The organism is Calidifontibacillus erzurumensis (assembly GCF_013303125.1).
GTDB lineage: Bacteria > Bacillota > Bacilli > Bacillales > Bacillaceae_J > Calidifontibacillus > Calidifontibacillus erzurumensis.
Genome location: NZ_JABTTE010000028.1, coordinates 1 through 40825, shown reverse-complemented (window position 1 = coordinate 40825; position 40825 = coordinate 1). Strand labels below are relative to the sequence as shown.

The 40825-nt window shown below is 33.9% G+C and carries 41 protein-coding genes; 29 read left to right on the top strand and 12 right to left on the bottom strand.

Annotated elements, in window-relative coordinates:
- The first annotated feature begins 145 nt into the window (after window positions 1-145).
- The 3 genes from HR057_RS15330 (at window position 146) to HR057_RS15320 (ending at window position 3957) form a co-directional block, all read left to right on the top strand.
- Window positions 146-1138 (top strand): MBL fold metallo-hydrolase, encoded by a 993-nt coding sequence (locus HR057_RS15330; RefSeq protein ID WP_173732315.1) that lies wholly within the window; start codon window positions 146-148, stop codon window positions 1136-1138.
- A gap of 440 nt (window positions 1139-1578) precedes the next feature.
- On the top strand, window positions 1579-3060 hold the full coding sequence (locus tag HR057_RS15325) for a nicotinate phosphoribosyltransferase (RefSeq protein WP_173732314.1): 1482 nt from the start codon (window positions 1579-1581) through the stop codon (window positions 3058-3060).
- Window positions 3061-3201: 141 nt separating this feature from the next.
- Window positions 3202-3957, top strand: coding sequence for an exodeoxyribonuclease III (locus tag HR057_RS15320; protein ID WP_173732313.1), 756 nt, complete (start codon window positions 3202-3204; stop codon window positions 3955-3957).
- 206 nt (window positions 3958-4163) lie between these two features.
- On the opposite strand, the gene HR057_RS15315 is transcribed toward HR057_RS15320, so the two are convergent.
- A complete protein-coding gene (locus HR057_RS15315; RefSeq protein WP_173732319.1) occupies window positions 4164-6212 on the bottom strand; it encodes a molybdopterin-containing oxidoreductase family protein in 2049 nt (682 codons plus the stop codon).
- A 278-nt stretch (window positions 6213-6490) separates the two neighbouring features.
- Here HR057_RS15315 and HR057_RS15310 point away from each other — a divergent pair, with 278 nt between their 5' ends.
- The 6 genes from HR057_RS15310 (at window position 6491) to HR057_RS15285 (ending at window position 11133) form a co-directional block, all read left to right on the top strand.
- Window positions 6491-7453 (top strand): aldolase catalytic domain-containing protein, encoded by a 963-nt coding sequence (locus HR057_RS15310; protein ID WP_173732312.1) that lies wholly within the window; start codon window positions 6491-6493, stop codon window positions 7451-7453.
- A 248-nt stretch (window positions 7454-7701) separates the two neighbouring features.
- Window positions 7702-8337, top strand: a complete 636-nt coding sequence (locus tag HR057_RS15305; RefSeq protein WP_173732311.1) for a bifunctional 4-hydroxy-2-oxoglutarate aldolase/2-dehydro-3-deoxy-phosphogluconate aldolase — start codon at window positions 7702-7704, stop codon at window positions 8335-8337.
- 97 nt (window positions 8338-8434) lie between these two features.
- Window positions 8435-8761: a YnfA family protein gene (locus HR057_RS15300; protein WP_173732318.1), complete on the top strand. Its 327-nt coding sequence runs from the start codon at window positions 8435-8437 to the stop codon at window positions 8759-8761.
- A 22-nt stretch (window positions 8762-8783) separates the two neighbouring features.
- On the top strand, window positions 8784-9716 hold the full coding sequence (locus HR057_RS15295) for a D-2-hydroxyacid dehydrogenase (protein WP_173732310.1): 933 nt from the start codon (window positions 8784-8786) through the stop codon (window positions 9714-9716).
- Between the two features lie 72 nt (window positions 9717-9788).
- Window positions 9789-10475: a DNA/RNA nuclease SfsA gene (gene sfsA / locus HR057_RS15290; protein ID WP_173732309.1), complete on the top strand. Its 687-nt coding sequence runs from the start codon at window positions 9789-9791 to the stop codon at window positions 10473-10475.
- A 115-nt stretch (window positions 10476-10590) separates the two neighbouring features.
- On the top strand, window positions 10591-11133 hold the full coding sequence (locus HR057_RS15285) for a YobA family protein (RefSeq protein ID WP_230474484.1): 543 nt from the start codon (window positions 10591-10593) through the stop codon (window positions 11131-11133).
- Between the two features lie 112 nt (window positions 11134-11245).
- On the opposite strand, the gene HR057_RS15280 is transcribed toward HR057_RS15285, so the two are convergent.
- The 7 genes from HR057_RS15280 to HR057_RS15250 all read right to left on the bottom strand — a co-directional run bounded on the left by HR057_RS15280 (window position 11246) and on the right by HR057_RS15250 (window position 17136).
- Window positions 11246-11911, bottom strand: a complete 666-nt coding sequence (locus HR057_RS15280) for a permease prefix domain 1-containing protein (RefSeq protein ID WP_230474482.1) — start codon at window positions 11909-11911, stop codon at window positions 11246-11248.
- Window positions 11901-12251 (bottom strand): PadR family transcriptional regulator, encoded by a 351-nt coding sequence (locus HR057_RS15275; RefSeq protein WP_173732307.1) that lies wholly within the window; start codon window positions 12249-12251, stop codon window positions 11901-11903. The genes HR057_RS15280 and HR057_RS15275 overlap by 11 nt, the downstream gene beginning before the upstream one ends.
- A 447-nt stretch (window positions 12252-12698) precedes the next feature.
- Window positions 12699-13874, bottom strand: a complete 1176-nt coding sequence (locus tag HR057_RS15270) for an HlyD family secretion protein (RefSeq protein WP_173732306.1) — start codon at window positions 13872-13874, stop codon at window positions 12699-12701.
- Window positions 13875-13890: 16 nt separating this feature from the next.
- Window positions 13891-14568 carry a TetR/AcrR family transcriptional regulator gene (locus HR057_RS15265; protein ID WP_173732305.1) on the bottom strand — a complete coding sequence of 226 codons (678 nt, stop codon included), beginning with the start codon at window positions 14566-14568 and terminating at the stop codon, window positions 13891-13893.
- 18 nt (window positions 14569-14586) lie between these two features.
- Entirely contained in the window at window positions 14587-15603 is a 1017-nt protein-coding gene (locus tag HR057_RS15260; RefSeq protein WP_173732304.1) for an ABC transporter permease, read from the bottom strand.
- The gene (locus HR057_RS15255; RefSeq protein WP_329955897.1) at window positions 15600-16352 is read right to left on the bottom strand and encodes an ABC transporter ATP-binding protein; all 753 of its coding nucleotides are present in this window, start codon (window positions 16350-16352) and stop codon (window positions 15600-15602) included. The genes HR057_RS15260 and HR057_RS15255 overlap by 4 nt, the downstream gene beginning before the upstream one ends.
- Before the next feature lie 187 nt (window positions 16353-16539).
- The gene (locus HR057_RS15250; RefSeq protein ID WP_173732303.1) at window positions 16540-17136 is read right to left on the bottom strand and encodes a hemerythrin domain-containing protein; all 597 of its coding nucleotides are present in this window, start codon (window positions 17134-17136) and stop codon (window positions 16540-16542) included.
- A gap of 175 nt (window positions 17137-17311) precedes the next feature.
- Here HR057_RS15250 and HR057_RS15245 point away from each other — a divergent pair, with 175 nt between their 5' ends.
- The 4 genes from HR057_RS15245 to HR057_RS15230 all read left to right on the top strand — a co-directional run bounded on the left by HR057_RS15245 (window position 17312) and on the right by HR057_RS15230 (window position 21166).
- Window positions 17312-17974, top strand: coding sequence for an NAD(P)-binding domain-containing protein (locus HR057_RS15245; RefSeq protein ID WP_230474485.1), 663 nt, complete (start codon window positions 17312-17314; stop codon window positions 17972-17974).
- A 377-nt stretch (window positions 17975-18351) separates the two neighbouring features.
- Window positions 18352-19050 (top strand): Dph6-related ATP pyrophosphatase, encoded by a 699-nt coding sequence (locus tag HR057_RS15240; protein WP_173732301.1) that lies wholly within the window; start codon window positions 18352-18354, stop codon window positions 19048-19050.
- Window positions 19051-19171: 121 nt separating this feature from the next.
- Window positions 19172-19468: a hypothetical protein gene (locus HR057_RS15235; RefSeq protein WP_173732300.1), complete on the top strand. Its 297-nt coding sequence runs from the start codon at window positions 19172-19174 to the stop codon at window positions 19466-19468.
- A 309-nt stretch (window positions 19469-19777) separates the two neighbouring features.
- On the top strand, window positions 19778-21166 hold the full coding sequence (locus HR057_RS15230) for a hypothetical protein (RefSeq protein ID WP_173732299.1): 1389 nt from the start codon (window positions 19778-19780) through the stop codon (window positions 21164-21166).
- A 69-nt stretch (window positions 21167-21235) separates the two neighbouring features.
- On the opposite strand, the gene HR057_RS15225 is transcribed toward HR057_RS15230, so the two are convergent.
- A complete protein-coding gene (locus HR057_RS15225) occupies window positions 21236-21556 on the bottom strand; it encodes a hypothetical protein (protein WP_173732298.1) in 321 nt (106 codons plus the stop codon).
- Window positions 21557-21981: 425 nt separating this feature from the next.
- Here HR057_RS15225 and HR057_RS15220 point away from each other — a divergent pair, with 425 nt between their 5' ends.
- The 15 genes from HR057_RS15220 to HR057_RS15150 all read left to right on the top strand — a co-directional run bounded on the left by HR057_RS15220 (window position 21982) and on the right by HR057_RS15150 (window position 34116).
- Complete coding sequence (locus HR057_RS15220) at window positions 21982-22317, top strand: 2Fe-2S iron-sulfur cluster-binding protein (protein ID WP_173732297.1); 336 nt, start codon at window positions 21982-21984, stop codon at window positions 22315-22317.
- A gap of 55 nt (window positions 22318-22372) precedes the next feature.
- The gene (locus HR057_RS15215; RefSeq protein ID WP_173732296.1) at window positions 22373-23164 is read left to right on the top strand and encodes a creatininase family protein; all 792 of its coding nucleotides are present in this window, start codon (window positions 22373-22375) and stop codon (window positions 23162-23164) included.
- Window positions 23165-23219: 55 nt separating this feature from the next.
- The gene (locus tag HR057_RS15210) at window positions 23220-24677 is read left to right on the top strand and encodes a hypothetical protein (protein ID WP_173732295.1); all 1458 of its coding nucleotides are present in this window, start codon (window positions 23220-23222) and stop codon (window positions 24675-24677) included.
- 252 nt (window positions 24678-24929) lie between these two features.
- Complete coding sequence (locus HR057_RS15205; RefSeq protein ID WP_173732294.1) at window positions 24930-25652, top strand: TenA family transcriptional regulator; 723 nt, start codon at window positions 24930-24932, stop codon at window positions 25650-25652.
- Window positions 25653-25763: 111 nt separating this feature from the next.
- Window positions 25764-27227: an aldehyde dehydrogenase family protein gene (locus tag HR057_RS15200; protein ID WP_173732293.1), complete on the top strand. Its 1464-nt coding sequence runs from the start codon at window positions 25764-25766 to the stop codon at window positions 27225-27227.
- A 33-nt stretch (window positions 27228-27260) separates the two neighbouring features.
- Window positions 27261-27740 carry a GlcG/HbpS family heme-binding protein gene (locus HR057_RS15195; protein WP_173732292.1) on the top strand — a complete coding sequence of 160 codons (480 nt, stop codon included), beginning with the start codon at window positions 27261-27263 and terminating at the stop codon, window positions 27738-27740.
- A gap of 41 nt (window positions 27741-27781) precedes the next feature.
- The gene (locus HR057_RS15190) at window positions 27782-28378 is read left to right on the top strand and encodes a chromate transporter (RefSeq protein WP_173732291.1); all 597 of its coding nucleotides are present in this window, start codon (window positions 27782-27784) and stop codon (window positions 28376-28378) included.
- On the top strand, window positions 28375-28905 hold the full coding sequence (locus HR057_RS15185) for a chromate transporter (RefSeq protein WP_173732290.1): 531 nt from the start codon (window positions 28375-28377) through the stop codon (window positions 28903-28905). Before HR057_RS15190 ends, HR057_RS15185 begins: the two co-directional genes overlap by 4 nt.
- 312 nt (window positions 28906-29217) lie before the next feature.
- A complete protein-coding gene (locus HR057_RS15180; RefSeq protein WP_173732289.1) occupies window positions 29218-29466 on the top strand; it encodes a hypothetical protein in 249 nt (82 codons plus the stop codon).
- Between the two features lie 9 nt (window positions 29467-29475).
- On the top strand, window positions 29476-31428 hold the full coding sequence (locus tag HR057_RS15175) for an insertion element protein (protein WP_173732288.1): 1953 nt from the start codon (window positions 29476-29478) through the stop codon (window positions 31426-31428).
- 211 nt (window positions 31429-31639) lie between these two features.
- A complete protein-coding gene (locus HR057_RS15170; RefSeq protein ID WP_173732287.1) occupies window positions 31640-31825 on the top strand; it encodes a PspC domain-containing protein in 186 nt (61 codons plus the stop codon).
- Between the two features lie 336 nt (window positions 31826-32161).
- Complete coding sequence (locus tag HR057_RS15165; protein ID WP_173732286.1) at window positions 32162-32842, top strand: GntR family transcriptional regulator; 681 nt, start codon at window positions 32162-32164, stop codon at window positions 32840-32842.
- Between the two features lie 141 nt (window positions 32843-32983).
- A complete protein-coding gene (locus tag HR057_RS15160) occupies window positions 32984-33343 on the top strand; it encodes a 2Fe-2S iron-sulfur cluster-binding protein (RefSeq protein WP_173732285.1) in 360 nt (119 codons plus the stop codon).
- A gap of 47 nt (window positions 33344-33390) precedes the next feature.
- On the top strand, window positions 33391-33606 hold the full coding sequence (locus tag HR057_RS15155) for a hypothetical protein (RefSeq protein WP_173732284.1): 216 nt from the start codon (window positions 33391-33393) through the stop codon (window positions 33604-33606).
- 21 nt (window positions 33607-33627) lie between these two features.
- Window positions 33628-34116, top strand: a complete 489-nt coding sequence (locus HR057_RS15150; protein WP_173732283.1) for a RidA family protein — start codon at window positions 33628-33630, stop codon at window positions 34114-34116.
- A 673-nt stretch (window positions 34117-34789) separates the two neighbouring features.
- On the opposite strand, the gene menC is transcribed toward HR057_RS15150, so the two are convergent.
- From menC to HR057_RS15135, 3 genes are read right to left on the bottom strand one after another with little or no spacing between them, the layout of a single operon-like run.
- Complete coding sequence (gene menC / locus HR057_RS15145) at window positions 34790-35896, bottom strand: o-succinylbenzoate synthase (RefSeq protein ID WP_173732282.1); 1107 nt, start codon at window positions 35894-35896, stop codon at window positions 34790-34792.
- A gap of 3 nt (window positions 35897-35899) precedes the next feature.
- On the bottom strand, window positions 35900-36736 hold the full coding sequence (locus HR057_RS15140; protein WP_173732281.1) for a GNAT family N-acetyltransferase: 837 nt from the start codon (window positions 36734-36736) through the stop codon (window positions 35900-35902).
- An 11-nt stretch (window positions 36737-36747) separates the two neighbouring features.
- A complete protein-coding gene (locus HR057_RS15135) occupies window positions 36748-37878 on the bottom strand; it encodes a M20 peptidase aminoacylase family protein (protein WP_173732280.1) in 1131 nt (376 codons plus the stop codon).
- Between the two features lie 587 nt (window positions 37879-38465).
- On the opposite strand from HR057_RS15135, the gene HR057_RS15130 reads away from it, so the two are divergent.
- Window positions 38466-40595 (top strand): tetratricopeptide repeat protein, encoded by a 2130-nt coding sequence (locus tag HR057_RS15130; protein ID WP_173732279.1) that lies wholly within the window; start codon window positions 38466-38468, stop codon window positions 40593-40595.
- The last annotated feature ends 230 nt before the right edge of the window (window positions 40596-40825 follow it).

Below are 40825 nucleotides of genomic sequence, written 5' to 3'. Positions count from 1 at the left end.
TTATTTTTAATTTTTCTTAGCTGAAAATTTCAAATTAATTGACTTTGTAGACTATGTTTGTTAAAAAATATTTATATATAATAGAAGAAATATAAAATAAGTGATCCGTAAAGCTTTTATAATAAGAAAATAGGAGATTGAAAAAATGCAGACATTAATAGACGAAGTATATCAAAACATATTCAGGGTTTCCTTACGTATTCCTGTACCTTTAAAGGCAATCAATGTGTACTTGTTTAAAGGGAACGATGGTTGGACCATTGTTGATTGTGGTTTTCATGATTCAGAAAGTGAAAATGCTTGGATTCAAGTTTTTCACAAACTGAGCATCCGCTCAGAAAACATCAAACAAATTGTGGTTACCCATTATCATCCTGATCATTATGGAGGTGCGGGATGGCTTCAAGATCAGACGGGAGCACCTGTACTTTTATTGGATAAAGAAAAAAAATATCTTGATCGTACATGGCATGATCAAACGTTTCCAGAAGAAATCCAGAAATTTTTTATGGAATATGGAATGCCGGAAAAGATTGCTTCAGACGTAAAAGATGAGCATATAAGCAGATATGAGGCTGTTTCACCGCATCCAAAAGAAATAAAATTACTTTCAGCCGGTGAACATATCCAATTAGGGGATTTCGTGTTTGAAACGATATGGTCTCCAGGGCATACAGAAGGATTAATGACTTTATGGTGTGAAAAGGAAGGGATTTTTATCGCAAACGACCTTGTTCTGCCAAAAATAACGCCAAATATTTCTTTAAATGTTAACTCTGTTGCCAATCCTTTAAATGACTTTTTAACATCTTTAAGAAAAATTAGGGATTTGCCAGCTAAACTTACTTTGCCTGGGCACCGCCAAATTATTGACAATCTTCGTGAAAGAGTCGATGAAATCATTCATCATCATGGAGAACGTTTGGAAAATGTGAAACGTATTATGAAAAGCAAACAAACCAGCACTGATCAAGGGGTTTCGGCGTGGGAAATTTCTAAGGAATTGTTTGGTCCTTTAACAGAACCAGTTCAACATCGTTTCGCATTTGCGGAAACATTGTCTCACTTGGAATATCTTGTTCATGAAGGGCAAATTAAAAAAGAAATTGTTAAAGGGCATTATTATTACTACTTATAACAATGCATTTTCATATTCTTCTTAAAAGGATGTTGAATGTAATAATATAAATAGGCTTTAGTTAGTCAATCCTTTTGTATTTTATACAAAAGGATTTTTTTAAAACCAAAAACAGCATATCCATAAATAATTAAATCCAAAAGGACTATTTTAATTCTTGCTCAAGAAATGTTGTCTTAAAATAATAACAATATTTATTTAATGCGGTGATATATGAATTAAATTCACCGCTATCTTTTATTTAATAGAATATTTTATTTTTATTTTTTCTTATAATTCTTTATAATCAAATTAATAAAGAACTGTCTTTTCCTATTTTTAGACAATTTTTTAAAAAAACTTCATCTGATTTCAAATTTGATTTTTTCATTGAAGAAGTCTATTCGTAAAAAACTCGGAAAGATGTGGAAGCGCATTTTGGAAAATTGGAGGTAATAAAGATGAGAAAATATGAAGATGACAGCTTAGTTTTACATACCGATTTATACCAAATTAATATGGCTGAAACATATTGGAAAGATAATATACATAATCGCAAAGCTGTCTTTGAAATTTTTTTTCGTAAAATGCCATTTGGCAATGGCTATGCTATTTTTGCCGGGTTGGAACGAATGGTTGAATTTATAAAAAATTTTGGGTTCACAAAAAGCGACTTGGATTATTTAAAAAATGAGTTAGGATATGGGGAAGACTTCATTGAATATTTAGCCAATATGCGCTTTACAGGAAATATCCGGGCTATGAAAGAAGGAGAAATTGTTTTTGCGAATGAACCAATCGTTCGGGTAGAAGCACCGCTTGCCGAAGCACAGTTGCTCGAAACTCCTCTTTTAAATATTATTAACTATCAAACTCTAATCGCAACAAAAGCTTCAAGAATTAAACAAGTGATTGGCGATGATCAAACAGCGCTTGAATTCGGCACCCGTCGTGCACAGGAAATGGATGCAGCCCTTTGGGGAACGCGGGCAGCTTTTATTGGGGGTTTTGATGCAACGAGCAATGTCCGTGCAGGTAAACTATTTGGAATTCCTGTATCGGGTACTCATGCCCATGCATTTGTTCAAGCCTATATCGATGAATATACTGCATTTTATAAATATGCAGCAACACATAGAGATTGTGTTTTTCTCGTTGATACATACGATACTTTAAAATCAGGCGTACCAAATGCAATAAAAGTTGCCAAAGAATTTGGTGATCAAATCAATTTTATCGGCATTCGTTTAGATAGCGGTGATATGGCTTATCTTTCCAAAGAAGCACGAAAAATGTTGGATGAGGCAGGTTTTCATCATACGAAGATTATCGCATCAGGTGATTTGGATGAATATACGATTTTGCATTTAAAACAACAAGGGGCAAAAATTGATGTTTGGGGTGTGGGTACGAAATTAATAACAGCTTATGACCAACCTGCTTTAGGAGCAGTATATAAAATGGTGGCAATTGAAGATGAGTATGGAAATTGGATGGATACGATTAAAATTTCCTCCAATCCTGAAAAAGTAACAACACCTGGTTTAAAAAAGGTTTATCGCATTATCAATGTAAAAAATCAAAAATCAGAAGGTGATTATATTGCCTTGGAACATGAAAGGCCGCAAGAAGAGAAAAGGTTAAAAATGTTTCATCCAGTCCATACATTTATTAGTAAATATGTAACAAATTTTGAAGCAAAGGATTTGCATGAAAATATTTTCGTTAACGGAGAGTTTGTTTATAAATTACCTAGTGTTCAGGACATACAGAAATATGTGAAAGAAAATTTGGCAGTTTTTTGGGATGAGTACAAGCGCTCTTTAAATCCAGAAAACTATCCAGTCGATTTAAGTCAAGCCTGTTGGGACAATAAAATGAGAAATATTGAAAAGGTTAAAAATAAAGTTGCAGAATTGCTTGACCATGAAGAAAATAGTTGATGCTTTATAGCATCAGCTGTTATTTTAGTTTACATAAAATTATTATTATTTACTTAAAGAATCTTTTTATTGCAAGTACTCCATAAATATAGGAAAATTTGAAAGTATGATTAATGTAAGAAAAAGGAGTTACTATTTTTTATGAAAATTGTATCATGGAATGTAAATGGTCTTCGGGCTTGTATTAAGAAAGGGTTTTTTAATTATTTTAACGAAATTGATGCGGATATATTTTGTATTCAAGAAACAAAATTACAAGCCGGTCAAATCGAGATTGAGCTTGAAAACTATGATCAATATTGGAATTATGCTGCAAAAAAAGGTTATTCTGGAACAGCAGTTTTTACAAAGCGGAAACCACTTTCTGTTATGTATGGATTAGGAGATCTTTTTGAAGATGAAGAGGGCAGAGTAATTACGCTCGAGTTTGATACGTTTTATTTAGTAAATTGTTATACTCCTAATTCGCAAAGAGACTTGGCAAGATTAGGCTTCCGTTTGGAATGGGAAGATTATATGCGAATTTATTTGCAGGAATTAGACAGAAAAAAGCCAGTTATATTGTGTGGAGATTTAAACGTTGCCCACCAAGAAATCGATCTGAAAAACTATAAAACAAATAAAGGAAACTCGGGATTTACCGATGAAGAACGTGAAAAAATGACAATATTGTTAGAATCAGGATTTATTGATACATTCCGCTTCCTATATCCTGATAAAATTGATTCATACACATGGTGGTCTTATATGAATAAGGTCCGTGAAAGAAATATAGGCTGGAGAATCGATTATTTTATTATTTCGCAAAGATTGGCCAAGCTGTTAATAGATTCAGAAATTCATTCTCATGTTCTCGGTAGTGATCATTGTCCTGTAGCATTAAAAATGAATTTGTGACCTATTTGTTTAATAGACTGTAGGGTGTGTATTTCAAATGTAGAAATATTTTTGTTTCTTAATTATTTTTTAAGAAAACAAATACTTAAAAGAGAGAAGGGCATCATTTGCGATTTTCTGATGTTGCCCTTCTCCATTTTTGTATTATTTCTAGCCATATTGGTATTTTGAAGAAGATCTCTACTAGTTTATATTACAATAAAGCATTATTTGACTTTTTCCACATTTACCCGTCCAGAAAAAAATGTTGCTCCGCCGCCCATATCCGATAAGCGATCGGGAGTCAGTGCATTCAAATGCTGTTTTGTTCCTGGTCGACCATCACTCCATAATCCTTGGGAAACGACTACACCAGGAAGTACATCTTTCCCTACAGAAGCTTTTAAGATGCATTCTCCACGGTCATTCCAAACCCGTACAACATCCCCATCTTCAATATTTCTTTCCTTAGCATCAGCAATATTCATGTGTAATTTAGGTTCTTTTTCCATGCTAACGTGTTTCTCATTGTTAGAAAAAGTAGAGTTTAAGAAATTATGGGTAGGTGCTGGGACGAATAAAAAAGGAAAATCACCATCATCAGCAAGTGGGATGTAAGTCGGGAGCGGTGGTAGTCCGGCTTCCATCATCTTTTTGGAATATAGTTCTATCTTCCCGCTGGGTGTTTTGAGTTTACTAGAAAGAAGTGGCTTGATATTCGCCTTTACATATTTTTTTTCTGCCAATTCCTCAAAGGTAATTCCATCAAAATAAGGGTTTTCTGGATTGTGAAGAGCTTGTTTAATTAATTCTTCATCTGTTTCTGAAAAGGCCGGATCATCAAAGCCCATTGCTTTTGCTAGTAGTCGAAAAACTTCGGTATTTGATTTTGATTCGAAGTAAGGTTCAATGACCGGCTCTTGGATTTGAATATGATTGTGCCAATATGATGTATAAAAATCCGTATTTTCATAAGATGAAGTCGCTGGCAAAACGATATCCGCATATTTAGCTGTTTCTGTCAAAAACAAATCATGAACGACAATAAATAAATCTTTACGTTCAAGCCCTTTTCGGACTTTATTCCCGTTAGGGGCAACTATGGCTGGATTGCTGTTATAAATGTAAAGTGATTTGATAGGTGGATCTAATTCCAGCAATGCTTGGCCAAGCAAATTCATGTTAATAACACGAGTATTTTTATTTTTCAATAAATCAGGCCGCTGTAATGCCCTTGAATTGTGAGACAAATAACCACTATTCGATTTGATAGCACCGCCACCTTTAATAAGCCATTGACCTGTTAAAGCCGGTAAGCAAGCAATTGCTCTTGTATTCATACCGCCGTTGTCATGATGTTGCAGACCGTTTCCGATACGAATAAATGATGGTGAGGTTGTTCCGTACAAGCGTGCAAGTTTGTATAAGTCTTCTTTACTTACACCTGTCATTTTAGAAACTGTTGCCGGGTCATATTGGATAACATGGTTTCTTAGTTCCTCATGGCCAATGGTATATTCTTGTAAAAATGCTTCATCAACCATCATTTCTGCAAATAATATGTGCATAATACCTAAAGCTAGTGCTCCATCTGATCCTGGAAAGACTGGAATAAACCAATCAGCCATTTTCCCTGTTTGGTTTTTATGAACATCAATAACAACTATTTTGGCTCCATGTTCTTTTCTAGCTTTTTGAGCAATTGTCCATTGATGCATATTCGTACTAACTGCATTAATTCCCCAAAAGATAAATAATTTCGCATGAATGGTATCTTGCGGGTCAATTCCAAAACTTCCTCCCATCGTATATTTATAGCCTGTTGAACCGGCCATTTGACAGATCGTCCGGTCTAGTTGAGATGCCCCGAGACGATGGAAAAATCGGCGGTCCATCCCTTCTGCACTCAAGTTTCCCATATTACCGTAAAAACTGTACGGAAGAATGCTTTCAGGGCCATCAATTTCAATGAGCTTTTTCCAATGGGTGGTGATAGTTTCGATCGCCTCATCCCATGAAATTCGTACGAATTTTCCTTCACCTTTTGCACCAAGTCGTTTAAGTGGATATTGTAATCGATTTTTATCATAAAGCCGGTGAGCTATGTTTCGAACTTTATTGCAGATATTACCTCTTGTCACTGGATGGTTTGGATCACCGTCAACTTTTATAATTTTCCCATCTTTTTTATGAACAAGTAGTCCGCATTGGTCTGGACAATCAAGGGAGCAAACCGATGGGAATATTCCATTTTTCTTATCAGCATATGAAGTCAAAGACAATGGTAACGCTCCTTTCTTTTTAATTTTTATTATATTTAGTATTTTTCAAAACTTGAATAGTACGTAATAGTAAAAATTATACTATAATTATCCATAACAAGTCTTATTTTTTAATTGATCAAATTTTTGGAAAACAATTGACTCTTATACGGAAAAAATGGTATAACTCTATCAAAGGAAAGAGGTTTATTGCATAAAAGCATAAAAGCGCTAAAGTGAAATTTTTCACAATACTGGGAAGGAAAACGCTCTTAAGGAGGAAGTTTAATATAATGGGAAATCAAATCAAAATTTTAGATTGTACCATCCGCGATGGTGGATTAGTGAATAATTGGGATTTCACTGTTGAATTTGTTCAAGATCTATATAATGGTTTAAGTGCCGCCGGCGTTGAATATATGGAAATTGGCTATAAAAATTCTCCTAGACTTCTAAATGCAACAGAGCCCAATCCGTGGAGATTTCTTGATGACAACTTTTTAAAAGAAATTATTCCTGTCAAAAAATCAACAAAGCTTTCAGCACTCGTAGATATTGGACGTGTTGATCCAAATGATATTTTACCTCGGGAACATAGCATTTTGGATATGATTCGTGTTGCTTGCTATATTCGTGAAGTGGATAAAGGTCTAGAACTTGTTCAAATGTTCCATGATCTAGGGTATGAAACTACACTAAACATTATGGCTTTATCAAGCGCACCTGAACATCAGCTAATAGAAGCTTTTGAAATGGTGAAAAAAAGCCCTGTTGATGTTGTTTATATCGTTGATTCTTTTGGTAGTCTAGATCCAGCAGATATTGAACATCAAGTGAAAAAATTTAAAGAGATGTTGCCGCAAAAACAATTAGGAATTCATACCCACAATAATATGCAGTTGGCCTTTGCCAATACATTAACTGCTATGCGAAATGGGGTTACTTTCCTTGATTCATCTGTATACGGGATGGGACGTGCTGCAGGAAACTGCCACACAGAACTTCTTGTGGGCTATATACCAAAAACAAGATATGAATTAAAGCCTGTTCTTGAGGTTATCGAAAAGCATATGCTTGATATGAGAAATAAATGGGAGTGGGGTTACATTATCCCTTATATGATTTCAGGTTTACTTAATGAACATCCGCGTGTTGCCATGGCTTATAGGGCAAGCGAGGACCGCGACAAATTTGTAGATTTTTACGAAAAAGTAACCTCACCAGAAAGCTCTATTGCGCCAACATCAAATAGATAAAAGTATTAATGGGGACAGTATAAAAAAGGGTTGGATAAAAAATATAAAGGCAAGTGGTGGAAAGGAAAAAATTTCACATCACTTGCCTCTCTATTTTTCTCGTTGTTTGTACTTAGGATTTTAATTTGAATCTGATACTATTTGAATTGAAAACTTGGCTATTTACAAAACATTCTTCAATTTTGCATTTGTGTTATTAAAGTTAAGTGTTGAAAAGTAATCAGGGAAGGATTGGAAGGGAGATTGTCATGAATGTTTATGATTTCGTAAAAGAAAACAAAATTATTGCAATTATCCGAGGAATCGATAAAAAAGATATCATACCTGTTGCTGAAGCTCTCTATGATGGAGGAATCAAAATAGTTGAAGTAACAATGAATACAGATGATGCTCCTGAGATGATATCTATGCTTAATAAAAAATATGGTGACATGCTTTATATAGGTGCTGGTACGGTTCTTGATATCGAAATGGCTAGTCAAGCGTTAGATGCTGGGGCTAAGTATTTTATCACTCCAAATGTTGATGAAGATGTAATTTCTTTTTCATTGAACCAAAATATCGGTATCATTCCAGGTGTAATGACTCCAACGGAAGTAGTGAACGCATATAAAGCTGGTGCAAAAATGGTAAAAGTTTTTCCAACTAGTATTCTTGGAAGCAACTATATTAAAGAGTTGCAAGGGCCGCTATCACATATTCCGATGATTGCAGTTGGAGGAGTAAGACCGGAAAATATTTCTGATTTTATAAATGCTGGAGCGGTAGGAGTAGGTGTTGGCAATAGTTTAATAGATAAAGTCGCCATAAAGGAAGGAAATTTTCGTAAAATTACTGAGAAAGCAAAAATATTATTGGAAAAGCTAAAAGATGTACATAAATAAAGTAAAGTATGGACAAGACCTACTCACTCTTTTGTATAGTATAGTAAAAAGATATACATCTATTACTCTACAATAATTTTTTCAGGAAGTGATCTTTATTCTAAAGGCTAGTATTTTATTTGTTTTGGCTGGAATCGCTGAAATTGGTGGAGGCTATTTGATTTGGCTATGGTTGCGGGAAGGAAAAACTGTTTATTTAGGAATAATAGGTGGAATTGTTCTAGCTATTTACGGGGTAGTTGCCACATTCCAATCATTTCCTTCTTTTGGCAGGGTTTACGCTGCTTATGGTGGTGTTTTTATTGCACTTTCTGTATTATGGGGTTGGTGGATAGATCGTAAAACTCCTGATATATATGATTGGATTGGAACATCTATATGCTTAATTGGAGTATTTGTTATGCTGTTTGCACCACGTCATTAAACCTGATAGCGGGGGAATTTATGTGAAAATAACTAATATTTTAGTTGCTGGGCATTATGAAGATGTTTTTAGAAAACATTTTTCGTCAACAAATTTGTATAAGTTACGTTTTATACCTGTTGATGAAATAACTGATGAAGACTTTGACTGGGCTGATGCCTACGTAGGTTTTATGCCTACACCTCAATTTCAACTTTCAAAGCTTAAATGGGTTCATTCATTCAATGCAGGTGTAAATAATTTTTTAGAAATTGATGGTTGGATTGAAAATGGTGTTTTATTGACAAGGACTATTTGTTCATTTGGGCAAAGGATTAGTGAGTACTGTTTAAGTTATGTATTAAAAGAACTGCAACATCAAAAATTTTTTGAGGAAAAACAAAGAGAAAAGAAATGGGTTCGAAAACCACCTATAATGATAAAAGAACAAACGATCGTTATTTTTGGTACAGGTGAAATCGGACAAGAAGTTGCCCGAACTTTTACACAATTTGGAGCAACCGTTTACGGTGTATCTCGAAGTGGAGAGCAGAAGGAATATTTTCAATCGGTAACAACGATTTTTGATGCCAGCAAGGTTTTGTCAAAGGCGGATTGGGTAATTAGCACGTTGCCATTCACAAAAGAAACAGACAATCTTTTTAATAAAGAATTATTTAACCATTTTAATCACGCAGCTTTTATTAATGTTGGTAGAGGAAAAACTGTTGATGAAATTGCTCTAATCGATGCATTAAATAAAGGAAAGATCCGACATGCGGTATTGGACGTTGTGGCGGTTGAACCTTTGCCATCAGATTCCCCTTTATGGGAAAGGAAGGATGTCACGATCACCCCACATATATCTGCAATTACAGATTTAGATGAAGCCGTAACATGTTTCATTGAAACCCTTCATCAAATTGAACAAGATATTGTACCGCCAAATAAGGTGGATGTAAAAAAAGGATATTAACGAACGTTCACTAAGTGTTTGTTTTTTTAGAAATATATTTACATAGAAATCCGATTTATTGGAAGTGGAGTTATGAAATATGGAAAAATAGTTCCTGGAAAATTGATTAGACGTGTAAACAGATTTATGGCTGAAGTTTTCGTAAATGGAACGAAAGAAATAGTACACATAAAAAATACTGGACGCCTGCAAGAACTGCTTCAACCAGGTGTTGAAATATTATTGGAATATAAATCAAACCCAAGCAGAAAAACGCAATTTTCATTAATTTCAGTTATTAAAAATGATCGTTGGGTTAATATTGACTCTCAAGCTCCAAATACTGTCGTTTATGAGGCTCTCCAGGATGGAAAAATGCTTGAGTTCGGTTACGTAAATGAAGTAAAAAGGGAAGTCAAATATGGGAATTCAAGGTTTGATCTTTCTTTTAAAAAAGACGACCAACAATGTTTTATTGAAGTAAAAGGGGTAACGCTTGAACAAAATGGAGTAGCAATGTTCCCAGATGCCCCGACAAAAAGGGGGACAAAACATGTTTTAGAATTAGTAAATGCTGTTCAAAATGGTTTTGACGGTGTGATTCTTTTTGTTGTTCAAATGGAGGGCTGTATGTTTTTTACACCTCACAAAGAAATGGATTGGGAGTTTGCTGATGCTCTAAAATTTGCAACAAGTAATGGAGTTAAAATTCTTGCTTATGATTCTATTGTTAATGAAGATGAACTGATTCTTAAAGGGCCGATTCCTGTTCAGTTATAAAAATAGAAATCCCTTCATTACTGAATTTTCTAATTATTTCATCGCATGTAACTTTTTGTTATTCATTTCGTCTAAATTTTTGACCAGCAGTGATATATAGAAATGAGGCGAGATGATGAAACAATACATGCTTATCATTGCTTTTATTATTTTATTATCGCTTATAGGTTGCGGTACGAAAAAAGACCATTTATCATTGGGTTCCTCTAGTGATTTTAACGATAAACCTGGAATAGAGGGATATGTTGTTGCTAAAGAAAAGGGAAGAATTCTTGTTGTTGATCCAGTTCCTCAAGATTTTAGCAAAACAGGCGGTGTTTCCGAATTTTACAATGCCATATGGTTTTCTAATGTTTTAAGTGATATAAAAGTTGGAGAAAAAGTGCAAGTATGGTTTGATGAAGTTGCAGAGTCTTATCCAGGGCAATCTAAAGCGAAAAAAATTAAAGTGCTCAAAAATAATACACTTTCAGGTACAGACTTAACAGAAGCTGAGGCCATCCAAAAGGCATTGGATCAAGTTCACAAAAAATCTACAAGTGTTGAAGTGAAAGCTGTAAAAAAAGTAAGTTATGATCCATCTACAGATTTATGGCGTATTCAAATTAAACAAGGGGAAGAAACTTTCAATATTGAAGTAAGTGACGTTATCGATTAAGGAGTTTTCTTTCCTTTTTTAAAAATCATTGGGGAATTAGATAATATTAAATGAACAAAAGATCAACGTAACGCAGTTGATAAAAGAACAGCGGAACAAAAAACTTGTTCCGCTAAATAGCATCTTTATAACGGTTTCTACCTGTAAGTATCAAGTATAAAAATAATCCAACCCCAGCCATAAAGAATACCATTAAAGAACTAATCGCCATAAACATTTCATTTGTAGTCACAAATGTTATGATGGCTGTGAAAATTGCAAATAATATAAGCCCAATGGATAGGGAATAAAGAAAAGCGCGTGTTTTATTCATTGCATATTTTTTACGGGTTTCTCTTGTTAAAATACTATACGTCATTAATACGCCTCCGGCTACAATGAATATTCCAGTTCCAACCACAGATTCATTCGGTAAATTCATGAAATAAGTTATTAATACTGTAAATATACCAAATAATGTTATTAATGCACCGGCAACTATTCCTAATGTTGAAATTCGCGCTTGCATTTTTGAGTATACAGTTTGTTTTGCGGAATCTTGACCAATTTTGCGCATATCTTCAATTAGACCACTTAAATCACCCATTGAAATTATTGCTTCTTTGAAAGCTTGTTCCTCATCCATTCCTCGTTCTTTATAGTCAGAAATTTTTTCTTTCAAATTAATGAATAGTTCCTCTTTTAAATCAAACAGCTGCTGGCTAGGGCTAACATCTGAAAACAAACGTTCAATATATGTGTTAATCCTTTTGTCAAGAGGACTTATCTTATTTGCCATCATTAATTCCTCCTTTAATCAATTGATCTAAAATCTCTTTTGCAAATTCCCAATCTTTTTTATTTTGTTCATATCGTTCCATGCCTGCTTCGGTAATCCGATAATATTTGCGCCGTCCGCCTTGCGTTTCATCACCCCAAAATGAGATGATATATCCTTCTTTTTCTAATCTCCGAAAGGCTGTATATAACGTTGCCTCTTTTAATTCATACTTATTATTACTTAATTCAATAATTTTTTTGTAAATTTCGTAACCGTAACTTTCACCTTGGCGCAGTATATTAAGTAAAATTGTGTCGGTATGGCCACGAATTAAATCAGTTGAAATTGAGGTATTCAAATATCCTCACCTCCTTAAATACATTATAATTCATATTACTATGTCTGTCAAAGTAATTTGTATGAAATAAATAAATTAAATTGTAGTTATAAAAATTGAACTAAATTTGTAGGTTGAAAGAGAAGGGGGGTTAATCTTATAAAATTGATGTTATTATCAGTTATTTGATGACCCTCAATAAAATTTTGTGATGCACAAAAAAATCCCACTTCAATGAAGAGAGTGGGAGGGCCATTCAAATGATGTGCATTATTAAATTTATTATTAGGTTCAAAAACAAAAAAAAGTCTATAAAGGAATCATCTAAAATAGAAACATTTCATTTCTGAGAAAGAAATAATCGGATTTTCTATTAAACAAAGTTTTATGGAACAATTAATCTAATTTTGTATTTTTCTATTCAGGTGTTATTAGTTAGAACCTTAATAAATAGTTTTATACTTTCTATTAATCTTTTAAAGGAATTTTTATTTCAGCTTTCATACCGGATTTTAATCTTCCGTTAAAATCATCGATCGCAACTTTTATTTTAGTTGTGATACAGTTTCCGTCAGATGTCGATTGTTTATCCTTTGGTACATATTCATGTTTTAATGCGATGTAACTAACTTTTCCAGTTTGTTCACCTAATGAGGTAGTGACTATTAATGCTTGATTATAATAAATTTTATCTAGATATTCATTTGGAATATAGGCGAGTACATATATATCATCTTCAATGGCGATATCAGCGATATTGCTTCCTACATTTACGACATCACCGAGTTCAAAGTTTTTGCTTATGAGAATTCCACTAGCAAGAGCTGTGATTTTTGTATTATTTAAATTATTTTTAGCTTGATTTAATTGAGCAATCGATTGGTCCAAATCAGCTTGAGCTGCTTGAATCGATTGTTCTGTTGCACCGCTTAAGAGTAAGTCTAATTGTGCTTTCGCTGCATCATAATTGGCTCTTGCTGCATTAATTTCTTGCTCTGTTGGACCGTTCTCAAGGTGAATTAACTGTTGTTTGGCATTTTCCAATTGGTATTTAAATGTTGTTAGTTGTTTCTCTGCAGTTTCTAAATTATATTTCGCATTGTCCATATCAAGCTTTGGCAATGCTCCTTCTTCATATAGTTTTAACGACCGATCATATGATTCTTTTAGATGATCATACGTAACTTGAGCACTTTTCAATGCTTCTTCTGCAATAGCAACGTTATTCTTAGCTTGATTGATTTGTTCCTTTCTACTTCCAGAAATTAATAAGTCCAATTGTGCTTTTGCCGCACGAACTTGAGCCTTTGCTTGATCAATTTGCTGTTTTCGGGTTCCGGCTTTTAACTCTTCAAGTTTTGCTTTTTTCATATTTACAACAGCTTGCAGCCGATCTACTTCAAATCTTTGATTGGCACCATCGATCACAGCAATTACATCACCTTTTTTTACTGGTTCCCCTTGTTCTTTATTCATTTCAATGATCTTACCGCTAACCGTGCTTGTTGCTGAAATAATATTATTTTGAATATCTCCTTCTAATATTAAATAATCTTTATCTTTTGAGAGAAAATTGCTTACAGGTGTAGAACAACCGGTTGTAAAAATAATAACAAGCCCTATTAACAACAATAAATTTTTCATACGATCACCTCTAATATTATGAAAATTCACTTGTCGGTGAAGCAGGTTTACATAAACCATTCATAATGTAACGGACTAGATTTTCAGTTTCTTTTTCAATATTCCAATCTAAATCTAGTTGGGCGATATAACAAGTAAACATATAACCAAAGATTGTCGTAAAGATGAAATTTACAATCGTTTTACTAGGCAAATCTTTAATCTGTCCTTGATCTTTAAAATAATCGATAATTTTTACAAGCTTTTCTTTGGCAGGTTTAAAGAGCGATTCGGTCATTTTTAGCCGCAAATCAGGGTGAAAAGGAAGCTCTTGAAATATGATTTTAATTAAGACCATATTGGATGATGCAAAATCTTTCCGATTGGAAATGACTGCCCTTAAAAATTTTTCAAAGCTAACATTTGGTTGTTCAAGAATGTTATCCAATTGTGTAAAAAATGTTTTAGATATTTGCAATTCAACAATGCAGTCGGGGATTGCTAATAAAAGATCTTTTTTCGTTTTGTAATGGCGAAAAATTGTCCCTTCTGCAACACCTGCTCTTTTAGCAATTTCACTAGTTGAAGTAGCTGCAAATCCTTTTTCAGAAAAAAGTTCAATCGCAGCGCAAATAATATTGAGCTGTTTTTCAGTCATAACAAGTTTCGAATTATTGGAATCGAGTAACTCTTGAAGCAATTCTTTTATTGACAATGATTTCAAGTCCTTTCTTTAAATTTTTCGATATTTCTTCAGAGTAAGGATGTTTGCGATCGTAAAGAATAAACAAAGACCAATAAGAATATAGACATCAAACGCGATAGCTTCCCATCCTTGTCCACGAATCATCACGTTTTTTAGAGCATCAGCCACATAGTATAATGGCATAAAAGGTCCGATTGCCTGTAGCCAAGGGTGCATTGTACTTAAATCAAATAATCCAGAAAAAAATGCTTGAGGAATAATTATAATTGGAATAAATTGAATCATTTGCATTTCATTATTGGCAAAAGCAGAAATGAAAGTTCCAATGGTCAGTGCAACCATGGCTGTTAATGTTGTAATGAACAAAACCAACGGGAATGAGCCAACCATCATTACATCCAGTACTTCAATAGAAAACCAAGCAATTAATGTTGATTGAATGATCGTAAATACACCAAAACCGAGTATATAGCCGAGAACAAGTTCCCATCTGCGCAATGGAGTTGCCAAAAGCCTATCTAAAGTACCAGATGTCCTTTCGCTTAAAAAGGAAACGCCAGATATTAAAAAAACGAAAAAGAAAACATAAAATCCGATCAAAATCGGACCGATATTATCAAAAGTTGTCATGTCTTCATAGCCGTATACATAAGTGATTTCAGGTTCATTATTGTTAATTTGCTGCTCTGTTATTGATTGTATAAGCTTTAAAACGGCTTTATTTTTGTTTGCATCACTACCTTCCAACTGAATATGGGGAATGCCGTTTTTGAAATTTATGATGGCATCAACTTCAGATCGATAGAGGGCATCTTGCATATTATTTTCACTGTATCTAACGACATGTGCATCTTCATCTTCTAATTTATTTACAAACTGAATAGGAGCATTCACAATTCCTATTTTCGGGTGATATTCATTGCCATTAAAGAGTAATGCCATTAAGGTCATGACAAAAATGGGTGCAACTATCATAAGCGCCATCGTACGTTTATCATGACGAAGCTGAAGCAATATTCTGAACATGATGGAGAACACTCTCATTGACTAGCACCTCCATAGTACAAAAAGGCCTCTTCAATGGAGGAAGTAGACGAACGCACTTTTAAATCTTCTGGAGAACCGACTGCGATTAATTTCCCTTCACGAATCATACCGAGCATGTCACATTTTTCTAGTTCATCCATGACATGGGTTGTGACAATAATCGTTGTGCCACTCTCACAAATTCTACGCAGTTCTTCCCAAATGGATTTACGTAGAATAGGATCTATTCCAACAGTTGGTTCATCAAGAATTAATATTGGAGGTTCGTGAACGAGGGCAATAGCGAGCGAAAGCCGTCGTTTCATACCACCGGAAAAATGTTTAACTTGCGTTTTGGAGAAATCTGTTAAATTTACAAGTCCTAACACGTTGTTAATTCTTTGTTTTTTCTTTTCTCTTGGTAAGTTGTACATGGATGCAAAAAAATTCAAATTTTCAATAGCCGTAAGCTCTCCATATAAAGCGTCGGCCTGAGCCATGTAACCGATTTTATTCATTATCGAAAGCTTGGGCATTTTTTCATCTAATACATAAACATCACCGTCAGTTGGCTCGTCGATTCCAGCGATGATTTTCACTAGCGTTGTTTTTCCAGATCCTGATGGTCCAAGAATCCCGATAATTTTTGAAGAAGGAATGTCTAGAGTTATATCATACAACACCTGTTTCTTTCCAAAAATCTTATTAACATGTTCAATGCGGATACACGGAGATGTATTTGTTGGAATGGTAAATTCGTTTTGCACAGGATTTCTCCTTTCAGTAATAAATTAAGAAAGTGAGTAATCACTCATTTTTATTAAATAATTATATCCAAAAGCTGTCAAGAAGAGAATTAAAGGGAAGATTAACAATAAAGGGGAGTGGGAAGAGGGATGAAAAAAACGAATGTCATTTTAAACATGAAAACATTCGTTTTGAAAATATAAAATGCTATGATGAAATGGTATGAAAAAGTCTTTCAAGTTCTTGTTTTTCTTCAATGGATAGAATTTTTTCCGCTAAAGGAAATAATACTTTTTCTTCTTTTGCGAAGTGCTGGGTTAATGTGGCATGGGCTCTGAAAGCGTGTAATGCGATCCATTGTACATCATTTTCATCAATGGATGAGCCACATGTTTCAGCTTCAGATAGAAAATCTTGTAAATGTTCTTCAGCTTTTTTATGTTCAAATTCCATCGTTTCAAGAATTTGATCAGTTTCTCCAAGGTGAGGAGCCATCAGAGGGAACAAACCTTCTTCTTCCAGTTTAGAATGGGCCTTTAACTTATATGCAAAAAGTGAAATTTGTTCATGTAATTTTGTAAATAGCTCCACTAAAACAGTACCGGATTCCAGTTCAATTTCTTCTGTAATTTCATAAAAAAGATCCATATCTTTGCGGAGCACCACATGTTCTTCCATTAATCGCTGGAGTGGTCTACAAAAATGAATGTTTGATGACTCCATTAATATTTCCTCTCTTTCTTTATTAATATATTGATTAACAATATCGATTTGGTCTTCTTTCATATATTCTAATATAATCATACGTTAATAAGATCATTATTATTGTGACGGTTATCACATTTCTAAATATGAATAGTTGATTAAAGTTCCGATTAAGTTTTATTATTTGCATTTATAGTTGTGACAAATTAGACTTTGATTTACGAATATTATGAAAATAAATCTTTTAACATGAATTAGGAGTGTTGTTGTGATTATGAAAAGTATAGCTTTAGTTGGTATAGGTAGGTTAGGAAAAGCTCTAGTCAAACAATGGGATAATGTAAACCAAAAAATAGGAATATACCATCCTTCTAATGAAAAGGTTAATTTATTTATAACTAATTTTTCAAATGGTATACCAGTTTCAGCTGATAAGTTACCTAAAATGGAAACAATTATTTTAGCTTTACCAGCAGAAAAGGTAAAAGAGTTCCTCAAACTACATCATTATACAAATAGTACTTATGTAAATATGGCAACTTCTGTACAAACAACTGTACTTCAAAAGGAATTCCCTAATTTGCAAATTGTTAGTATGAAATTTGTTGGACATGCTCAAGACCTTTATTTGAATGGAAATGGATACTTCATTACCGAACAAGGAGTACCTGATAATATTATTAGTCTATTTTCTAAGATTGGGGAGGTTAGAAAGGGAAACCCTGATGTTGTCTACGAAATTAATAAGCTGGCAACCTATTATGGAATCAAAGCTGCGGTTGAATTAGAAAAAGAGCTAAAAAGTAAAAATTTTGATCCAGTGGTAATCGAACGTGCACTTATTTCCATTGCTCCTGAAGTTATGAAAGCTTACCTAAAAGGAGATTTGGGTCATTTTGCACGATCTGTTGCAGAGCAGATGCAAAAACAAGAATAAAGAAATAATAATTGTTTCTTGGAATAATTGAAGGATATTTTAATACCTGGATTTTACATATTTTTGTAGAATAAAAGAATTGGAAGTTTATAAAGAAGTGGGAAATTAGGATAAAGCTTTATTACATTATTTAAAAGTGATTAATTTTTCCTATTTAAAAATAAGACAGCCCAATATATTTATTGGCCATGGTACAATGAAAAAAGTGCACATGGTGAATTATATTAATTGCGGAATAGGACATTTGTTTTTAAAAGTGTGTCATTCAATAATAATTATTGAACATGATATATTACTGTTTTATAAGTAAAATATAAAGATTTGCATAATACCTTGAATAAATGATAAAGAGAAAGACGGAAGGGGACTAGGATAAAATGACACAATTAACCGGGTGGAAAAATGGTGCTGACGGATGTAAATTTATTGCCTCTTTTAGTGGAGGAAAGGATAGTATTTTAGCGCTCTATAAAGCTATGAAAGTTGGAGAAGCAGTGGGTCTAATTGCTATGTTGGAGGAAGAGGGAAGTCGTTCAAGATCTCATGGAATGCCGTTAGATGTTATCCATGCACAGGCTAAATCGATCGGTTTACCTTTATATACTGGTGCTGCCAGTTGGACAGATTATGAAAAAGTTTTCACTGGACTTTTAAAGGATGCTAAAAACTTAGGAGCCGAGGCTTTAGTAACTGGTGATTTGGATACTCCTGTTCAGGACTGTTGGCATGAGAAGGTTACGAAGAATGTGGGATTAAAGCTCGGGATGCCTCTATGGAACATGAATCATCGTGAAGTTGTTGAGGAGTTCATCAATCTTGGATTTGTTGCGGTAATAGTTACTGTAAATTTATCACTGGGAATGAGAGAAGATGACCTTGGTAAAGTGCTAACCCATAAATATATAGAAGAGCTTGAAGCACGAGGTATTGACCCTTGCGGAGAAGGTGGAGAGTTTCATACTACAGTAATCGATGGGCCAATATTTCACAGTCCAATTCCAATTCGAAAATGTGAAATCATTAAAGAAGGTGAATATGCATTTTTACCTTTAGAATTAGGTTATAAAATAAATTAGTGGAAATATCAAAATATATTTAGAGGAACCTAAAGCTTTTTAATATATGAAAAATTAGGATGATGCACTTTAATTCGTGCGGTAAGTCTTAATGTGTCTAGGTTAAACAAAAGAAGATAGGGTGTTTTATGAAATTGTTTTTTGTTTTCAATTGAACAGAGAAATAGCAGGTAATTGGGAGAGAGCTGGTCCGAAAGCAGAAAACTTTAAGATGCAAAATCAAGAATTTTGTTCGATCAAGGTTGAAGCGTCATATGGGGCAATAGGTGATGAACACCTTTCAGAGCAGCCCTTTCGCTTTTTCCCTGCTGTTTTTAATTATAACCAATGGAAAAAGTCTTATTTAATAAATAAGGCTTTTTTAATTTTTAAAAATTTTTTTAGAGCTAATATTTCTGCTTTTTTACCAAATAAATAGTTCAGCATTTCGCTTCCTCCTCAAAAATTTAATTCTATAACTTTATTATAATTCAAAAAATGCCAAAGTCAATCAAATTGTATACCAAAAACCTCAAAAAGTAAGATTTTTATATGAATTTTTAAAAATTTAACACTATATTGTATACCATATATGATTTTGTTAGAGAATTATTTAAAGTGGCTTATTTTTTCAGTAAATATCAAATTTAAGAATATAGAAAAGAATAGATAATAAAATATTGTATACCAAATTATACACTTTAGGTTATAATTATTATCAATATAGTCAATAAAAGTGGTGGTGCGAATGATCAAGTACTTATTTTTAATAACGTTATCCCTTTATGTTTTTACTGAAGTTTTTCCGAATTTTCAATTACCTTATGTATTACCTGTCCTTTGTTTAATAATTGTTTTATCGACTATATTGTATGTAAAGACTTTTGTAAAAATTTTAGGAAGCTTCTTTTTATTAATCGGAGTATTGTTGTTGTATACAAGTGGGGCTAGCTTGGAAAGTTATTTATTATCCTTCGGACCTATGTTAAATCTTTTAACTTTATTTTCTATTATTCCGATATTAGCGATTCCAATTCAAATAGGAAATTACTCATCTGGTATACAAGAATTGGTCAATCGTAAAGTTAAAAATACTGGGCATCTTTACATGTTAACTTCTGGAATTTCGTATTTCTTAAGTATTTTTATGAATCTCGCGACGTTGCCAATGACTTATCATTCGATGAAGCCAGCTTTACAAGTATTTTCATTGAAAAACGCTGGAAGATTTATGAGTAGGGCGATTACACGCGGCTTTGCAATGCCATTAATCTGGGCACCGGTAACACCGATCTTAGGTATAGTAATTGAAATGACCGGTGTAAGCTGGAGTGGGATGCTTCCATATTTATTACCATTAAGTATTGCTGGATTATTGTTAGATTGGTTGTTGGCAAAAAAAGCAGCATCTAATTCAGGAAGTGCAAAGCTAAAGAGTTTCCAGTCTACAAATGAAATTGCAGCAACTGCAGAGGAGAGTGAAAAAATCAAAAGTCCAAAAAGAATTATACAAATTTTAATAGCTATATTTATATTTAATATTTGCATTGCAATAGTTGATCGTATTTTTCATTTTAATTTCATAATTCTAGTTGCTTTATTAGTTATGCCTTTTGCGTTTTGTTGGTCGTTGATGTTAAAGAAAGGAAAAGAATTTTTAGCTGGATTAAAACACCATGTAAATTCTTATATGTATAAAATGAGCGATCAATTTTTTATATTTTTATCTGCTGGTTTTTTTATTTCTGCAATGCAGTTTTCTGGAGTAGATCATCGTTTAAATGAAATTTTTGTAAAATTTCAAGGAATAATCGGTATTGAATTGTTTTTATTAGTCATCCCGGTGATCCCTTTAATATTAGCATTTACCGGGTTGCATCCTGCAGTAGCATTAGCACTTTTAGCGGAAACTTTGGATCCAGCTCACTTGGGAATTTCTCCACAAATTTTAACAGTATCCATGTTAAGTGGAGCAGTTTCTGCCTTTTTAATGGGTCCGTATAATGCAACAATTGGTTTAATGTCTGGGATCATCAACGAAAATCCTTTTAAAATTTCGAATTGGAATGCTGTTTTTACTATTCTTTATTTGTTATTGGTAATGGGCTACCTGATGATTCTTAATATTTTTATTTAAAGTTAAAAGACCTTGCTGAAAACGGCAAGGTCTTTTTAAGTGGAATTCCTTAAAACTTTTCCTTTTTTATTATATTCTTACGAGTTTTGTATATTTTGAATCTTCACTATTTCCTGAAGCTTTTACAATCTCATTCAACTCATTTTTTGCAGCTTCAATTGTATCGAAAGTTTCAAAGAACTTTAGCCTGATATCATTGATATATTCTTTTCCTTCATAATTTTCATAAAGGCGAATTTTCGTATTTTCATCAACTACTTCAGCAATGGTATATTGAGCTTTAATTTCATCAAAGAAGTGAAAACTATATGTTTCAATAGGTTTTATTTTGTTAGGATCAACCTTCGTTTGAAATGTTTGTTTATTAGTTAAAATAATATATTTCCCCATCTTAACTCCTCCTTTTTCTTTTTAAGAAATCATTCATTGAAAAAATAAAGGGACTTGCGCTTCTATAAATTTTTCATAAAAATTACTTTGACATTAGGAAGTTTTGTATCAAACACCACCTTTAATATGGGTATTTGGTATACCAAGATGTTTACATTTTATAAAAAATTTTATTAGATTTCAAGTTTTTAGTTGAAATCTTTCGAAAATTTTGTATAATCAAATCATAGCTTTACAAACTTTATATATTTTTTAATGTCAAAATAGTGTAAAACGGATTTGTCGAGGTAAAATTGTGGGGAACAGTCAGTTAGTAAGAAATTCAAGTCTATCACATACATTTTTCCCTGCAAAAATATCCCGCTGAGTTTAGTTAAAGAAAAATATAAAACGCTTTCATGTTTAATCTGAAGGAGGAATAAAGTATGCCAAAAGTCATTTTGCATGTTGATGGAGAAAAAATTGAAAAAGAAGTAAAAGAAAATGCGAATTTAGTTGTATTAGCAGGAACAAAACAGTTTCCAAAGCTAAAATACGGTTGTGGGATGGGAAAGTGTCTAAAATGTGTGTGTGAAGTACTTTCTGGGTGGGAACAATTAGGACCGCCTAACTGGAAAGAAGAAAAAATGTTAGGAGAATCTGTTAATGAAAGAATACGGCTTACTTGCCAGTTAACCATTAAGGAAGATATAGAGATCAGTCAAGAAAACATTTTAGCCAAAATTAAGAAGGAGAAAAATGCTGTTAAACTCACGAAATAGCTTTCTTGTTTTTATTTAAGGTATACAATATTCCATTTATGCAGGGGGGACACTAATGAAAAGGTATTTACTAACAGAAATGACATGGGAGGAGGTGAGAGATGCATTACGCACGGTAGAGTTAGCTATTATTCCGATTGGTGCTCATGAGCAGCATGGGCCGCATATAGTTGAAAGTTGTGACGCTGTTTTAGCAACAGAAATGGCCAAAAAACTGGGAGAGAGACTTTTTCCAAAGGTGTTAATCACACCAACGGTTAATATGGGTGTTTCGAGTCATCATTTGAATTATCCTGGAACGATCACCCTACGTCCAAAAACATTGATTTCAATACTAGAAGATATGGTTGCTTCATTAAAACTTCATGGTATACAAAAGTTTTTATTTTTGAATTCTCATGGAGGAAATCAATCTACGTTAGATGTTGCTGCTTCATCAATATCAATGGAACAGAATGTTGACATTTATTATGCAAAAACAACGTCATCTGCAAAAAATGCGATATCAAAAAATATCAAATCAACATTATTTGGTCATAGCTGTGAAAGAGAAGTATCAGAAGCTTATTATCTCGCTCCCCAATTAATCCGTCATGAAAAAATAACAAAGGGGGAGATCAACGAAGAAGGAAGATGGAAAAAATTGCGTCCTGGTCAAGCTATACAAGGATTTTACCGTTATGAGGAGATGACAAAAAACGGCTGTATCGGGGATGCAACGAAAGCAAGTTATGAAATAGGTAAAGAGATTGTTGAAGAAGCTTTAGAGAATTTAGAGAGGGCCATAGAGGAATTGTTATCTTTGGACGTACAAAAATGTAAATCTTTAGAAATGTATCGAGTTTGATACAAAGCAAAGTGTTTGTAAAAAATGGAATATAAATGAAAGGAGTGCGTATTGTTTGGAATTAACTGCTGCTCATTGGTTGTATGCTGCAATTACGATTATTGTAATTGTGACGATGTTATTTAGGCGTGGTGTCGTGTTACCAGCATTAATCGGCACATTTTTAATTGGTTGGATTTATAAAGATTCATTTATTGGTGGCTTTCAAGCTGTATTCAATGCCAATTTAGTTGCTGCCAAAGAACTGTTTACGATATTTCTAATTATCACACTAATGGTAGCTCTATTAAATTCTTTAAGAGCGTTAGGTGCTGATGAAAAAATTATTTCTCCTATTCAAAAAGTTATTAAAAATGCCTATATTGGGATCGCAGTTATTTTTGGAACAACATATTTAGTTTCTTTATTTTTCTGGCCGACTCCTGCAGTACCTTTAATCTGTGCGTTGTTAGTACCAGTTGCAATTCGTGCAGGATTGCCTGCCATGTCGGCAGCAATGGTAGTAGCTTTAGCAGGTCAAGGGATGGCTTTATCTTCTGATTACATTATTCAAGTTGCTCCTATGCTCACCGCAAAAGCAGCAGGAATAGAAACAACTGCGATTGCTGATAAAGCGATGATTTTATCATTAATTACAGGTGGAATAGCTTTATTAATAACCTACATCATGATTCGGCGAACAATTCGCACACCTAATAGTGAATTGGCGGAAATGGAACTTTCTATTCTTCAAGGAAAACAAAATGCTGAAGTTGAGGCATCTGCAGCAACTGAGAACCAGTTAAATGATGCGACGAGAAGAGAATTATGGGCAAAATTGTTCGCTGTGTTTGTTCCACTTTCATTGTTAACAGTAATGGTTTTCATGTTCTATACAAAATTTAATCCTGAAACATCAGGGATATTTAATGGCGGAGATGGAGCTGCCTTCATTGGTGGTGTAGCATCGATTTTATTGATCTTGTCAACAGTAGCATTTAGAAGAATCCACGCTTTAGACAAAGTTAGCGATCATTTAACTGAAGGATTTGTTTTCGCGTTTAAAGCGATGGGTCCAGTTATTCCGATTGCGGGTTTCTTTTTCCTTGGAAGTGCTGATTTTACTGGACAAATTCTATCATTAGGGGAGGACGTTGCGAAACCAGCATTTTTATTTGACTTGGTTGCGAGTGCGCAAAACGCAATTCCACAAAATCCATTTTTAACAGGATTTGGTATACTTCTTGTTGGAATAATTACTGGATTAGACGGTTCAGGATTTTCAGGTTTACCGTTAGTCGGTGCGTTATCAGGTGCATTAGCTTCAGGTGTGGGAATGGATGCTGGAACCTTAGCAGCCATCGGTCAAATGGGTTCTATTTGGACTGGCGGAGGTACGATCATTGCGTGGTCATCCTTAGTTGCTGTTGCGGGTTTCTGTGGTGTTCCAGTATTAGAATTAGCGAGGAAATTATTTATTCCGGTTATGGCCGGATTAGTGATATCGACGCTTTTTGCCCTTTTTATGTGGTGAAAAAATAGATTTACACTATCTAGATATTTTAATATTAAATAAATTTAAAAAATTTTAAAAAATGGGTTTACAAAAGCTTTTAAATTTTGTACTATTAAATCAGATGGTATACCAAGTAATAAACAAAGACGATAAATGTTAATAACCATTAGTAAAAAATCGTTTAAAATCAGCTCCTATTCTAAAAAATAGGGCGATTCTTTTTAAATCTTATGGTATACAAAATACAAAATATTGAAAGGGGATTTTAAAATGGCACAATTATTATCTAAGGATGAATTCAGAAAAGCATTGGAAGATGCGATTAAAGGAAATCATAGTCAAAGAGCTCCATTCACAATTGCATGGGCTGAAGGAAAACTTGAAAGAAAGCACTTTGCTAGATGGGCTGAAAACCACTATCACTATGTTGGACCATTCGCTGATTACTTAGCATATATTTACGCAAATATTCCTGAAAAATATACAGATGCAAAAGATTTCACTTTACAAAATATGTATGAAGAAGAGATTGCAGGAGATCGTCATACTGACCTATTAATTCGATTCGCTGAAGCTTGTGGTACTACTAGAGAAAGAGTTGAAGATCCTCGTAATATGGCGCCGACTACACTTGGTTTGCAAAGCTGGTGCTATGCTGTCGCACAAAGAGAAAATTTCGTTGTAGCAACCGCAGCACTTGTAGTTGGATTAGAATCTCAAGTTCCAGATATTTACCGGAAACAAACACCAGCATTGCGTGACATTTATGGATTTACTGATGAAGAAATTGAGTTCTTTGATCTTCACATTGTATCAGACGAAATTCATGGTGAGCGCGGCTATAAGATTGTACTTGAATGCGCAGATACTCCAGAGTTACAACAAGCTTGCATTGAAGCAGTTCGCACCGCAGCTAAAATGCGCCGTATGTATATGGATGGTTTATGGAAAACATATTTAGAAGAAGACTTGGGCTCTTTAATTAAAGCTTAATCTAAATGAAAAATTCTGAAAATAATTAGATTATGAAATATTCAGGCAGTTTCTATTATAGAAGCTGCCCCATTTATTCATTTAAATTTGTATGTGGAGAGGAGGATCCGTTTGCTAACAACAAAAGTTGAAACGTATAAAAATTATATTAACGGAAGTTGGGTAAATGCGAGCAGTCAAAAAACTTTCACTAGCATCAATCCTTCAAATAAAAACGATATTGTTGGCATTTTTCAAGCCTCCACTGAGGTGGATGTTAGAGAGGCGATTGAAGCCGCTCAGAATGCTTTTCCGGAATGGTCTAAAACTTCACCATCAAAGCGTGCTTCAATTTTACTAAAAGCAGCGGATATTATAGAAAGCCGTCTTGAACAGATTGCAAGTGAATTAACTAGGGAAGAAGGGAAGACGATTGGAGCGAGTAGAGGAGAAGTCAGCCGCTCGGTACAAACCCTTCGTTATTATGCTTTTTCAGGGCAGAACGTAACTGGAAGTACATTCGTAAATGATGATCCTTCTATGAAAGTGACTTCCGAAAGGGAACCACTTGGAGTCGTTTCAGTAATTACACCGTGGAATTTCCCTTTATCAATTCCAGCAAGAAAAATTGCGCCTGCATTGATTACAGGGAATACAGTAGTTTTTAAACCATCTTCTGATACCCCTCTTATCGCCTATCGTTTAGTAGAGGCTTTACATGAAGCTGGTATACCAAAAGGGGTTATTAATTTTGTTACTGGCTCTTCAAAAGATGTCGGAAATTTATTAATTACTCATCCTGCCATCCGTGCTGTCACATTTACTGGTTCTACTAGTGCAGGAGAGGAAATTCATCGCCAAGTTTCGTTTACGACTAGAACTCAAATGGAACTAGGAGGAAAAAACCCAATCGTCATTATGGAGGATGCTGATATAGAGTTGGCAGCAACTCTTACCGTGAATGGCGGTTTTTCTTTAACAGGTCAAGCTTGTACAGGAACAAGCCGAGTAATTGTCATAAAGGAAGTTAAGGAACGATTTATAAATGCGTTAGTGGAGAAAACGAAAGCATTAAAAATTGGTGATGGTTTTGAAGAGGGGGTTACAATTGGTCCTTTAGCAAACGAAAGACAGCTCCGTAATGTGTTGAAGTATATTGAAATTGGGAAAAAGGAAGGAGCTACCCTCATATATGGCGGACAGCAGCTAACGGAAGGAAAATATAAAGATGGTTATTATGTAGTTCCGGCCATATTTACAGATGTAAAAAATGATATGAAAATCGCACAGGAAGAAATATTTGGTCCAGTTATTGCAGTCATAGAAGCAAATGATTATGAAGAAGCTATTAAACTTGCGAATAACGTTGAATATGGATTATCTGCATCCATAGTTACAAATAACATAAAATACGCTCATCAATTTACAAAAGATATTCAAGCTGGAACTGTGAAAGTCAACCGTACAACTACAGGCAACCTTGTGAATGCACCATTTGGTGGCTTAAAAAATTCTAGTACATCTACTTATAGAGAGTCAGGGATGGAAGGGTTGGACTTTTTCACACAAACGAAGACTGTTTATATCGGTTATTAATCATTCAAAAGATAAAAATGGAGGGAGCTTTCAATGAAGCAAACTTTAAAATTAGAGTTGAAAGAAGCAAAAATTATGATTGAGGCAGCAAAGAAAAAAGCAGAAGAGATCAATGTTTTAGAAACGATTGCTATTAGTGATGATGGTGGAAATTTAATTGCATTGGAACGAATGGATGGGGCCCGCATCACTGGACCTGAAATTGCAATTGCGAAAGCTTATACAGCTGCAGGTCATAAACGGTCTACACATCTATTTAACAAAGAACCAAATGGACCTGCACTTCCTGGGAATGAAGCGTTCGGTATTAATCAAATGATCCCGGGAAAATTCGCAATTTTTGTTGGTGGATTTCCGATTGTAGCTAATGGAGAAGTTGTTGGCGGGATCGGTATTAGCGGAGGTAATGGTGAACAAGACACTGCTGTTGGAGTGGCGGCATTACAAGCATTAAAGGAAAGTTTAAGTGAACAAGGAATAGAAATCATTACGGATCCTGATATAAAAAAATAAGAGAAGCTACTAGTTTCTATTGTTTATGAAAGAGGTGCTTTATGGGTCACTTACGAGATTTAACCATCGGTTTTGCAAGGACAGGACTGACGGGATATGGCGGTGGACCTTCAACGATTCCTTTAATAGAGTATGAAGCAGTGAAAAGGTACCGCTGGATGACAGAGGATGAATTTGGGGAAACTTTAGCCCTTGCAAATACATTACCGGGCCCTATTGCAACGAAAATGGCAGCTTACATTGGTTATAAAGTGAAAGGTACTGTAGGAGCTATTGTCGCGATTTTAGCACATATACTGCCTACAATTTTCGGAATGCTTTTCTTGCTTGGTATCTTATATAGCTATAAAGATGCTCCTTTTGTAAAGGGGATGGTTCTTGGGGTTGCTCCGATTATTGCTGTGATGTTAGTGGAAATGTGTTATAAATTTTTTGTTAAAGGGAACAAAGGTTTAGGAATTTATACAAATGTCATCTTGTGTATTGCATCATTGATCGTACTTACCCTATTAAATATTCACCCGGGAATTGTTATTGCAGTATTTTTGATATTTGCGTTTTTCATTGCTACCTATAAACAAAAATCAAACTCTTCTGGTTCGATTGTAAATGATACGAAGAAGAGGGAAAGCGTATGATTTATTGGGATATTTTTGTTGCCTTTTTTATTGCTAATCTTTTAGGGTATGGCGGAGGTCCGTCTACAATTCCATTAATTCAAAATGAGGTCGTCAATCATTATGAGTGGATGACCCTTCAGGAATTTGGGGATTTATTTGCAATTGCAAATGTACTACCAGGGCCTATTGCAACGAAAATGGGAGGATATATTGGCTATCAAGTAGGCGGTGTCTTGGGAGCTATTATTGCTTTGACAGCAACGGTCCTTCCCTCTGCAGTTGCCGTCATACTTCTCTATAAATTTGTTACTTTATTTAAAAATTCGCCGCAAGTATCATTAATGACGAAAGCAGTACAGCCAATAATTGCTATTTTATTAGGTATTTTAGCATATCAATTTTTCAGCTCTTCTTTTGAAACAATTGGCGTTTTTCATTTATTATTCCTAACACTTTTAGGATTTTTATTGATGTATAAATTAAAAATTCATCCTGCTTTAGTGATTGTTATCGGTTTATTTTATGGTGGTATTTTTCTGTCTTGAAGAATTAAAATAAATTCTTCCCCTCTATCGTTAAGATATACAAAAAAATAAATAAAATGCGACCAAGTTACCATAAGACGTTCCCTTTTGAATCACAAAAATTAAATTCACAACACAAATAAGGTACGAAATCGCAATGATTTTCGTACCTTATTTTTTATTGATTTATCAATGTTTTTGGCTATTTAGCATATTAAATCGCAATCTAAATCACAATGTAATTTTAAGAGCGGGAATAGATGTTCCCACTATGGAAAATACTATGTTAAAATGGATGTGAATTAATATGTCGAAATGGGAGGTTTGAGCTACATGACAAAACCATTAGAGTTCATCAAACCCAAAAATAAAAATGCTAAAGAGGTAAATTGGAAAATTTCTGAACGAACCAGAGCTATTGTTTCTTATTACGCAGAATACTGCGAATACACCGAAGAAGAGGTCGTAGATGAATTCCTTCAACGGAACTTGCTAAAAGATGACCAATTTATCGAATGGGTAAAATCCCTCCGTAATAATAAGCGTATGTTGAAAGCCATTGGAATAGAAGAAAATGAGTAGGTGATTACTTTGTCCAAGTTGAAACAGCTACTTCCGAAATATCAAGATAAAGTTGAAATTACTTGCCCTGTCAGTGATGATGAAATACTGGATAGGCAATTACAATATCCACTCCTTGCTCCTATGAAGTTTGCTAAACGGTATCATAACCATTTGTACGAACCTGTTTCGTTTTCATTAAACGGTCATGAATATAAGATTCAATACAATCACTGTGCGAATCCATTTTGCGAGTCTTTTGGCTTACAACAGGAACGGTTTGAAAAGGTAAAACACAAACCCTATCGTTACAAGTTACAAGGGGCGAAAAATAGAAGGGCAAAATATATTGTGTGTAATGACCTTCCTATCGTCACAAAATTGCCAAAAGCAACGCTTAATTGCACCACAAATACTTTTTCTAATTGGGCGGTTACAGAGGAAATCAAACGTCTTACGGAGCTTCAAGCTGTCGTTGAAGTAGAACCAGAATATACTTTTCATAAAGATGACTGTAAGTATAATGGGACAACTCCTTTCAACGAAAAATCCTATTTTTACAAAAGAGGAAAAAGTAAAAGTAATTCACAAAAATATCAATGCAAGGAATGTAAAAAATACACCAATGTGTTACCGATTAAAAGAGAATCAACTACCTATCATCAAAAACGAAACGATATACTTCCTCTCTTTTCCAAGCTATTGCTCAATAAAACTTCGGTCAGAAGAACCTGTGATATGTTGGAGATTGGCATGAAAACCTATTACACCAAACTGGAATGGCTTTATCGCTGTTGTTTGGAATTTTTGGACAAACATGAAACTAAAGGCTTTCAAGATAAAGTCTTTAATGAAATCTGGTTGAATACAGATAAAATGCAATATAATCTAAACAACATTCGGAGAAAAGGCAAAGGCAGTTTTGATACCTCCTTTACGGATGACTCTGCTTTACAAACCCATGTGGTCATAACCGCAGATGTTCATTCTCGATATGTGTTCCGAAGCGATGTCGCCTATGATTGGGACTTTGATATTGAGCAATTAGAGGAAGATACACTACTATATCGAGAAGACCATCTGGATTCATTTTGTCGGAAAAATGACCGTTTCCGATTGTCTTATTATCCGCAAGAGCCAACAAAAGAGGATGACCAAACCTATCCTGAATATGTAGAGGAACTATCGAAAATTAAGAACCGAAATAAGCTGATTAAGGGGATGCATATTAATTCCACCTATACCTCACTTGCACATTTTTGGTTAATAAAACAATTAGTACAGGCAAAGGAATGGCGATTTGTAACTGATGATGATTCTTCACTTGCAACTGCCATCTATCGTGTATTTTCGGATGATATACGACTATACAATGCCCATCATTTTGTAAGTAAGATGGATAAGACAAAATCATCAAAGCAAAAGTATGAGGACTATATAGAGGCAAAGCGATTTTTAACAGATTGGGGAAATTCACATGGATATTCAACAAGGTCTCTTTATACCTTAGCAGAGCAATATTTACAAGAAAGGCTACAAACCCATCACTTCTGTAAAGATGTTGATTTCCCTCACAAAAGAGCTACTGTATGGCTGAACAATCCATTAGAACATCCATTGTGTCCGAGGGATAAAGGAAGCTATACGGTTGATTGTCGAACAGATGTAAGTGGTTTGGATGCTCATGAATTAGCGTCTGCCATCATGAATGTGAATGACCATGCCACGAATAGCTTTATTCAACAGATTCGTAGACGCATTTCCATACTGGAACGCCCTTTAGTAACAGCCACAGGACAAGGAAAAAGCTATATTTATGCAAACTTTAATCCAAAGTATGCACAGTACGCTTTAACGATTTTAAGAACGTATTACAACTTCTGCCTTCCGTTCGGTAGAGGCGATAAGAAGGAAACTCCTGCACAGAGAATTGGTTTAACCGATAAAGTCTTTAACATGAAGGACATTATTTATATGAAATAACAATTGGATTCCAGTAAACTATGTTCACATACTGTTATTATTTCCGAATAATTATCTATGATAAAATAAACAGTATAAGGCAGGTGTTTCATGAATTGCAGAATACCTTTTTATGAAACTTTTTGTCGAACTATTTCGTATATAATGTGAAATAGGAAAAAATATATGTTAGAACTTTTAATAAAATAATTAACTTAAAGGGGGAGAGTATATGTTGCAAAAATTAACAAAATCATCATCTGATAAAGTCTTTTTGGGTATATGTGGCGGAATGGCAAATTTATTGGGTATATCTTCTTTTATTGTAAGGCTAATTTTCCTTTTCACTTTCTCTGTTTCTATTTGGGTTTATGTACTTCTTGCTTGGGAATTAAAAAATAAACCACCATTATTATGAATTTCTTTCTCGGCTAACAGGGCGTTTCTGGAACAATCAGGAACGCCTTTTTATTTTTTAAAAGGTTAGGAGGGATTTGCCTTTTGTTTAAAAGGTTAGAGTTTCGTTCATTAAATATTACAAGGTCAGAAAATAAAGAAAAAGCATGAACCATTCCATATGTGAATGTTCATGCTTTTTCTTTTGTTAATTACATTGTTTTTTTACATTTTGTGATTCAAAAGGGAACGTCTTAAAGTTACCACTTGGTCTTTTTTTTTATTAGTAATTGAGAGGCATTTTGTGGTAAGATAATGGTATACAAAATTATTTTGAGATATAAAGAAGGTGAAGCTTTTGCATGAAAAATGGGCTATTGATGATTTACTATCAATTCGGGAACGAGCTTATTATTATTTAAAATCGCTAATATTAAATGGGGAGTTAAAACCTGGTGATCGATTAATTGAGCGAGAATTGGCTACTAAATTAAATATTAGCCGTACTCCTATTCGTGAGGCATTGTTCAGATTAGAATCACAAGGATTTGTAAAAACAGTGCCTAGAAAAGGAGTTATTGTTTCAAATATTTCTAGCGAAGAAGTTGTCGAAGTATTCAATATTTTATCCTCTTTAGAAGTTTTAGCAGCAAAATTAGCTGCTGAGCGGATGGATGAAAATACTCAAAAAATACTTGATGAAAAAATTGCTGAGTTAGAAGCTTTTTTGAATAGTGAGCAAAAGGATTACGAAAAAATTCACATTGATATGAATATGGTTTTATATAAGGCTTCTAAAAGCCCGAAATTGTTTGAAATATTATCTGGTTTAACAGATTATATTCAAATGTCGGCCAATATGGGGTATGAAACTCCGGGAAGAAAAGAGCAAGCTATGAAGGAACATTTAGAAATTATGAAAGCTTTACGTAAGCGGGATGTGGAAATGGCTGCATTGCTTACAAAACTTCATATTGAAAATTCAAAAAGGGCTTACATCGCTTCGATCGAAAAGCTGAAGGAAAAAGAAACGAAGTAACAGGTCATAATTTACACCTGCTGCTTCGTTTCTTTTTTAAAAGTTTTTTAAACTTTATATATTATTTTATATATTTTGTATTGTCTGAAAAATTTAAATATGGTATACTGTATACCAAGAAGATGAGAGGAGGAAAAAGAAATGCCTAAAATTTATTATTTAACAAGTGGAAAGACTTTTGAAGTGCCAGATAACTCAAATATTTTAAGAATGTCTTTAAGATATGATGGTGATCTTCCTAATAGATGTGGTGGAGGAATTTGCGGAAGCTGTGTATGCAAGATTGAAGAAGGTGCAGAGTTTTTAGATAAAGTTAAAAAGCAAGAACGCAGAAAGCTCGGTGAGGAGTTATTAAGCCAAGGATACCGTCTAGGCTGCCAGACATTCGTTAGTGGTGGTGATGTTAAAATTTCTTGGACAGAAGAGATTACAAACTTTGTAAAAAAACGTAAGCCAGACAAACTCGAAAAAGAAGAACCAACTACAGTTTTGAAAAGGTGACAGATAAAAGTCTGTCACCTAAATATTAAAAGGACGAGGTGGTGTAAATGTGGGTATGTAAAAATCATATTACGTATGCTTTAAAGTTAGTGAATGCTCCTCATGTAAAAAAAGTTACTATGGATATAACCTGTTCTTTTTGTGATGAAAAAGCTGTTGTGAAAATGTATTACTCCCACAAACCAATCAAGAAAAGCGTCCGGTATACATTGAAAAGTACAAATAAAAAAGAAGAAGTAAAAACTCCATCCATGTTAACATAATAAGATAAGGATTGATCAAAAATGAAAACGCAATCATTTGATGTAGAAGCTATACTAAAAGAAAAGGGATTATCATTACCAAAACCCCCAAAACCATCTGGTAATTACTTATTTTTAAATCAAGTAGGAAATATTGTGTATGTAAGTGGGATCACCTGTAAATTCAATGGTGAAATGGTATACAAAGGTAAAGTTGGAATAGATTTATCAATACAAGAGGGATATGAGGCTTCTAGAATTACAACATTAAATCACTTAAGTATTTTGAAAGATTATCTAAAAGATTTTAATAAAATAGAAAAGATTGTTAAAATTACTGGATATGTAAACTGTGACCCATCATTTGCTCAAGTTCCTGATGTAATCAATGGCTCATCTGATTTATTGATAGAAATTTTTGGTGAAAAAGGAAAACATGCAAGATGTGCTGTTGGAGTCGCCTCATTACCTGGAAATGCTGCTGTTGAAACAGATATGATTGTTTTACTGAAGGATGAAAAAGAAAATTAATATGGTCCAAGTGATACAAAATATTAATATGTTTTTAGAAAGAAAAAAATACATAGTATTGCAGAACAAAGTACAAACAGTTGCAATTTGAATTACTGGAGCTTCAGGTTTAGTTCCCAAGCTAGAAGAAGAAAGTTTTAAGGGGACGAGTCACCATACGAAAAAAGCTCCACATAAAATTGTTTGAGAGTTACTTTTCTGCAAAACTATGTATTTTTATTTTTTCATTAATTTAATTAAGAAAAATAAATGAGTAACAGATATAATATTTAAAAAATATATTAACAATATAAAGAATTTTTTATATAAATAGGCATATTTCCAAACTGTTAGATCAATGACCTTTATAAATTTGAAGAGGGGGAATCGATCGATGGATAGATGTGTAAATTGCGGGATTGAATTATCCAGAATGGAGAGAAATAGAACGGAATGTTGGGAATGCCAAGTCCGAGCATATGAAGCATATGAGGAAGATCAACAACATTAATAAAAAGAAAATGAAGAAACTTAGCCCTTGATGACGAACAAAGGCTCTTCCTATAGAAGGACATAGTGGATGTCTATGGTTAGATAACATCAAGGGCTTTTTCGTATTTTAAAAGATGTTTTATAGACTGGATAAAGGTATAACAACATCCATTTTGAAAGGAACTGGACATCCTAAATGATTTTATTTGTACGTCTTTTTATAAGTTGTAAGTTTTTCGATGTAATCAAGATTTGGTGTATAACCAATTCCGATTCTTTCTGGTACTGTAATGAACCCGTTATTTACGGTCACTTCAGGTTCAATAATATCCTGTTCCCAGTACCGTGATGATGCTGCTGTATCTCCAGGCAATGTAAAATTTGATAAAGTAGTTAGGGCAATGTTATGGGCACGTCCAATTCCAGCTTCAAGCATGCCACCGCACCAAACAGGGATATTTTTCTCTTTACATAAGTCATGAATTTTTTTTGATTCAGTTAATCCTCCGACCCGCCCGATTTTAATATTGATCACTTTACAACTCCCAAGTTCAATAGCTTTTCTAGCATCTTCAAAGGAATGAATGCTTTCATCTAGACAAATTGGTGTTTTTAATTCTTTTTGTAATTTGGCGTGGTCGATAATATCATCATAAGCGAGCGGTTGTTCAATCATCAATAAATCAAAAGCATCAAGTTGTTTTAATAATTCAATGTCTTCCAATCTGTATGCAGAATTTGCATCTGCCATCAATGGGGTTGTTGGAAACTTATTGCGAATCGCTTTTAAACAATCTATGTCCCACCCTGGTTTGATCTTCACTTTGATACGTTGATACCCCTCACTTAAATACCTTTCAATTAGGTCTAGAAGTTCATCAATACTATTTTGGATGCCAATACTTACTCCAACTGCGATTTCTTTTTTTTCTCCTCCTAAGGCTTTATAAAGCGGTATTTGTTCAAGTTTTGCATAAAGGTCCCATACAGCGCCTTCTAAAGCGGCCTTTGCCATGTTGTTTCCACGAATTGGGGAGAAAAGCTTTGACACATCATCAGGATGGTTAATTTCATTTTTTAATAGTAATGGGATGAGGAACTCTTCCATGATATGCCAATTTGTTTGAACCGTTTCTTCATTATATAAAGGTGCATAAAAAGCGACAGATTCCCCCCAGCCTGATATACCATCAATACTTTTTGTTTCTACTAAAATAAAATCTTTGTCTTCTATTGAACCGAAACTTGTTACAAAAGAAAAGTTCATTTTCATGCGCAATAGGCGAAGTGTAATTTCTTGAATTTTCATTTATTACCAGATCCTTTCGTTTCCTAGTTTTAATGTATTTCTTTTTACAAGAACGTAGTAATTGACTGGTGAAGAAGTATTTTGAAGAAGTTCTACAGCTGCGTACCCTTCTTGAAAAACTCTCTGAAAAATTTTTCTTGTTTTTGTTCTCCAATCAACAGCTAAAGGAAATGCTTCTTTTTTTATTCTTTGAAAATTACTTGGAATCGGTACGAGCAACGGATTTTCTTTATCAAGTAATGAAAAATTTTCTTTCATTAAAAAAGGATGACCACTTTCATCTAAATCCCACTCAACGAGGAGTTTGTATTCATCTTTGTGCCACCAGGGATCTTCTGTCAAATGTTCACTTTGGATCCACCATTCGACTTGGAATCGATCGGATGGCAAACCTTGGTTAAGATTATCTTCCATATCACCATAACAGTTTTCAATGTATGTACTGCAAATGGCTTTTAATTTTGATAGATTTAAATAACCATTTACGCTTTCCAAAGGATCATATGTCCATGTAATTAGGTCATAGCCTTTTTTGATTGCTTCTTCTTTTTGTGCTTCTTTTAAAGCAGCTCCAATCCCTTGACTTCGGTAGTCCGGATGGATTCCAAGTACATGTGAGCATAGATATGTTTTTTTGTTCGAAAATCCTGCGAATCCATAACTGAATCCGATTAGTTTGTCATCGTCATATGCACCTAATATGATCCCACCATTTTTTGCAGCTGTTATAGTTTGGTGTGTAGGGATCGGTTCTGAATTCCAAATGAATGTTTCTAACGCTTGCATTTCTTCAAGTTGCTGGATGGTAAGAAGAGGTGAAATAGTATAGCATTTTGTCATGGTCGATTACCTCAATTCTGTTTATATTTAAAAGTATTCATAATTGCTCTCGTTAAAATTTCGATACCTTGGAGCAATGCTTGTTGATTAAATGTCATATTTGGATGGTGAAGACCAGGTGTTAAATTGCAGCCGAGTCCTAGCATCGTCGCTTTTAGATGTGGTCGTTTGAATGTATAAAAATGAAAATCTTCTCCTCCTGTAGATTTGATTGGTTCTGCAAGATTTTCCTTGCCAATCGTTTCTATTATTGCTAATTCCATCATGTTCTGTGCTTCATGATTGACTATTGCTGCAGCTGTTTGGGCTTCTGTAATTAAAGGAATATCGACTTCATACAAATTGGAAATGGCATTTACTATTTTTTCAATTTTATTCGTCAAGTGTTCCATCATTTCATTTGTTTCAGCGCGTAAATCTAAAGAAAACTCTGCCCGTCCAGGGATAATATTGCTGCTTTCACAGCCTGCATGGAATTTTGTCATTTTTGCTGAGTAAGAAACTGTTGGGTCGAGATGTATTTTAGATATTTCATTGATGAGAGTTGCGCCAATTTCGATTGCATTTTTTCCAAGATGCGGCCTTGCCCCATGAGAATCTTCTCCTAAAATTTTTCCGGAAATAAATTTGGCTGCTCCATGGTGAATGCTAGGGGAGGCTTGTCCATCCCTTAACTCTTGAATAGGACGAAGATGTACACCAAATAAAAAATCGATATCATCTATGATTCCTTTTTCAATCATAGCCAAAGCACCAGTTCCTTTTTCTTCGGCTGGCTGAAATATAAATTTTAGTTTTCCTTTTACCTTTAAGTTCAATTTTTTCAGCAACAGCATTGTACCTATAACCATCGTCATATGGGCATCATGTCCGCATGAATGAATCGCTTTGTATGTTCCATCTACTTCCTGCCAAAGTGCATCAATATCAGTTCTTAGACCTACACAAAGATCTCCATCACCTTCTTCAACAAAAAGCCCTGTACAATCATCAAAGGTTTGGGGATTATAGCCATGTTCAATTAATAGTTGTTTAATATATTCGGTTGTTTTAACTTCTTTCCAACCAACTTCAGGATTTTGATGAAGGTGATTAAAAATTTGATTAATGGTTGGTTTTAATTCTTCAATAGCTGCTTTCAATTTTCATTCCTTCTTTCGTCACAGGTGATTAAGAGCCAATGAATTCGTATTTTTTTCATGCCATTTTTTTGCATTTTAATTATAGATGATATAAGTAATAAAGAGATTGTGGGTCTTCAATTAACAATTTAACAACTTTTTGGCGTTGTTTCAAAAGGTTAAAGTAACTTTTTTCCTATTGGATAGTTACATATTAATAAACTGACTTAAAAGACTGGAGGATTCTTACATTTTTTATCAAATTATAAAAATTAATGGATAATAAAATGTTGAGTAAAAAGAGAAGAGAATAAGTTGGAAGAATCATTGACCAAATTTTTTAATAGCGATTCTAAATGAAACTTGAAGTGAGTTATATGTTGTTTTTTATAGAATAAAAATAGAAAAGGAGCTGAAATTGAAAAAATATAGTACACATGGTTTTAAACAGATAAAATGGACCTAAAGAAATTCAAAATATGATGCATATATTTATCTATCAATCATTTTCCCCACATAAAAACTGATATTTAATCGATTACTTTAGTATTGGTGCATTGCTATCGTATCACGATCACCAAAGAATCAATTACAATTGGAGGGTTATGATGTCGATAGAGGAAAAATTATTGAGTAAGTCTTTTTACCAAACGCTTATTGACGGTACGAAAGAAGGACATCCAACCGAGATTTTAGGTAAAATGTACATGATTGAAAAACAAAAGGAGATTCCTGATTTTTCATCCATTCGCTTTGCACAAGGAGAGCTCTATTTTTTACACAAAGATTTTGAAGCAGCAATTTTTAAGTGGGAAAATGTTTCTTGCATAGATTTAAAACCATGGGCACAAAAAAATATTGCAGATGCCCATGTTCAATTGGATTTGTTAGAACTTGCAGAAGATATCTATAAGGAAGTAAAAACAGATTCGATTGTATTAAAAATGGAAGTCCTCATGCAGTTATTTGATTTATATAAGAAACTAAACAAACGAGAACAAGCGACGGAGGCTATTAAGAATGCTGTAAACCTACTACCGGACTACAATTTTGTGACAGAGGATGCACGGCAGTTTTTCGAGGAATCCGAAGATTGGAGTAATGCAGTTGAACTTGCAGTGAAAGAGGCGCTTCGTACAAAATCCCTTTCATGGTTTGGACTTTTACAAAAATATGTTGAAGAAGATCGGACTGCTCATTTAAAACCTTGTTATTTTAATGAAGTTTTAAAGACTTTATATGAAATTGATCTGTTTCGTTTTGAAAGTTTGGTTGCTAGTTTGTGGAAATATTATAAACATAGAATAGAGTATATTTTATGGTTAAAAGAGATCAACGCTCTTTTCTTGAACAACAACTTGGAAGGTACTTATAAATGGAAGACGTTGCCTAACTTGTTTAAAGAAGCATTTGATGAGTTGACAAGTGGGAAATATATCATAAACAACATTTCTGAAATCATTCCAAGTCTTCTTACCAATTGGATGAAAATTTCTTCAGATGATTATTCTTCTTCATATTGTTCGGCTGCAATTATATTGTGGAATAGTATGTTCCCAAGTCAGCTAGATGCAAATATTGTTCAGAAGGCTGAAAATGTTCTAAACGAAGTCCGTTGTCAAAAAAATAAAATTATCCAAGATGGCTCAAATTTATTACAATTAATTGAAAAATGGGCAGTTCAGGAAGGATTCATTGAGGACCATTCTTTTATTGAAGAGACTAATTTCATGGTGGAACAGGAAGTAGAGGATAACCAATCTTATATCTTCTTTAAAATTAAAAAGGCAATTGACTTTTTGAAAGAAAAAAAGAAAATATCAGAAAGGACATTTGTTGAAAAAATAAATTGGAATGATGAACTTCTTGCTAAGCTAAACGGCATTCAACACCAACTGAAAGATATGGAAGAGGAAAAAATTGATGTTATCAAAACAACATTCAATGAAATGAAAAATCAACTTCAAGAAAAGTATTTGGAACAAATCACTACACTGCTTCGAAGTTGTGCCGATATCGTTAAAGAGAATAGTGATTTTGGGAACCTTCTTATTGAATTAGAGGAAGAAATGAATGGCCGAGTTGTTGAATTTATGGAAAATTCAGCTAAGGACCAATTTATGATTGAAGCACAAAAATGGATGGATATATGCCAAAAAGAGTTAAATGACAGTCAATGCTATTTAGATGAAATTAAAAATAGTCTTCATCAACTTTATGGTATTGAGGAAGAAATTACCTTTATTTGTGACTTTAAAGTGTTGGATGATTGGAAAAGAGATATCAACCGGATGGTAAGAGGAATTGCTGTTGTTGAAAATTTGAATATATTGAAGAGTAATATGCCTACTCGATTATTATTAACTAGTGTTGGAAAACTGTTTGGTCCGATTTCAAAACATAAAGACAAACTGCAAAACATGTATAAAAAATTAATTGAAAATACCGATTACAGTCCAATTGTGCAAACGATAGTAAGACCGTTTTTCCAGCAATTAGAGTATTTTGAAAGATCGATAGAACGTGATATTCAAATGTTTTTTGCAACACCGTTTGATGAACTTAGATTGGCGAGTAGGAAGGCGCAAGAAAATTTAGAAAAGTATAAAGAAGATTTAATATTTATGGAAGAAAATCCGGAAATATACCGTGATCCATTGATTCTATTTGAACTAAAGCACCGTCAATATGAGCTTATGTACAACAGAGATCAATTGATTCATAATAAAGTCCAATAGATTTTGCAACATACAGCCCCCAGTAAACGAAATTGTTAATTACTGGGGTTTTTATTATAATAATAGTATAAATATTTTGTAATTTTAGAGTTTTGTATTAACTTGGAAAGGACGCTTTCGTAATGGACTTGCTTTTAGTCGTATTACCAGCATTTCTAATATTTGGAACAGGGTATATTGGTCAAAAAGTGCTGAAATTAAATATAAAAACGATATCAACGATGTCACTT

Coding starts and splice junctions, on each gene's coding strand:
- HR057_RS15330 (WP_173732315.1), top strand. CDS start 146: ATGCAGACATTAATAGACGAAGTATATCAAAACATATTCAGGGTTTCC.
- HR057_RS15325 (WP_173732314.1), top strand. CDS start 1,579: ATGAGAAAATATGAAGATGACAGCTTAGTTTTACATACCGATTTATAC.
- HR057_RS15320 (WP_173732313.1), top strand. CDS start 3,202: ATGAAAATTGTATCATGGAATGTAAATGGTCTTCGGGCTTGTATTAAG.
- HR057_RS15310 (WP_173732312.1), top strand. CDS start 6,491: ATGGGAAATCAAATCAAAATTTTAGATTGTACCATCCGCGATGGTGGA.
- HR057_RS15305 (WP_173732311.1), top strand. CDS start 7,702: ATGAATGTTTATGATTTCGTAAAAGAAAACAAAATTATTGCAATTATC.
- sfsA (WP_173732309.1), top strand. CDS start 9,789: ATGAAATATGGAAAAATAGTTCCTGGAAAATTGATTAGACGTGTAAAC.
- HR057_RS15285 (WP_230474484.1), top strand. CDS start 10,591: ATGAAACAATACATGCTTATCATTGCTTTTATTATTTTATTATCGCTT.
- HR057_RS15280 (WP_230474482.1), bottom strand. CDS start 11,911: ATGGCAAATAAGATAAGTCCTCTTGACAAAAGGATTAACACATATATT.
- HR057_RS15270 (WP_173732306.1), bottom strand. CDS start 13,874: ATGAAAAATTTATTGTTGTTAATAGGGCTTGTTATTATTTTTACAACC.
- HR057_RS15260 (WP_173732304.1), bottom strand. CDS start 15,603: ATGAGAGTGTTCTCCATCATGTTCAGAATATTGCTTCAGCTTCGTCAT.
- HR057_RS15250 (WP_173732303.1), bottom strand. CDS start 17,136: ATGATTATATTAGAATATATGAAAGAAGACCAAATCGATATTGTTAAT.
- HR057_RS15245 (WP_230474485.1), top strand. CDS start 17,312: ATGAAAAGTATAGCTTTAGTTGGTATAGGTAGGTTAGGAAAAGCTCTA.
- HR057_RS15240 (WP_173732301.1), top strand. CDS start 18,352: ATGACACAATTAACCGGGTGGAAAAATGGTGCTGACGGATGTAAATTT.
- HR057_RS15230 (WP_173732299.1), top strand. CDS start 19,778: ATGATCAAGTACTTATTTTTAATAACGTTATCCCTTTATGTTTTTACT.
- HR057_RS15225 (WP_173732298.1), bottom strand. CDS start 21,556: ATGGGGAAATATATTATTTTAACTAATAAACAAACATTTCAAACGAAG.
- HR057_RS15220 (WP_173732297.1), top strand. CDS start 21,982: ATGCCAAAAGTCATTTTGCATGTTGATGGAGAAAAAATTGAAAAAGAA.
- HR057_RS15215 (WP_173732296.1), top strand. CDS start 22,373: ATGAAAAGGTATTTACTAACAGAAATGACATGGGAGGAGGTGAGAGAT.
- HR057_RS15205 (WP_173732294.1), top strand. CDS start 24,930: ATGGCACAATTATTATCTAAGGATGAATTCAGAAAAGCATTGGAAGAT.
- HR057_RS15195 (WP_173732292.1), top strand. CDS start 27,261: ATGAAGCAAACTTTAAAATTAGAGTTGAAAGAAGCAAAAATTATGATT.
- HR057_RS15190 (WP_173732291.1), top strand. CDS start 27,782: ATGGGTCACTTACGAGATTTAACCATCGGTTTTGCAAGGACAGGACTG.
- HR057_RS15185 (WP_173732290.1), top strand. CDS start 28,375: ATGATTTATTGGGATATTTTTGTTGCCTTTTTTATTGCTAATCTTTTA.
- HR057_RS15180 (WP_173732289.1), top strand. CDS start 29,218: ATGACAAAACCATTAGAGTTCATCAAACCCAAAAATAAAAATGCTAAA.
- HR057_RS15170 (WP_173732287.1), top strand. CDS start 31,640: ATGTTGCAAAAATTAACAAAATCATCATCTGATAAAGTCTTTTTGGGT.
- HR057_RS15160 (WP_173732285.1), top strand. CDS start 32,984: ATGCCTAAAATTTATTATTTAACAAGTGGAAAGACTTTTGAAGTGCCA.
- HR057_RS15155 (WP_173732284.1), top strand. CDS start 33,391: ATGTGGGTATGTAAAAATCATATTACGTATGCTTTAAAGTTAGTGAAT.
- HR057_RS15150 (WP_173732283.1), top strand. CDS start 33,628: ATGAAAACGCAATCATTTGATGTAGAAGCTATACTAAAAGAAAAGGGA.
- menC (WP_173732282.1), bottom strand. CDS start 35,896: ATGAAAATTCAAGAAATTACACTTCGCCTATTGCGCATGAAAATGAAC.
- HR057_RS15140 (WP_173732281.1), bottom strand. CDS start 36,736: ATGACAAAATGCTATACTATTTCACCTCTTCTTACCATCCAGCAACTT.
- HR057_RS15130 (WP_173732279.1), top strand. CDS start 38,466: ATGTCGATAGAGGAAAAATTATTGAGTAAGTCTTTTTACCAAACGCTT.